The 55,096-nt window shown below is 65.4% G+C and carries 53 protein-coding genes (1 of these 53 cut by a window edge); 18 read left to right on the plus strand and 35 right to left on the minus strand.

The window, feature by feature from the left end:
* Both AC1DJB_RS06720 and AC1DJB_RS06725 read left to right on the plus strand, forming a co-directional pair.
* A partial coding sequence (locus AC1DJB_RS06720) for an integrase core domain-containing protein (protein ID WP_476910066.1) occupies positions 1–445 on the plus strand: 445 nt, incomplete at its 5' end.
* Positions 446–607: 162 nt separating this feature from the next.
* A complete protein-coding gene (locus AC1DJB_RS06725; RefSeq protein WP_306963287.1) occupies positions 608–1,210 on the plus strand; it encodes a YdeI/OmpD-associated family protein in 603 nt (200 codons plus the stop codon).
* A gap of 3 nt (positions 1,211–1,213) precedes the next feature.
* Here the strand turns inward: AC1DJB_RS06725 and AC1DJB_RS06730 are convergent, their stop codons facing one another.
* A complete protein-coding gene (locus AC1DJB_RS06730) occupies positions 1,214–1,723 on the minus strand; it encodes a hypothetical protein (RefSeq protein WP_441437570.1) in 510 nt (169 codons plus the stop codon).
* A 29-nt stretch (positions 1,724–1,752) separates the two neighbouring features.
* Positions 1,753–2,925 carry a glycoside hydrolase family 76 protein gene (locus tag AC1DJB_RS06735; protein WP_441437571.1) on the minus strand — a complete coding sequence of 391 codons (1,173 nt, stop codon included), beginning with the start codon at positions 2,923–2,925 and terminating at the stop codon, positions 1,753–1,755.
* A gap of 110 nt (positions 2,926–3,035) precedes the next feature.
* On the opposite strand from AC1DJB_RS06735, the gene AC1DJB_RS06740 reads away from it, so the two are divergent.
* Positions 3,036–3,827, plus strand: a complete 792-nt coding sequence (locus AC1DJB_RS06740; RefSeq protein WP_441437572.1) for an SDR family NAD(P)-dependent oxidoreductase — start codon at positions 3,036–3,038, stop codon at positions 3,825–3,827.
* Positions 3,824–5,086, plus strand: a complete 1,263-nt coding sequence (locus AC1DJB_RS06745) for an acyl-CoA dehydrogenase family protein (RefSeq protein ID WP_441437573.1) — start codon at positions 3,824–3,826, stop codon at positions 5,084–5,086. The genes AC1DJB_RS06740 and AC1DJB_RS06745 overlap by 4 nt, the downstream gene beginning before the upstream one ends.
* 43 nt (positions 5,087–5,129) lie before the next feature.
* Here the strand turns inward: AC1DJB_RS06745 and AC1DJB_RS06750 are convergent, their stop codons facing one another.
* The 4 genes from AC1DJB_RS06750 to AC1DJB_RS06765 all read right to left on the minus strand — a co-directional run bounded on the left by AC1DJB_RS06750 (position 5,130) and on the right by AC1DJB_RS06765 (position 10,912).
* Entirely contained in the window at positions 5,130–7,472 is a 2,343-nt protein-coding gene (locus AC1DJB_RS06750; RefSeq protein WP_441432905.1) for a hypothetical protein, read from the minus strand.
* A 325-nt stretch (positions 7,473–7,797) separates the two neighbouring features.
* Entirely contained in the window at positions 7,798–8,130 is a 333-nt protein-coding gene (locus AC1DJB_RS06755) for an L-rhamnose mutarotase (RefSeq protein ID WP_059388558.1), read from the minus strand.
* Positions 8,131–8,195: 65 nt separating this feature from the next.
* Complete coding sequence (locus tag AC1DJB_RS06760) at positions 8,196–9,590, minus strand: MFS transporter (RefSeq protein ID WP_441432904.1); 1,395 nt, start codon at positions 9,588–9,590, stop codon at positions 8,196–8,198.
* A 263-nt stretch (positions 9,591–9,853) separates the two neighbouring features.
* Positions 9,854–10,912 carry a LacI family DNA-binding transcriptional regulator gene (locus AC1DJB_RS06765; RefSeq protein ID WP_441432903.1) on the minus strand — a complete coding sequence of 353 codons (1,059 nt, stop codon included), beginning with the start codon at positions 10,910–10,912 and terminating at the stop codon, positions 9,854–9,856.
* A 214-nt stretch (positions 10,913–11,126) separates the two neighbouring features.
* Here AC1DJB_RS06765 and AC1DJB_RS06770 point away from each other — a divergent pair, with 214 nt between their 5' ends.
* The 3 genes from AC1DJB_RS06770 to AC1DJB_RS06780 are packed head-to-tail and all read left to right on the plus strand — an operon-like array spanning position 11,127 to position 14,331.
* Positions 11,127–12,263, plus strand: coding sequence for a Gfo/Idh/MocA family protein (locus tag AC1DJB_RS06770; protein ID WP_284988692.1), 1,137 nt, complete (start codon positions 11,127–11,129; stop codon positions 12,261–12,263).
* Positions 12,263–13,477 (plus strand): dihydrodipicolinate synthase family protein, encoded by a 1,215-nt coding sequence (locus AC1DJB_RS06775; protein WP_441437574.1) that lies wholly within the window; start codon positions 12,263–12,265, stop codon positions 13,475–13,477. Before AC1DJB_RS06770 ends, AC1DJB_RS06775 begins: the two co-directional genes overlap by 1 nt.
* Positions 13,474–14,331, plus strand: coding sequence for a sugar phosphate isomerase/epimerase family protein (locus AC1DJB_RS06780; RefSeq protein WP_307052828.1), 858 nt, complete (start codon positions 13,474–13,476; stop codon positions 14,329–14,331). Before AC1DJB_RS06775 ends, AC1DJB_RS06780 begins: the two co-directional genes overlap by 4 nt.
* 62 nt (positions 14,332–14,393) lie before the next feature.
* On the opposite strand, the gene AC1DJB_RS06785 is transcribed toward AC1DJB_RS06780, so the two are convergent.
* Positions 14,394–16,469 carry a DUF6807 family protein gene (locus tag AC1DJB_RS06785; protein WP_441432901.1) on the minus strand — a complete coding sequence of 692 codons (2,076 nt, stop codon included), beginning with the start codon at positions 16,467–16,469 and terminating at the stop codon, positions 14,394–14,396.
* A 145-nt stretch (positions 16,470–16,614) separates the two neighbouring features.
* Complete coding sequence (locus AC1DJB_RS06790) at positions 16,615–17,451, minus strand: DUF1684 domain-containing protein (protein ID WP_284988696.1); 837 nt, start codon at positions 17,449–17,451, stop codon at positions 16,615–16,617.
* Between the two features lie 300 nt (positions 17,452–17,751).
* On the opposite strand from AC1DJB_RS06790, the gene ppc reads away from it, so the two are divergent.
* Both ppc and AC1DJB_RS06800 read left to right on the plus strand, forming a co-directional pair.
* Entirely contained in the window at positions 17,752–20,550 is a 2,799-nt protein-coding gene (ppc, locus tag AC1DJB_RS06795) for a phosphoenolpyruvate carboxylase (protein ID WP_306963311.1), read from the plus strand.
* Positions 20,551–20,747: 197 nt separating this feature from the next.
* Complete coding sequence (locus AC1DJB_RS06800) at positions 20,748–21,053, plus strand: hypothetical protein (RefSeq protein WP_059388561.1); 306 nt, start codon at positions 20,748–20,750, stop codon at positions 21,051–21,053.
* A 17-nt stretch (positions 21,054–21,070) separates the two neighbouring features.
* Here AC1DJB_RS06800 and AC1DJB_RS06805 read toward each other — a convergent pair whose 3' ends face one another.
* The gene (locus AC1DJB_RS06805) at positions 21,071–21,694 is read right to left on the minus strand and encodes a DedA family protein (RefSeq protein ID WP_059388562.1); all 624 of its coding nucleotides are present in this window, start codon (positions 21,692–21,694) and stop codon (positions 21,071–21,073) included.
* 57 nt (positions 21,695–21,751) lie between these two features.
* On the opposite strand from AC1DJB_RS06805, the gene AC1DJB_RS06810 reads away from it, so the two are divergent.
* Positions 21,752–22,279, plus strand: coding sequence for an O-acetyl-ADP-ribose deacetylase (locus AC1DJB_RS06810; protein ID WP_306963314.1), 528 nt, complete (start codon positions 21,752–21,754; stop codon positions 22,277–22,279).
* Positions 22,280–22,300: 21 nt separating this feature from the next.
* Here AC1DJB_RS06810 and AC1DJB_RS06815 read toward each other — a convergent pair whose 3' ends face one another.
* Both AC1DJB_RS06815 and AC1DJB_RS06820 read right to left on the minus strand, forming a co-directional pair.
* A complete protein-coding gene (locus AC1DJB_RS06815; protein WP_284988699.1) occupies positions 22,301–22,741 on the minus strand; it encodes an SRPBCC family protein in 441 nt (146 codons plus the stop codon).
* A gap of 302 nt (positions 22,742–23,043) precedes the next feature.
* On the minus strand, positions 23,044–23,976 hold the full coding sequence (locus AC1DJB_RS06820; protein ID WP_441437618.1) for an RluA family pseudouridine synthase: 933 nt from the start codon (positions 23,974–23,976) through the stop codon (positions 23,044–23,046).
* A gap of 89 nt (positions 23,977–24,065) precedes the next feature.
* Here AC1DJB_RS06820 and AC1DJB_RS06825 point away from each other — a divergent pair, with 89 nt between their 5' ends.
* Both AC1DJB_RS06825 and AC1DJB_RS06830 read left to right on the plus strand, forming a co-directional pair.
* Complete coding sequence (locus AC1DJB_RS06825; protein ID WP_059388565.1) at positions 24,066–24,704, plus strand: ArsR/SmtB family transcription factor; 639 nt, start codon at positions 24,066–24,068, stop codon at positions 24,702–24,704.
* Positions 24,697–25,389 carry an SRPBCC family protein gene (locus AC1DJB_RS06830; protein ID WP_441437575.1) on the plus strand — a complete coding sequence of 231 codons (693 nt, stop codon included), beginning with the start codon at positions 24,697–24,699 and terminating at the stop codon, positions 25,387–25,389. Before AC1DJB_RS06825 ends, AC1DJB_RS06830 begins: the two co-directional genes overlap by 8 nt.
* A 28-nt stretch (positions 25,390–25,417) precedes the next feature.
* Here AC1DJB_RS06830 and AC1DJB_RS06835 read toward each other — a convergent pair whose 3' ends face one another.
* A complete protein-coding gene (locus tag AC1DJB_RS06835; protein WP_059388567.1) occupies positions 25,418–25,993 on the minus strand; it encodes a TetR-like C-terminal domain-containing protein in 576 nt (191 codons plus the stop codon).
* Positions 25,994–26,085: 92 nt separating this feature from the next.
* Here AC1DJB_RS06835 and AC1DJB_RS06840 point away from each other — a divergent pair, with 92 nt between their 5' ends.
* Positions 26,086–26,574, plus strand: a complete 489-nt coding sequence (locus AC1DJB_RS06840) for a DUF4188 domain-containing protein (protein ID WP_059388568.1) — start codon at positions 26,086–26,088, stop codon at positions 26,572–26,574.
* A gap of 91 nt (positions 26,575–26,665) precedes the next feature.
* Here the strand turns inward: AC1DJB_RS06840 and yczR are convergent, their stop codons facing one another.
* Complete coding sequence (yczR, locus tag AC1DJB_RS06845) at positions 26,666–28,150, minus strand: MocR-like transcription factor YczR (protein WP_441437576.1); 1,485 nt, start codon at positions 28,148–28,150, stop codon at positions 26,666–26,668.
* Positions 28,151–28,209: 59 nt separating this feature from the next.
* Between yczR and yczE the strand changes: the two genes are divergently transcribed.
* Entirely contained in the window at positions 28,210–28,830 is a 621-nt protein-coding gene (yczE, locus tag AC1DJB_RS06850) for a membrane protein YczE (RefSeq protein WP_476910067.1), read from the plus strand.
* 76 nt (positions 28,831–28,906) lie between these two features.
* Here yczE and AC1DJB_RS06855 read toward each other — a convergent pair whose 3' ends face one another.
* From AC1DJB_RS06855 to AC1DJB_RS06895, 9 genes are all read right to left on the minus strand, one after another.
* Positions 28,907–29,797, minus strand: a complete 891-nt coding sequence (locus tag AC1DJB_RS06855) for an Fpg/Nei family DNA glycosylase (protein ID WP_441437577.1) — start codon at positions 29,795–29,797, stop codon at positions 28,907–28,909.
* Positions 29,790–34,796, minus strand: coding sequence for a DNA glycosylase AlkZ-like family protein (locus AC1DJB_RS06860; RefSeq protein WP_441437578.1), 5,007 nt, complete (start codon positions 34,794–34,796; stop codon positions 29,790–29,792). Before AC1DJB_RS06860 ends, AC1DJB_RS06855 begins: the two co-directional genes overlap by 8 nt.
* A 52-nt stretch (positions 34,797–34,848) precedes the next feature.
* Positions 34,849–35,493 (minus strand): DUF4232 domain-containing protein, encoded by a 645-nt coding sequence (locus tag AC1DJB_RS06865; protein ID WP_476910068.1) that lies wholly within the window; start codon positions 35,491–35,493, stop codon positions 34,849–34,851.
* 105 nt (positions 35,494–35,598) lie between these two features.
* Positions 35,599–36,327 carry a YcnI family copper-binding membrane protein gene (locus AC1DJB_RS06870; RefSeq protein WP_284988706.1) on the minus strand — a complete coding sequence of 243 codons (729 nt, stop codon included), beginning with the start codon at positions 36,325–36,327 and terminating at the stop codon, positions 35,599–35,601.
* Between the two features lie 85 nt (positions 36,328–36,412).
* Positions 36,413–37,036, minus strand: a complete 624-nt coding sequence (locus tag AC1DJB_RS06875; RefSeq protein WP_441437580.1) for a hypothetical protein — start codon at positions 37,034–37,036, stop codon at positions 36,413–36,415.
* 139 nt (positions 37,037–37,175) lie between these two features.
* Positions 37,176–38,420, minus strand: coding sequence for a cation:proton antiporter (locus AC1DJB_RS06880; RefSeq protein WP_332602426.1), 1,245 nt, complete (start codon positions 38,418–38,420; stop codon positions 37,176–37,178).
* A 39-nt stretch (positions 38,421–38,459) separates the two neighbouring features.
* A complete protein-coding gene (locus AC1DJB_RS06885; protein ID WP_059388573.1) occupies positions 38,460–38,855 on the minus strand; it encodes a hypothetical protein in 396 nt (131 codons plus the stop codon).
* On the minus strand, positions 38,848–39,420 hold the full coding sequence (locus AC1DJB_RS06890; RefSeq protein WP_059388574.1) for an SRPBCC family protein: 573 nt from the start codon (positions 39,418–39,420) through the stop codon (positions 38,848–38,850). The genes AC1DJB_RS06885 and AC1DJB_RS06890 overlap by 8 nt, the downstream gene beginning before the upstream one ends.
* A gap of 93 nt (positions 39,421–39,513) precedes the next feature.
* Positions 39,514–40,665, minus strand: a complete 1,152-nt coding sequence (locus tag AC1DJB_RS06895) for a sulfite oxidase (protein WP_441437581.1) — start codon at positions 40,663–40,665, stop codon at positions 39,514–39,516.
* A gap of 430 nt (positions 40,666–41,095) precedes the next feature.
* Between AC1DJB_RS06895 and AC1DJB_RS06900 the strand changes: the two genes are divergently transcribed.
* From AC1DJB_RS06900 to AC1DJB_RS06910, 3 genes are read left to right on the plus strand one after another with little or no spacing between them, the layout of a single operon-like run.
* The gene (locus AC1DJB_RS06900; RefSeq protein WP_284988709.1) at positions 41,096–41,698 is read left to right on the plus strand and encodes a DUF1214 domain-containing protein; all 603 of its coding nucleotides are present in this window, start codon (positions 41,096–41,098) and stop codon (positions 41,696–41,698) included.
* Position 41,699: 1 nt separating this feature from the next.
* Positions 41,700–42,359, plus strand: a complete 660-nt coding sequence (locus tag AC1DJB_RS06905) for a DUF1254 domain-containing protein (RefSeq protein WP_332602417.1) — start codon at positions 41,700–41,702, stop codon at positions 42,357–42,359.
* Between the two features lies 1 nt (position 42,360).
* Positions 42,361–42,537: a hypothetical protein gene (locus AC1DJB_RS06910; protein ID WP_441432892.1), complete on the plus strand. Its 177-nt coding sequence runs from the start codon at positions 42,361–42,363 to the stop codon at positions 42,535–42,537.
* Between the two features lie 27 nt (positions 42,538–42,564).
* On the opposite strand, the gene AC1DJB_RS06915 is transcribed toward AC1DJB_RS06910, so the two are convergent.
* The 4 genes from AC1DJB_RS06915 to AC1DJB_RS06930 form a co-directional block, all read right to left on the minus strand.
* Positions 42,565–43,206 carry a dihydrofolate reductase family protein gene (locus AC1DJB_RS06915; RefSeq protein ID WP_284988711.1) on the minus strand — a complete coding sequence of 214 codons (642 nt, stop codon included), beginning with the start codon at positions 43,204–43,206 and terminating at the stop codon, positions 42,565–42,567.
* Positions 43,207–43,433: 227 nt separating this feature from the next.
* Positions 43,434–43,790: a ribbon-helix-helix domain-containing protein gene (locus tag AC1DJB_RS06920; RefSeq protein ID WP_216363181.1), complete on the minus strand. Its 357-nt coding sequence runs from the start codon at positions 43,788–43,790 to the stop codon at positions 43,434–43,436.
* Positions 43,787–43,996: a hypothetical protein gene (locus AC1DJB_RS06925; protein WP_284988712.1), complete on the minus strand. Its 210-nt coding sequence runs from the start codon at positions 43,994–43,996 to the stop codon at positions 43,787–43,789. Before AC1DJB_RS06925 ends, AC1DJB_RS06920 begins: the two co-directional genes overlap by 4 nt.
* 183 nt (positions 43,997–44,179) lie before the next feature.
* Complete coding sequence (locus tag AC1DJB_RS06930) at positions 44,180–45,067, minus strand: methyltransferase family protein (protein WP_307055419.1); 888 nt, start codon at positions 45,065–45,067, stop codon at positions 44,180–44,182.
* A 208-nt stretch (positions 45,068–45,275) separates the two neighbouring features.
* On the opposite strand from AC1DJB_RS06930, the gene AC1DJB_RS06935 reads away from it, so the two are divergent.
* Complete coding sequence (locus AC1DJB_RS06935) at positions 45,276–45,749, plus strand: MarR family winged helix-turn-helix transcriptional regulator (RefSeq protein ID WP_059388590.1); 474 nt, start codon at positions 45,276–45,278, stop codon at positions 45,747–45,749.
* On the opposite strand, the gene AC1DJB_RS06940 is transcribed toward AC1DJB_RS06935, so the two are convergent.
* The 9 genes from AC1DJB_RS06940 to moaA all read right to left on the minus strand — a co-directional run.
* Positions 45,746–46,000 carry a hypothetical protein gene (locus tag AC1DJB_RS06940; protein WP_059388591.1) on the minus strand — a complete coding sequence of 85 codons (255 nt, stop codon included), beginning with the start codon at positions 45,998–46,000 and terminating at the stop codon, positions 45,746–45,748. The genes AC1DJB_RS06935 and AC1DJB_RS06940 overlap by 4 nt on opposite strands.
* A 197-nt stretch (positions 46,001–46,197) precedes the next feature.
* Entirely contained in the window at positions 46,198–46,995 is a 798-nt protein-coding gene (locus tag AC1DJB_RS06945) for an SRPBCC family protein (RefSeq protein ID WP_306963346.1), read from the minus strand.
* A gap of 22 nt (positions 46,996–47,017) precedes the next feature.
* On the minus strand, positions 47,018–47,872 hold the full coding sequence (locus tag AC1DJB_RS06950) for an FAD binding domain-containing protein (protein WP_441432891.1): 855 nt from the start codon (positions 47,870–47,872) through the stop codon (positions 47,018–47,020).
* Positions 47,869–50,238 (minus strand): xanthine dehydrogenase family protein molybdopterin-binding subunit, encoded by a 2,370-nt coding sequence (locus AC1DJB_RS06955; protein ID WP_306963350.1) that lies wholly within the window; start codon positions 50,236–50,238, stop codon positions 47,869–47,871. The genes AC1DJB_RS06950 and AC1DJB_RS06955 overlap by 4 nt, the downstream gene beginning before the upstream one ends.
* Positions 50,235–50,747: a (2Fe-2S)-binding protein gene (locus AC1DJB_RS06960; RefSeq protein ID WP_284988716.1), complete on the minus strand. Its 513-nt coding sequence runs from the start codon at positions 50,745–50,747 to the stop codon at positions 50,235–50,237. Before AC1DJB_RS06960 ends, AC1DJB_RS06955 begins: the two co-directional genes overlap by 4 nt.
* A 91-nt stretch (positions 50,748–50,838) precedes the next feature.
* Entirely contained in the window at positions 50,839–52,005 is a 1,167-nt protein-coding gene (locus AC1DJB_RS06965) for an XdhC family protein (RefSeq protein ID WP_306963352.1), read from the minus strand.
* Entirely contained in the window at positions 51,998–53,113 is a 1,116-nt protein-coding gene (locus tag AC1DJB_RS06970; protein ID WP_332602410.1) for a vWA domain-containing protein, read from the minus strand. Before AC1DJB_RS06970 ends, AC1DJB_RS06965 begins: the two co-directional genes overlap by 8 nt.
* 4 nt (positions 53,114–53,117) lie before the next feature.
* Positions 53,118–54,014 carry an AAA family ATPase gene (locus AC1DJB_RS06975; RefSeq protein WP_441432890.1) on the minus strand — a complete coding sequence of 299 codons (897 nt, stop codon included), beginning with the start codon at positions 54,012–54,014 and terminating at the stop codon, positions 53,118–53,120.
* A gap of 42 nt (positions 54,015–54,056) precedes the next feature.
* Positions 54,057–55,096, minus strand: the 3' portion of a protein-coding gene (moaA, locus tag AC1DJB_RS06980) for a GTP 3',8-cyclase MoaA (protein WP_059388595.1). 1 nt of this gene lie beyond the right edge of the window; 1,040 of the gene's 1,041 nt are visible here — the last part of the coding sequence; only part of the start codon is in view: it crosses the right edge, with 2 bases visible at positions 55,095–55,096; its stop codon occupies positions 54,057–54,059.

Below are 55,096 nucleotides of genomic sequence, written 5' to 3' on the forward strand. Positions count from 1 at the left end.
CCAGAACGCCCGCTCGGTGTCCCGCCGTAATGACGGCTTCCCGGGTGATTTCATCGCAGATCTGCCCGTCAACGCCTTCATCCAGCCTGCTGGCCTGCCCATCGCTACCTCCAGAATCGAGGTGTTGCGACGACCGGTTGAATCCGTCCAGTACACCTCGGAGGAATTCCAACGATGGTGCGCCCAGAACGGGGTCACCCAGTCCATGGGCAAGGTGGGGGTGTGCTGGGACAACGCGGTCGCCGAGAACTTCTTCTCCCACCTCAAGACCGAGTTCTACCACCACCACCGCTTCGGTTCCAGGCTCACCGCACGGACCGCCGTGATGGACTACATCGAGGGCTGGTACAACCGCCGCCGACCCAACCGACGGGCCGGCGGCATCCCGCCAGCCACCGCCCACGCAAACCACCACACCAGCGTCCAGGAACCCCTGGCCGCCTAACCAAAACAAACAACGAAACTGTCTCAAAAACTTGACGACCGCATTCCGGAAACGCCGATATACGTGAGCGAGCGTCGGGGTAAAGGCCGATATAAGTGAGCGAGGGTTGGGCATGAAGTCAGTGGGCTTTCGCCACAGCCTAGCTGGCACCAGAATGGGGCCATGGCTGTTGAACTTGAAGAACTGATCGTCAAAGATGCTGCCGAGTGGCGGTCCTGGCTCGAAAAGAACGGCGCCGATAGCCCGGGCGTGTGGCTCGTGCTGCACAAGAAGGGCGGCAACGTGACGGAACTCGATTACGCCGCGGCCTTGGATGAAGCGCTTTGCTTCGGCTGGATCGACGGCCAAGGCAGAAGGCGCGACGACGAAAGCGTCTACCAGCGCATGACCCGCCGCGGCCCCAAAAGCCCATGGTCCAAGCGGAACGTGGGGCACATTGCCCGTTTGGAAACTGAAGGCAAGATGACTCCGGCCGGATGGGCCGCCGTCGACAGCGCCAAGGCCGACGGTCGTTGGGAAGCTGCCTATGTGGGCCAAGCGGACGCGGAAGTCCCCGAGGACCTCGCCGCCGCCATCGCCGCGGTTCCCGAAGCCCAGGCGATGTTCGATGTGCTGACCGCGGTCAACCGCTATTCCCTGATCTACCGCACCAACTCGGTGAAGAAGGCGGAGACGCGGGCCAGGAAGATCGCTGGCTTTGTCGAGATGTTGGCGCGCCAGGAGACCCCGTATCCGCAGAAGAAAAAGCCCGCGGTGGCAGAGTAGGACCTACTCGGACTTCTCCCGGGATAGGGCGACGATCCAGCCTGGAGTGTCCTCACCGAGCCGCTTATCTAGCAAGACCCTGGCCTTGGCAGCGGCGATCTGCACCTTGCGGTCCTCGGCGCCCACCGAGGCAGGACGCTGTGAGGGGACGACGGCGCGGGGTTCGGACGCCGTGGCGGCTGCCAGGAGCGCGTCCTCAGTGCCGACTTTGAGGAGCGAGAGTTCCTCCCGTGACGCGAGTTCGCTGTGGCCCAGAATTTCGATGGCTTTCTGGCCCATTTCGGCTTCGGAGCGGCTGCGGGACAGGGACGCGTCGAGGGCCCATTGGGCGCGGCGCCACCACTCGGACCTGTCATCCGCGCGCGCCTTCTGCCGCAGGGACAGGAGGCCTACGATCGCGGCGACCATCGCCGCGACAAGGACAGCGAGCGGGCTGAGCGCGCCAACGATCTGCCACCATTCCGGCGGCGCACCGACCACAGTGACGGGTATCGGGCTCGGGATCGGGTTCACAGCTCCAGACTAGGCCCCGGCACTGACAATTATTGGACGCGCGCGGCGGCTTCCAACACCATCCACGCCTGCAGCTGGGTGGAGAGTTCGACGGCGGTGCCCGGCGCGTACGTCTCGGCCGCCGCACGCTGCGGTTCCGTCGAGAAGACGGGCCAACCGCCGTCGTCCTTTCCGGAAGCTTCGTTGGCATCGTCGGTGCGCACCGTCCGTCCCGCCCACAGAGCCTCCGCGGTATCGAGCACGAGCTCCCTGGCGGTGGCCCGGGTGGCCGCGGGCAACCGCAGGTCTCCGGCGGCGAGGGACGAGTATCTGACGAGGATTCCGGTGAAGAGCCCGCCGTCTCCGGTGCCCTCGCCGCGAAGAACGAGCCTCCCCTGAGTGTCAGGCTCACGAACGGTCAGATGCTCAGCCGCCGAGCCCACCAACGCGGCCGCGTGTGCCAGGTTCGCTTCTCCACCCAACTCCAACAAGGCGCCGAGCACCGGGCCCTGGTTGTAGGTGTAGATCTCTTCAGCGAGGACGAGCTTGCCTTCCTTGACCCAGGCGCCGTCGAGGTAAAGACCGAGGGTGGGTTCGAAGAGGGTCACGTCGAGCCAGTCCAGAAGCCCTTGGGCCCGCTCTGGATGACCGGTCCGGGCGAAATGCAAGGCCACCGGCGCCGTGGCCGGGGCGTTCTTGAAATCGCGCTTGGTGCTCCAGAAGGTGCCGCCGCCCATGTGTTGGGTGGAAGCCGATTCGAACTGCGGAGAGAGGCTTTTCTGCAACCGGGCGTTGCGTCGTCGGCCAGGCTTCTGCGCCCGCGCGGCCAAGGAATCCAAGCGCAGCACGGCGAGGGCCAGCCACGCCATGTCGTCGTAGTAGCTGTTGACGTAGCGCAGGAAGTTGCGCAGCCGGATGCTGGCGACCACGCGTGAAGCGAGCTCGCCGGCACTAGGGCGATCACCGCCGTCGAACCTTGATCCCGAGGCCAGTTCGCGCAACCCCGCGTCCACGAGGCAATCGACGTAGTGCGCCTGCCACCAGTAGTTCCACGACTGAAACGGAGAATGGCTGGAGGGCCGGACCGACGCCGCAAGATGGGTTCCTGGAAGGAAGAGGAGGCGCCGTCCGAAATGCCGGGTCACCGAGCGTGCGGCGTGGTCGGCCCGCGCGGCCCAATCCGGTGTTCCGGGGGTGCCTTGCGGGGTGTCGGCGGCGGACATGGTGACAGCCTAACGCCGCGCGCTTGGCCGCAGGCCCCTCACCAGTGCACAATCAAAGTGATTCAGTTAACATTCATTAACGGATTTTGGTTCTGCATCGAGGAGGATGGATGGACATCAAGGGCGCAGTTGCGTTGATAACCGGCGGGGCTTCGGGTTTGGGGGCCGCAACCGCAAGGCGATTGCTCGACGCCGGAGCGTCGGTAGTGCTGCTTGACCTCCACTCATCTCCCGGCGAGTCCCTCGCCGCCGAACTCAATGCCGCGGGAGCCGACGGCAGGGCCGTGTTCGTCCCCGCCGACGTCACGAACGAAGAGCAGGTGCAGGCCGCCGTCGATGCTGCCGTCGCGCTGGGCCCGCTCCGGATCCTGGTCAACTGTGCTGGCGTAGCAACCCCGGGCAAAGTACTGGGCAAAGACGGTGTGCTGCCGCTCGAGAACTTCACCAGGGTCATCCAGATCAACCTCGTGGGGACCTTCAACGTGATCCGCCTCGCTGCCGCCGCGATGGCCCGGAACGAACCTGCGTCCACCGAACTTGGTGGCGAGGAACGCGGAGTCATCATCAACACAGCCTCCGTGGCGGCTTTCGACGGCCAGATCGGACAGCCTGCGTATGCCGCGTCCAAGGGGGCCGTGGCCGCGATGACATTGCCCCTGGCCCGTGAATTTGCGCGCTCGCTGGTGCGCGTCATGGCCATTGCGCCAGGCATCTTCGAAACCCCGATGCTGGCCGGCTTGCCCCAGGACGCACAGCTCTCCCTGGGCCAGCAGGTGCCGCACCCGGCGCGTCTTGGCCGCCCCGCCGAGTACGCCAACCTCGTGGCGCACATCGTGGAGAATGCTATGCTCAACGGCGAAACCATCCGCCTCGACGGCGCAATCCGGATGGCACCGAAGTGAGCCAGACGCACAAGCTGGCGGCCGCCGTCGGACACCCGGCTGGTTCGCTGCCTTCCTTGCCTTCGGCAGACTTTTTCGATTTCGAGTCCCTCCTCAGCGTCCAGGAACAGCGCAAGCTCAACGAGCTCCGGCAATTCCTGGCCACGGAAATCGCGCCGTATGCCAAGGATTGGTGGGACAAAGCTGAGTTCCCGGCGCACATCCTGCCCAAGCTCGCGGCCCTTCGCCTGAGCACCCCCACGCACCGCGGCTACAGCAGCCTGTTCGCAGGGCTCGTGATCGCGGAAATGACCCGCGTGGACACCTCCATTGCCACGTTCTTCATGGTCCACCACGACCTTTTCATCGAGGCGCTGTACGAGTTCGGCTCCAAGGATCAACAGGACCGCTACCTCGACGACGCCTCCAATCTGCGGACCACTGGTGCGTTTGCGCTCACGGAACCGGATCACGGATCCGACGTGGCCGGCGGCCTGCAGACTGTGGCCCGCCGGGTCCCCGGGGGAGCCGACGACGGCGGCGACTACTGGGTGCTGAACGGCGCCAAGCGCTGGATCGGCAACGGGACGTTCTGCGACCACATGCTGGTCTGGGCCCGGGACGAGGCCGACGGAGCTATTCGCGGCTTCATCGTGGACGGCACGCTGCCTGGCGTGACCCGCACCAAGATCGAGAACAAGATCGCCCTGCGTACGGTGCAAAACGCTGACATTGTCCTCAAGGACGTCCGGGTTGCCGAGACGGATCGTTTTTCCGGGATCAACAGTTTCGCGGACACCAACCACCTGCTGCGCGGATCACGGCTCATGGTGGCCTGGCAGGCCGTGGGACAGCAGTTGGCGGCGTTCGACGTCGCCCGCCAGTATGCGCTTGACCGCCAGCAGTTCGGCCGCCCGCTGGCGAAGTTCCAACTCATCCAGCAGCAATTGGTAGACATGCTCGGAAATGCCGTGGCCAGCATGGGGATGATGGTGCGGATCGCCCAGCTGCAGGAGGGTATCTACACGGACAGCAAGGGAGTGCGGCACGGCGGAGCCCAAATGGCCCAGGTGGCGCTGGCCAAGGCGTACTGCAGCGCCCGTATGCGCGAAACCGTGGCGATGGGCCGATCCATCCTGGGCGGGAACGGCATCGTGACGGACTACCGGATGGCAAAGATCTTTGCCGATGCTGAGGCGATCTACACCTATGAAGGATCGTTCGAGATCAACTCGCTCATCGTGGGCCGGGCCGTGACAGGGGTTTCCGCGATCGTTTGAGGGCTTTTGGCGGAGTATCGCGCCGGTTTGCGGAACCGGCTGCCTACATCGCGAGTCGCCTCACGTTGGTGAGCCCTTGGACCTGCACGGGAGTGCTGCTGCTCACCTTGGTGCCATTGGAGAGCTGGCCTTCTCCGTTGTAGCCCCATGCCCGGACGGTCCCGTCGGTGAGAAGGGCGTACGTGCTGAATCCGTTCGACGAGATCGAGGCGACCCTGCTCAGGCCGGTGACTCGGGCGGGGGATGCGGTATGGGTGGTGGTCCCGTTTCCAACCTGCCCGTTCGGGTTGTAGCCCCAGGCGCGGACCGTCCCGTCAGCCAACACTGCATAGCTCGTGCCGTAGCTGACCGAGATCGAAGCGACCGCGGTGAGACCAGGGACCCTAACCGGGATGCTGCTGTTTTGGCCGATCGGGCCGCCGCCCAGTTCTCCGGCGTGAAGTCCCCAAGCGCGAACCGTGCCATCGGTAAGGAGCGCATAGGCATGTCCCCCGTCAACCGCGAGGGAGGCAACGCCGGAAAGGCCGGCGACCTGAACGGGGATGGCGCTTTGCGGTGCCGAACTGCCGGAACCAAGCTCGCTGCTCAGGTTGTTTCCCCAGGCACGGACCGTTCCGTCGGTCAGAAGGGCATATACGTTCCCCCAGCAAGTGGAAAGTGATTCGACGCGCGCGAGGCCGGACACTTTGACCGGAGCGTCCCTGTTGATCGTGGTGCCATCCCCGAGCGCACCGTCACTGTTTTCGCCCCAAGCCCGGACCGTTCCGTCGGTCAACAACGCATAAGTCGCACTAAATGTAGCGCTGAGGGAAGCAACTCCCGTCAGGCCAACAACCTGGACCGGGGTGCTGCTAAAGGACAAGGCGCTGTTGTAGCCCGTGGTGGGACTATACCCGCGGGTGCCGTTTCCCAACTGGCCGTCGTAGTTGTTTCCCCATGCCCGGACCGTCCCATCGGCCAACAATGCATAGGCGTTGTCCGTATTGGCGACGATGGAGGTCACCCCTGTCAGGCCCGCGACTTGAACCGGGGTGTTCCGGTACTCGGTGGTGCCGTCGCCCAGTTGACCCCAGTAGTTGATACCCCAAGCCCAAACCGTGCCGTCAGCGCGCAACGCATACCTATTGGCGCGACCTTGAGCAGTCATGACCACATCGGTCAATCCCGAAACACCGATCGCCGAAAGACTGTCCGTATAGGTGCCATTGCCAAGCTGCCCGTAGCGATTGTCGCCCCAGATGCCCACGGAGCTCGTAGATGCCCCGGGAAGGTAGTAGTAGCCGGAGACGTCCGCAATTAGCTGGGTGGTGCCCCACGCGCGGTTGTAGAGCGTAACCTTGCCGTCGGCCCCGACCGGGACCGTGACGGAATTCGGAACAGTCTGCCCAGGCGAAAAGTTCACGTTCGATGAACCCGGCCGATCCGTCCCTGAGGCGTACGCCGTAATGAACCCGACCGACGTCGGGCCCGTGACAGTGAGGTTGAAAGTAACTGCCGCAACGTTGGCTGGAACTCCGTTCGCCCCACCTGCCTGGAAAGACACCACCCCGTCAGCCCCCACAGGACCCCTGTTGCGGGTATCCAGGAAGCGTGTGGGCGCTACGGGAACAAATGCACCTGCTACAGTCGGCGTCCCGGCAACGTAGTAGCCGGATACGTCGGCGAGCAGTTGGGTGCTGCCGGACGAGCGGTTGAAAAGGGTGACCTTTCCGTCGGAGCCGACGGGGACGGTGACCGAGTTCGGAACTGTCTGGTCTTTTGCGAAGTTGACGTTGGAGGAGTTCGGGCGAGGTGTGCCGGAAGCGTAGGCGGTGATGAACCCGTACGACGTCGGGTTCACAACAGTGAGATTGAACGTGACTGCCGAGACCGTCGCCGGAATCCTACCCAACCCACCGACCTGGAAGGACACTGTTCCGTCCGGACTCGCGGGAGCGCTGGTCCGGGTTTCCAAGAGCCTGACGGGTGCGACAGGCACGAAGGCGCCCGGCACAGTCGGCGCTCCAGGGAGGTAGTAGCCCGAGACATCAGCGATCAATTGGGTGGTTCCCGACGAGCGGTTGAACAGGGTGACCTTTCCGTCGGCCCCTACCGGGACCGTGACGGAGTTCGGAACGGTCTGGCCGCCGGCGAAGTTCACGTTGGATGCGTCAGGTCGGTTGGTCCCGGAAGCATATGCGGTAATAAACCCGAAGGACGTGGGATCGGTAACTGTGAGATTGAAAGTAACAGCCGCCGCATTGGCCGGAATCCCGTTCACCCCGCCAACTTGGAAGGACACCGTTCCATCAGGGCCCACGGGAGCACTGTTTCGGGTATCCAGGAACCGCGCCGGAGCCAACGGGATAAATGCGCCCTCGGCGGTGGGTTTCGAGGTGGTACCCATGAGCGCTAAGGGTGTCGGTGCCGGAGCCGAGGCTGTATCCGCCTCTGCTGCGGGCGCCGCCAAGCCAGACCAAAGCAGTAGGATCCCCACGGTCGCTGCCACACTGGCAGTTCCACGCTTTATCCGTGCACTCAAAGAAACCACAACGCCCCCAATAAACATGCCCGGAAGTCTTAGGCAAGCCCCAATTCGTTCTTGCGGAAAGTACCACACTGGGCCGCTGTCCGGAATTCCAAGGGGCAGAGCACTTCCGGGGCTTGTTTCCCAGGCCGGAGCTTGAAGCGCGGCGATGGGAAACAAGCCCCGGTTTTCGGAACCCAAGGCCTCAACCCCGGAACAGCTGGTCCTCGAGATTGAAGATTTCCGTGAGCTGGACGAATCCTTGGTCGGGTGCCTGTGCGTCGTTTTCGAACAGGAGCGCCATTTCCGCCTGCCAGCGGGCATTCACGTCAGTCAGGGCCATGCGGGTCCGGGCCGCATCGAAATCGTCGCATTCCACGTACCCCACCAGCAGCCCGTCGTCAGCCAGGAACAGCGAATAGTTGTTCCATCCGGCTGCCTTGAGTTCACGCAGCATCTCCGGCCAGACGGCCGCGTGGCGGCGCCGGTACTCCGGAATATGGCTGGGTTTGACCGAGGAGCGGAAGCAGACGCGCATCGAGGTTCCTACCTTCTGTGAATCGTTTCATTCATGGGCGGCGAAGAGCCGCAAAATCGCGCAGCTTACCGGGTGCCGGCCCGGAACTGGCGGTATTCCTCGCGCGGAACCGGCGTCGCGTCCGGGGTGCCCAGCTGATTGAGGGGGATGCGGTATGTTTCCCGGGCCGACCAGGCGGCCACGGCTCCGATGATGCAGATTCCGAAGCAGATGGACCCGATGATGAGCGGTACGTTCGCGGACCCTGGCGGGGCGATTGCCGCGAAGATACTCGGAAGGAACGCGGTGATGACAAGGCCGATGTTCTGCGAGATGGCGAATCCCGTGACTCGGGTGCGCGCGGGGAAGAGTTCCTGGAAGTAGCTGGCGAACGTTGCATTCCAGACTTGGTAGAGCGTGCCCCACATGAGGATCGAGAGGATGATCGTGAGCAGTACGTTGTTCTGGCTGACCGCGTACAGATAGGCGTAGGCCAGCACGCCGGAGCTCAATGAGCCGAAGATCATCAACGGCCTGCGGCCGAACCGGTCCGACAGATCTCCGAACAAGGGGATGAGGGCCAGGGCGACGACGTTGGCCAGGACCGGGATCCAGAGGTAGACGGTGGTGCTCATACCGACGCCGTAGCCCGGCTGGGTGGCGTACGCGGCACCGAAGACTGCCACGGTGACGCCGACGACGTTGACCAGGGTCATGCAGATTGCGCGAACCACGTCGAGACCGCTTTCGCGCAGCACGCGGACGATCGGCATCTTCGGGATCTCTTGATGCGCCTTTTCTTCGGTGAAGATGGGGGTTTCTTCGACCCGGCGGCGGATCATGTACCCGGCGAACACCACAAGGGCGCTGAGGAGGAACGGAATGCGCCAACCCCAGGATTTGAACGATTCACTGGAGAGCATGGCAGAGAGCGGGAGGAAGACCGCGGCCGCGATAATCTGACCGGCCTGGGTACCCTGGAGCGCGAAGCTTGCGTAGAAGCCCCGGCGGCCGAAGGGTGCGTGCTCCACGATCATGGCGCTGGCACCGCTCAGTTCGCCTGCAACTGCAAAGCCCTGGATGAGCCGAACGGCAACCAGCAGGACGGGTGCCAGGACGCCGACCTGGCCGTAGGTGGGCAATAATGCGACGGCGAAGGTCGAAGCGCCCATCATGAGCATCGCCAGGACCAGGACATTCTTACGGCCATGCTTGTCGCCCCACTGTCCCAGGACGAATGCGCCGATGGGGCGGGCCACGTAGCCCACGGCGTATGTGCCAAGGGAAGCGATCAGCGCCACGGTCGGGTTTCCGGCAGGAAAGAAGACGCCGGGAAACACCAGAGCGGCGGCCTGTGCATAGATGAACCAGTCGTAGTACTCAAGGGCGCTGCCGATCCAGCCGCTGGCTGCCGCTTTCCTCGTGGTGCTGGACTGTCGCGGTTCGATTGAACTTCGCTGCCTGCTCGCGTCGATCTTCATATTGTCCTCCTTTGGACAAGTCGTTGGGGCCACTGGAAGGGCCTTCCCGTCTTTGGGTGTGGTTTCCAGCAGGAGTGCGGCGCCATTGCAAGAATCGGACTGAACTTCCGCTTGGTATGCGCTTTCCCATCTGGTAAGCGCTTTCCATGAGACACCCGCGCGGCCGTGCTGTCAAGGTTAAGGTGTTGCGTCGGTCACACTGGCGAGAGACGCTCGGCCCGGCGCGATCGCGTCATCGATGGAGCGGCCGCGAGCCAGGGGAACTACGGCGAACCCGTGCTCTTGCGGAGGGTGACGCTGCCCGCGACGGCGGCTGGACCGCCGCCGTCGTCGTCGGAAAGGGCCGCAATGGTTGCAAGCCGTCCGATTTCTTCGAGTGGCAGGCTTACGGTGGAGAGCGCCGGCCGGAAGTCCCGGAGCCATTGGATGTCGTCGAATCCTGCGAGGCTGGCGTCGTGGGGGATCCTGAGCCCCTGGTCCCTCAACGCGGCAGCCACGCCGATGGCCATGACATCGTTGCTCGCGAAAATGCACAAACGCTGCTCCGGCGCCGACTGGCCGGAGGTCTTGATCCGCCAGGCAAGCTCAATGCCGGCGTCGAAACCGCCGTTCCGGTTGAACGCGACGTGCACAACATCCGCGGCGGGTTGGCCGGCGTCGGACAAGCCGCGTTGGAATCCCATAACGCGCTCATCCGAAGTTGTTAGCCCTTCTGGACCTGCCACGATGACGAACGGCCCTTTGTGGGTGCGCGCCAACTCCCGCGCCAGATCCTGCGCAAGTTGTTCGTTCGGGACGGCGATGGTGCGGTAGTTGTCCGTTTCGGCGACGCCCAGGATCGCTTGCCCGACGACGCCCACTCGCCCGCCGTTGCGGCAGTAGCGGTCCAGTTCGGCGGCTAGCTCGGTGTTCGCGCGGGCGTCTTCGGAACGTGTTGAACGCGATCCTGCGATGACGATCGACTCGGCCCGCCGTGCAGCGAAGGCGGCGACGGCTTCCTTCTCCTCAGCGGGGGTGCCATTGGTGGTGGCGAGCAGCACCATGCGGCGCTCTTGCCGTGCCGCGGCCTGTACGCCTTGCGCTATGGCGGAAAAATAGGGGTCCGCGATATCGTGCACGATCAGGCCGATGAGGCCTGTGCTGGATTTCGCCAGGGCCTGGGCCTGGGCGTTCGCGATGTAGCCGAGGGTGTCGGCCGCCTGGCGGACGCGCTCGGCGATGTCCGGCGCGGGCGTCCTGGCGGACCCATTGAGTACCCGGGAGGCTGTGGCGGGGGAGACGCCGGCCAGTTTGGCCACTTCGGACAGCGTGCTTGCAGTCACGGACAACTCCTCTTCAAAGCCTCAGTCTCGGGCACTTTCAGCAACATCCGATTATTGCAGGCCCAACTAGCAGTGGGAAAGCGGTTGCCAGACCCGGGGCGGCGTGTCATCATGAATGCATTGGGAATGCGCTTTCCCACCTCATTACTTTCCATCTGAAGAAGGACTCATGGGCACCAATTCTGTTACAGCAACAAAGTCCATAAGGATCGCCATGAACGGCATCACTGGCCGGATGGGCTACCGCCAGCACCTGCTGCGTTCCATCCTTCCCATCCGCGACGCCGGGGGCTTCACCTTGGCAGACGGCACCCGCGTCCAGGTCGAACCGATCCTGGTTGGCCGCAACGAAGCGAAGATCCGCGAACTCGCCGAACTCCACAAGGTGTCCGAGTGGTCCACCGACCTCGACGCAGTTATCAACGACCCCACGGTCGACGTCGTTTTCGATGCGTCGATGACGAGCCTCCGCGCGGCGACGCTGAAGAAGGCCATGCGCGCCGGAAAGCACATTTTCACCGAGAAGCCGACGGCGGAGACGCTGGAGGAGGCCATCGAGCTGGCCCGCATCGGCAAGGAATCCGGGGTCACGGCCGGCGTGGTGCACGACAAGCTGTACCTGCCGGGGCTGGTCAAGCTGCGCCGCCTGGTGGACGAAGGCTTCTTCGGCCGGATCCTCTCGATCCGCGGCGAATTCGGCTACTGGGTCTTCGAAGGCGACGTCCAGGCGGCGCAGCGCCCTTCCTGGAACTACCGCAAGGAAGACGGCGGCGGAATGACAACGGACATGTTCTGCCACTGGAACTACGTCCTTGAAGGCATCATCGGCAAGGTCAAGAGCGTCAACGCCAAGACCGCCACCCACATCCCGACCCGATGGGACGAATCCGGCAAGGAATACAAGGCCACGGCCGACGACGCCTCCTACGGCATCTTTGAGCTCGAGACCCCGGGCGGGGACGACGTCGTCGGACAGATCAACTCCTCCTGGGCGGTCCGCGTCTACCGCGACGAACTCGTGGAGTTCCAGATCGACGGCACGCACGGGTCCGCCGTCGCGGGCTTGAACAAGTGCGTCGCGCAGCAGCGCGCCCACACCCCCAAGCCCGTCTGGAACCCGGACCTGCCCGTTACGGAGTCCTTCCGCAGCCAGTGGCAGGAAGTTCCCGCGAACGCCGATCTGGACAACGGCTTCAAGCTGCAATGGGAAGAATTCCTGCGCGACGTCGTCGCCGGCCGGGAGCACCGCTTCGGCCTGCTTTCCGCCGCCCGCGGCGTGCAGCTCGCAGAACTCGGCCTGCAGTCCTCGGCCGAGCGCCGCACCATCGACATCCCGGAGATCGTGCTCTGATGACTTCCCTCCTTCTTCCAAACCACGACGGCGGGACCCGCCTCTACAAGGTGCGGCCGGCAACGTCGTGGGCCAGGCCGACGTCGCCCTTGACCTCACGGCGTGCCTACGCCGCGGCGCACGTGATCCCCGAAGCAACGGCCGACAACACCCCGGGTGCCCCCGCGCGCTTGGACTGGGACGCCACCATGGCGTACCGGCACGAGCTGTGGTCCTACGGCCTGGGTGTTGCCGACGCCATGGACACCGCCCAGCGAGGCATGGGCCTGGACTGGGCCGCCACGCAGCAGCTCATCAAGCGAACCGGGGTCGAAGCGACATCCGTGGTGGCATCCGGCAACACCGCTACCGCCGGGAAGACCGTCAGGGACCTCGTCTCTTGCGGTGCCGGAACTGACCAGCTGGACCTGGACTCTGTCCCCGAGGGGCCCGCCGGAATCAAGACCGTGCTGGACGCCTACCGCGAGCAGATCGCCGTCGTGAGCGAAGCGGGACCGAAGGTCATCATCATGGCGTCGCGGGCGCTGGCCAAGGTGGCAGCAAGCCCTGAGGACTATCTGCAGGTCTACTCCACGCTCCTCAGTGAGGTGGACCAGCCCGTCATCCTGCACTGGCTCGGGACCATGTTCGACCCCGCACTGGCCGGCTACTGGGGATCGGACGACGTCGCCGAATCAACGGAAACCTTCCTTGGCCTGATCCGGGACCACGCGGACAAGGTGGACGGAGTGAAGGTCTCGCTGCTCGACGCTTCGCATGAAGTTGCCCTGCGTGCAGCCCTTCCGGAGGGCGTCCGCCTCTACACCGGCGACGATTTCAACTACCCGGAACTGATCGACGGCGACGGCGCCCACCACTCGGACGCGCTGTTGGGCATCTTCGCCGCGATCTACCCTGCCGCCTCGGTCGCCTTGCAGAAGTACGACGCCGGCGACGCCGCGGACGCGCGCGCCATCCTGGACTCCACCCGCGAACTGGGCAAGCACATCTTCAGCGCCCCCACGTTCTACTACAAGACCGGGATCGCCTTCATGTCCTGGCTCAACGGCAAACAGCCCGGATTCCAAATGGTCGGCGGGCTGCATTCCGGGCGCTCCGTGGTCCACCTGGCACGCACCTTCGAACTCGCCGACCAGGCCGGGCTCCTGAGCGATCCCGCGTTGGCCGCCTTCCGCATGTCCGATTACCTCCGCATCAACGGGGTGAGCGCATGAACGACTTTTCGCGGCCGTCCGACTTTTCCAGATTGTCACTCAACAGCGCCACCACCAAGAAATGGACCCTCGCCGAGGCGGTGGACGGTTGCGTCCGTGCCGGGATCCCGGCGATCGGCCCGTGGCGGGACATCGTCGCCGACACCGGCCTGGACAAAGCGGCCAAGCTGATCAAGGACGCCGGACTTCGCGTTTCCTCCCTCTGCCGGGGAGGCTTCCTCACAGCCGCCGACGCCGAAGGGCAGGCCGCCGCTGTGGCGGACAACCGGGCAGCCATCCTCGAAGCCGTGGCCCTGGATACGCAGGAGCTGTTCCTGGTGGTCGGCGGACTCGCCCCGGGAGAGAAGGACGTCGTCGCGGCCCGCCAGCGCGTGGCCGACCGCCTCGAGGACCTGGTGCCCTTCGCCGTCGAACACGGGGTCCGGCTGGTGCTCGAACCCCTGCACCCGATGTACGCAGCGGACCGGGCCCTCATCTCGACGCTGGGCCAAGCGCTCGACCTCGCCTCGCCTTACGACGCGAAGGCGGTGGGCGTCGCCGTCGACACCTTCCACGTGTGGTGGGACCCGGAACTGAAGCAGCAGATCCAGCGGGCCGGCCGGGAAAACCGGATCGCCTCCTACCAGGTGTGCGATTTCAACCTCCCCATCGCCGCCGACGCCCTGCTGTCCCGCGGCATGATGGGCGACGGCGTGATCGACTTCGCGACGATCGGCAGCTGGGTGCGCGACGCCGGATACACGGGCGACATCGAGGTCGAAATCTTCAACCAAGACATCTGGGACGCAGACGGCGATTCAGTCCTGGAAACCATGAAGCAGCGCTACGCGGAACTCGTGCTTCCGTACGCCTAACGGCGCGGCGCGGGCGGGTCTGAAAGGGCGGGGCACGTTGCGTGCCCCGCCCTTCTGCGTGCCTAGCCTCCGGCGGAGACCCTGTTGGCCATCAGCTCGGCAACCTCGGCCGGAGACAGCTTGGCGTCGACGATCCACACCGTGAACGTGCGGACCAAGGAGTCGCCTGCGGCAAGCACCACTGGCCGGTCCCACGCGAGGGCCGAACCCACTGCGGGGTAATCCGCCATCCGGACGAACCAAGGATCCGGCGCCTCAGCCGGGGCAGCGAACACCAGGGTGGCGGGGCCTCCAGGGAAGTCGGCTGCCCAAGCCAGCCACGGTGACGCCGAGCCGTGGACTTCGGGTTCGCCGCGACCTTCGGCAGTGAAGACCTCAGCTTCGGCGCACGCAGGCAAGCGCCAGAAAAAGCCGCCGTAGCCGCTTCCGGGGGCGCCGTTTGAGCCGGGGCTGCCCAGCGAGGAGTCGACGACGGCGGTCAGTTCTGTTCTTAGCTCCAGTTGCCAGGTGCGGCGGTCGAGCTGCCGGGAGCCGGTGGTGCGGCGTTCGCGGAGAAGTTCGGCGCCGTCCGATGCCTGCCAACTCAATTCCTGCTCCAGCAAGCCGGGCCCGGACACTGTGGAGCGCTCGATGATGCGCCCATGGTCTTGCCGTTCTTCGTAAGGGCCCGACGCGCGGATGTACGTTTTGCCGCCCCAGAAATTGGTCCCGTTCACATCCTGCAAGGTGAATCCCGCGCCAAGGTGCCAGGGGTGGTCTGCCGGCAGGTGATCGGTTACGGGGACTCCGGCCAGTGTACGGACCGGGTGCAGATAGGGCCGCGGGGAGAGCCGCGTGGCAAGGCCTGTACCGCTCTGCACGGTCGCCAACAGGGCAGCGCCGCCAAGCTCGCCGCCGTCGGGCAGGCTCAAAACCGGCCTTCCGGCGTCGACGGCTGGCCGCGCCCAAGGCAAGCCGAGTTCGCTGAAGGTGGCGTGCGCCGCCGTCGCGCGTTCCAGGGCGTCTTCGATTCCGTCGACCACGGGACGGGCGGCGTCGCCCTCGCCCTCCCAGGTGACGTACTGCTCCGGTATCAGCGCCGGAGATTCCGCGGTGCGGATGGCTTCGAGGACCTGCATGAAGGCGCCGCTGTCCGCGAGCGGACTGATCAGCGGCGCCGCGGTTGCGGGCCCCGGCGTCGAGCGACGATGCTCCAGCAGGTCTTCGGTGAGGTCCACCCGGCCGTATACGGTTTCGCGCTTCCCGGCGGCAGAGCTGACAGTGAGGCGGTCTTCGGTGTAATGGAACACTGCAGTGCCTTCGCTGCCCTGCAGGGTGATGTACGGTTCCACGGACTCGGCGGCGCAGAGGGTGAGCGCGCACGTGATGGGCACGCCCGCTGCGGTGCGGATCCGGATGACGGAGGTGTCGTCGGCTTCGATGTCGTTGGCGCGGTACAGGTCCGTATCCACGGACGCAAGATCGTCCACGGTTTTCGCCCCGGCGATCCTCAGCGCTGTGGCGATGGCGTGGGCCAGGGGGTTGGTCGCCACCCCATCGACGACGTCGACGCCGTCAAGGCTGCGCTTACCCGCCCATCGTGAGCGTTTGTAATAGGCGCGGTCACGCACCCAACGCCCGGTGGCCGAGATGCCCAGGAGCGTGCCGATCTCTCCCGCCGCAAGGAGTTCATCAATGGCCTGGAGGGCCCGGGATCCGAGGCTTTGGAAGCCGACCTGGACGATTCTGCCAGCTGCGGTGGCGGCTTCCTGCAGGCGATTGAAGTCGGCGAGGGAAGCGACTGGAGGCTTCTCAAGGTACAGATCGGCGTGGGGGAGCGTCGTGAGGGCGAGTTGCGCGTGCGTCTGGATGGGGGTGGCCACAATGACGAGGTCCAACGCGGGGGTTCCCGCCAAGAGCTCGTCCAAGTTGCTGAATACCGCGGTTCCGGGCGGGAGGGCGCCGGGGGCGGGCGGATTCGGATCCGCCACGGCAACAAGTCGCACCACGCCGTTTGCCTGGAGCCTTTCGAGGTTCTGCAGGTGGTGCGCGCCGAAGCCGTGGACCCCAATAAGGGCCACCCTGCTGGGCTCATGGCCGGACTGTTTGTGTTCTGCCGGTTTGCGTTCTGCCGGGACGGGCGTGGACAGGGTGCCCATGGCTCTCCTCATCTGTCCCCGGGAGGCGGGGCTGCTGACGTCGGTGTCGTTTCAGGACCGCTTGGTAAGCGCTTTCCAAGAAGAGTGTACCTTGAGTCCAGGGGAGATGTAACGGCTTTGGTTTGCTGCGTTTAGGCGGTTGCGTTTAGACGATCCGGCCGGCCGGCAGTTTCTCCCCGGCCTCGACCGCCACGTCGATCGAATTTCCCGCTACAGGCATGGGGCATGTGCCATATGGGGTGAAGGCGCTCGGGTAGTTGATGGCGCGGTTGAAGTCGAGGACCACGGAACCGTCGGGCCGGGGGCGCGAGACGGCCAGCTTGCGCCATTCGTCCGTGGTGTTGCCGTTCGTCTCGTCGTGGAAGGTCACCGTGAGGGCTCCGAGCTTCTCGGCCTCGGCGTGCAGGCGGATCTCGTGGGGAAGTCCAGGCGCCCGGAAAACCACCTCGCCTACCGATCGGTGCACCCCATCCACCAAAGGATTGGCTGTCCCGATCGGCACATCCACGGGCTCGGGGTACGCCTCGAAGCGGCCTTCAAGCACCCAGTCCGGGTTGTATTCAAAGGTGGGAACGGCGTCGAACTCCGTCAACACCGGCGAGGAGTTGTCCCTCGTGCGGATGGCGTACTTGTCCGCGCGCATGGCCAGTTCCACCACCACTTCCGTGCCATCCGAGCCGCCGAACTGCACCCACATGAGCGATTCCTCGTCCTGGAGGGTGGCTGAAATCGTGCCGTCCACGGGAGCTCCCGTCTCCACGAGCGTGAGTCCGTCGGTCGCGCTCGCGGTGAGTGTCGCCGTCGTGCCGTCCGTCGACCAAAGCCCCGGGACGAGCTCGACGGCGGCGGGTGCGGATTCGAGCCACTGGAAAGAGGTGAGGGTCAGCCAGCCGTGGTCCGCAGCGAGGGCGGCGTTGCGGCCGGTGCGGAAACGTTGCCAGCGTTCCAGCTGGGCGTTGCTTGCGGGGGCTGTTGCGCTCATGGTTCCTCCAGCGGCTTGGGGCGGTGTTCGTTGGCTTAACCATGCACCCGTCGCCACCATTCCCGGAACCCAACTGACTAGCAGTTGTTGTCGTTTTGACGGCTCATAACGACAACAACTGCTAGTCAGTTGGGCCGGAGCGGGCGGGCGGAGCGCGCAGGCGGAGCCCGCGACAACATTTGAGACGGATTGCCACCGGCCTCAGGGCTGCGGGTAGGATTCCTTTGGAAATATTAGTAATCCGGCTCACAGTATCCAGCGCAGTGTACGGGCCACACCCAACGCCAGAAGGTATTTTTCATGGTTGACACTGCACATCTCAGCACCGACCTTGCCGCGGAACTGCGGGCCGATGTCCGCCGCGTCTCCACGCTTCTCGGAGAGTCATTGGTCCGCCAGCATGGCCCCGAGCTGCTCCAGCTCGTCGAGCAGGTGCGCCTGCTCACCAAGGAATCCAAGGAAGCCGCCCGCGGCGGCGCCGATGCCACAGGCCCGTGGAGCGCGCACGACGTCGTCGCCCAGGTCCGTGAGTTGCTCGCCTCATTGCCGCTTGAGGAAGCCACCGAGCTGGTCCGCGCCTTCGCCTTCTATTTCCACCTCGCCAACGCCGCCGAACAAGTGCACCGCGTCCGTGGACTGCGCACCCGTCAGGAAAAGGACGGCTGGTTGGCCAAAGCCGTGGCCGAGATCGCCGACGAGGCCGGAACCAAAGCCCTGCAGGACGTCGTCAATGAGCTGGACGTTCGTCCTATTTTCACCGCGCACCCCACCGAAGCCTCGCGGCGTTCGGTGCTGGACAAGATCCGTAAACTCTCGGACGTCCTGGCCGAATCCACCGTTGAGGGCACGGCCGCCCGCCGTCGGCAGGACCGCCAGCTCGCCGAGATCATCGACCAGATGTGGCAGACCGATGAACTGCGCCAGGTCCGCCCCACTCCCGTGGACGAGGCCCGCAACGCCATCTACTACCTGAGCAGCATCCTGACCGATGCCATGCCGGAAATGCTCACGGACCTTTCAGAGCTGCTGGGGGAGCACGGCGTCGTGCTGCCAGCGCACAACGCCCCCATCCGTTTCGGTTCCTGGATCGGCGGAGACCGCGACGGCAACCCGAACGTCACCGCTTCGGTCACGCGAGAGATCCTGCAGCTGCAGAACCAGCACGCCGTGCGGATCAGCATCTCGATGATCGACGAACTGATCTCCATCCTCTCCAACTCCACAGCCTTGGTGGACGCGGAAAAGGATCTCCTGGACTCGATCGCCGTCGACCTCAAGAACCTGCCCGGCCTGGACAAGCGCATCCTGGAGCTGAACGCGCAGGAGCCCTACCGCCTCAAGCTGACCTGCATCAAGGCCAAGCTCATCAACACGGGCCGCCGCGTGTCCGCATCCAGCCACCACGAACCCGGCCGCGACTACGCTTCCACCTCGGAACTCCTGGCAGAGCTCGAGCTGTTGGAAGCCTCGCTGCGTAAGCACTCGGCTGTGCTCGTGGCCGACGGCGCCCTGGCCCGGGTCCGCCGGGCGATCGCTTCCTTCGGGCTGCACTTGGCGACCCTCGACATCCGTGAGCATGCCGACTACCACCACGACGCCGTCGGGCAGTTGGTGGACCGGATCGGCGTCGGAACTCCCTACGGCGAGTTGAGCCGCGCCGAACGCTTCGAGCGGCTGAGCGCGGAGCTGGCTTCGCGCCGCCCGCTGTCCGGCCACCCCATCAAGCTCGACGGCGACGGCGACCGCACCTACGACGTCTTCCGCAGCATCCGCCACGCCCTCCAGACGTACGGGCCCGATGTCGTCGAAACCTACATCATCTCCATGACGCGCGGCGCGGACGATGTCCTGGCTGCCGCTGTGCTGGCCCGCGAAGCCGGACTGATTGACCTGTTCGGCGCGGCTCCGTATGCCAAGATCGGCTTCGCCCCGCTCCTGGAGACCGTGGAAGAGCTGCGTGCTTCGGCCGAAATCGTTGACTTGCTGCTCTCTGACCCGTCGTATCGTGAGCTGGTACGGCTGCGTGGCGATGTCCAGGAGATCATGCTCGGCTACTCGGACTCCAACAAGGAATCCGGTGTCATGACCAGCCAGTGGGAGATCCACAAGACCCAACGCAAGCTACGCGACGTCGCCGCCAAGCATGGCGTCAACGTCCGTTTGTTCCATGGCCGCGGCGGTTCCGTAGGCCGTGGTGGCGGACCGACCTACGACGCCATCATGGCCCAGCCCAACGGAGTGCTTGAAGGCGCCATCAAGTTCACCGAGCAGGGCGAAGTCATCTCGGACAAGTACTCCTTGCCGGAGCTCGCCCGCGAAAACCTTGAGCTCTCCCTGGCGGCCGTGATGCAGGGTTCCGCGCTGCACCGCACCCCGCGCACCTCCGACGACGAGCGCGAGCGCTACGGACACGTCATGGAGATTATTTCCGACGCCGCGTTTGCCCAGTACCGTTCCCTGATCGACGATCCGGACCTGCCGGCGTACTTCCTTGCCTCGACGCCGGTGGAGCAACTCGGATCCCTGAACATCGGCTCGCGGCCCTCCAAGCGGCCGGATTCCGGTGCGGGACTGGGCGGGTTGCGGGCCATTCCGTGGGTCTTCGGTTGGACGCAGTCCCGGCAGATCGTTCCGGGTTGGTTCGGCGTTGGCTCAGGCCTGAAGGCAGCCCGCGAGGCAGGCAACACCGCTGAGCTTGCCGAAATGATGAAGCGCTGGCACTTCTTCCAGTCCGTGATTTCCAACGTGGAGATGACCCTGGCCAAGACCGACATGGACATCGCCGGGCACTACGTGTCTTCGCTGGTTCCGGAAGAGCTGCACCATTTGTTCAAGGCGATCCGCACTGAATACGATCTCACGGTTGCCGAAGTGGAACTCCTGAGCGGCGAAACCGAGCTCTTGGAAGCCCAGCCGACGCTCAAGCGTTCCCTCGAAATCCGCGACCAATACCTCGACCCCATCAGTTACCTGCAGGTGGAGTTGTTGCGCCGCGTCCGTGAAGCTTCCATTTCCGGTGCCGAGATCGACGAACGCCTCCAGCGGGCCATGCTCATCACCGTCAACGGCGTGGCCGCCGGCCTCCGGAACACGGGATAGCGGCTCCTTCCGTTCCTTCCCTTCCGACGCTCGCTCACTTATGTGGGTCTTTTGCCGCACGCTCGCTCACATCATGTGAGCGAGCGTGCGGCATGGAGGGCTTGTTTGTGAGCGAGGGTTGCGTCCGTCCTACCCTCGCTCACATATATGCGTCCTTCTGGAAACCCTCGCTCACATCGAGCGTTTAGGGTTGAGGGATGCCGTCGTTCCAGACCAAGTTGAAGATCACCGGGCTCAAACCAGGAAACCCGCCGGAGTCGGTAATGGCCGCTGCGCTTGAGGCCCTGGAAACGCGTCATCATGTCGAATCCAATCAGCTCGACATTGTTGGTGGCGTCGCCCAAATCAGCCTCCGCTTCCTCGTGGAGCCGCGCGACTATCCGGGCGAGAACAGCGAGGCCCGCGCGTCGGCAGCCATGATGCGCGACGCCGTCGAACGCGTAGCGCTCACAGGGAACCTTTATGTGCTGCGTCGCAAACGGGGGAAATGGTCGCCGGTTTGAGTCCGACGCCGGGACGCCTAAAGGTGCGGCGGCTCGCCCGGCTCGTCCACCGGCGAGCGGTCACCCCGGCGATGCGTGACGATCACGCCCACCACGACGCCAATCAGCAGACCCACGCCGACGCCGATCAGTGAGCTCGCCCAGAACGGAAGCTTCGTCGTCGAGCCCGTAAAGTAACCCAGCCCGGTCTGCCATGTGGCCCACAGCAGCCCGCCCAAGCCGGCGCAGAGACTGAAGCCGCGGGAGGAAACCTCTGCGATCCCGGAAGCAGCCGACGCAGCCAGCCGCCCGCCGGGGATGAACCGGGCTCCGATGATCGCGCCGTAAGTGGAGGATCGCCCGGCCCTGGCGATCGCCCGGTGGATGCCCTGATGGACTTTGCGGCCCCACGCCCAACGGTCCAGGATGTGTCCCAAGCGACGCTTGAAGAGTTGGAAAACAATCATGTCGCCCAGCCAGGAGGCGACGGCGGCCATCAAACCCACCAACCACAGGTTGACCCGGCCCTCCGCTGCCAGCGCGCCACCGGTGATCACCAACATTTCGGACGGGATGGGCGGGAAGATCGCGTCGCCCACCACCATGGGGATGATCCAGGCATAGATCGCGGCTCCCCAGCCATCGGCGGTGGTGATGTCCATGGGCACAAATTACCGCACTTTGGTGCATCCACCGGAGTGTCGTGCAAGACTGGCGCCATGCGGCTCGAAATCCTGCAAGGTGACATCACCACGCGCGACGTCGACGCGATCGTCAACGCCGCCAACTCGTCATTGATGGGTGGCGGGGGAGTGGACGGCGCGATCCATCGCGCCGCGGGCAGGGAGCTCCTGGCCGCGTGCATGGAGGTGCGCGAACGGTACCCGGACGGGCTGCCCGTGGGCCAAGCCGTGGCTACCCCCGGGTTCAAATTGCCTGCCCGATGGGTGATCCACACAGTTGGCCCCAACCGCCACGCGGGCCAGAACGATCCGGAACTGCTGTCGTCGTGTTTCCGCGAGAGCCTGAAAGTGGCAGCGTCCCTCGGAGCGAGTTCCGTTGCGTTCCCCGCAATCAGCGCGGGGGTCTACGGCTGGGACGCGCGCGAGGTCGCCGCGGTAGCGCTCGACGCCGTCAGCCGGCTCGACGTCGAAAGCTCCAGCGGGCTGGAACTCGTCGAATTTGTGCTGTTCAGTGCGGAGACGACCGACGTGTTCCGGAGCGTGTTCGGGGCTTCGGACGGGTGAGGGCACGCTTTCGCAGCGGCGTCAGACGGACTGCGCCTCAAGCACGGACTTCAACTGCCCTAGCTGTCCGACTTCCGACTCCATGGTCTTGGTGATCATCGAGCCCATGAGCTTCATGAAGCCCTTGGGCTGGAGATCCAAGGCAAACCGAACGGTGGTGCCGCCGTCGGCCTCGTTCAGGGTGAAGGATCCTGTTGGGCGGGCGGGGCCCGCGATGACCTGGAAATCGAGCCGCTTGCCTGGCTCGGCTGCGGTGATCTCGTAATCGCCGGCGATCGTGCGGCCCCCGGGGCCTGCCATCGTTTGCGAGTACACGGCACCCTTGTTGCCTGCTTCTCCGCTTGCGAGGGCGACACTCTTCACGCCCGGACGCCACAGCTTATTGTTCAGCCCGTCAGCCAGGAAGGCGTAGACGTCGTTTGCGGGGCGGTTGATCGAGACTTCGTTTTCAGCGTGGGCCATGCGGTTCCTTTTCGCGAGACCGAACACCGCCCGCGGTTGTCGGGCCGGCAAAACCGAGCATATACGCCCGGTCCGCTTGGCAACTCGGGAACGCGCCATTTTTCGCCGTCCCCGGATCCTGAACACCCGTCCCCGACGCTCGCTCGGGTACGTGGGTGTTTGGCGGGACGCTCGCTCGGGTATGTGGGTGTTTGGCCCGACGCTCGCGCGGGTACGACCCCAAGCTGAACATGTTCCTCATTTTGGGTGAGCGAGCGTCCCGGGAAAGGGCGCCATATGTGAGCGATGGTTAGGGGGGAGGGTTAGGCGGGGTGGGCTTCGCCTAGCTCGAGACGGCTCCGGTATTCCACGGGTTGCTTGCTGATGGGGTCAACGAAGCGGATGCCGCGAGCGAGCAATTGCAGCGGCTTGGAGTAGTCGTCCGGGGCCTTGTCCAGGAGTTGGGGATAGAACGCGTCGTTCACGATTCCCAGCCCGAGCGAAGCCATGTGCACGCGAAGCTGGTGGGTCTTGCCGGTGTGGGGCTCAAGCCGGTAGAGCGCCCGGCGGGCGGCGCCGCCGTCGAACGTTCTCAGCAGCTCAATGCGGGTTTCCGCGTTGGGTTCGCCGTCGATCACCTCGGCGAGAAGGTAGCTGCGGGATTTTGTCATGCGATTGCGCACGACGGCGGGGAATTCGACGGCGGGAAAGCCCGCGGCGGGTGCCGCGGCGGAGATGCACTCGTACTCCTTTTGCACCTGCCGTTTTTCGAAGAGCACTTGGTACTTGCCGCGGGTCTCCGGATTGGTGGAGAGCAGCAACACCCCGGCAGTCATGCGGTCGAGCCGGTGCATCGGGATGAGGTCCGGCAGGTCCAGATGGTTCCGGAGACGGACGAGTGCGGATTCCTGGATGTAGGTCCCGCCCGGAGTGGTGGGCAGGAAGTGGGGCTTGTCGACGACCAGAAGGTGCTCGTCCTGGTGCAGGATGTTGATCTCCACCGGCATACGAGTCTCCGGCGGGAGCGTGCGGTAGTACCAAATGAAGGTGTGTTCTTCGAGCGGGGTGCGGCGATCAAGGGGCGCGCCGCCCTCGCCGACGATTTCGCCGGCGTCGAACCTGTCCTCGATGCCCTGGGGGTCGATATGACCCCAGCGGTGCATCATGTAGTCCATCGCGGTGTCCCAGGGCCCCTCGTCCGGGAGGCGCAGGCGGGTGGCGTTGACGCCGTCGCGCACTGGAAGGGGGGATTGCATCACCGGTCCATTCTACCGGGGTTATGGCCAGGTCTCCGACGAGAAAAAAGTTCTTGACAATAAAAGTTGTCGGTAGGCAGAATGGAAGCATGTTGGACATCGAAGTGATCGAGGATCCCGCCGCGGCGGAAGCGTCGCTGGACCCGATCCGCACCCGCATTCTGCAGGAACTGGTCGAGCCGGGTTCCGCCACGCAGCTGGCGGTCAAGGTGGGCCTGCCCCGGCAGAAAGTCAACTACCATCTCAAGGCCCTCGAGCGGCATGGACTCGTCGAACTCGTGGAGGAACGGAAGAAGGGCAACGTCACCGAACGCGTTTTGCGCGCGACGGCGGCGTCGTACCTGATCTCGCCGGTGGCACTTGCATCCGTGGCGCCGGATCCCCGGCGCTTCTCGGACCGCTTTTCCGCCTTCTGGCTCCTGGCCCTCGCGGCCCGGACGGTCCAGGAGATGGGCAAGCTGATAGCCGGCGCGGCCGCGGCCAAGAAGAAGCTTGCGAGCTTCGCGATCGACGGCGAAATCACCTTCCAGTCGGCGTCGGACCGTGCCGCTTTTGCCGAGGAGCTCGCTGTCGCGGTGACCCGGCTCGTGGACAAGTACCACGACGGCGGTACCGGCGCTTCGACCGAAACCGTGAGCGGCGCACGCAAGCACCGGCTCGTCGTCGTACTTCATCCCGCACTCAAGACAACGCAGCACTCTCCAGAAAAGGAACAGGACAATGACTGACAACCGTGAATTCGAAATCGTAGCCGACACCGAACTGCCCGGCACTCCTGAACGGGTCTGGCAGGCTGTCACCCAGGACACCTCGGCCTGGATGTTTCCCACCGATCAGTGGCCGGCCGTGAAAACCGTGGACGAGTATCCCAGTCACCTTGTGACCCGGATGGACGGGCCGGACGGCTGGTTCAACCAGTTGGAGCACGTGCTCGAACCGCTCGACGGCGGCCGGGCCAAGCTGCACTACGTCCACAGCGGCATCTTCGCGGACAACTGGGAGGGACAGTACGACGGCGCCAGCAAGCACACCGAGTTCTACCTGCACACCCTGGGCCAGTACCTTCAGTACTTCGACGGCAAGCCTGTGGTCTTCACGGACATCCAGGGCCCGGCGGCCTCGCAAGCGCCCGACGGTTTCGTGCAACTGAAGAAGGCCCTCGGCGTGGACGGTGTTGCAGAGGGTTCCGCGGTTGAGGTGGACGTCGACGGCGTGGGGCGGCTGAGCGGGGAGCTCGACTTCTCCAACCAGCACTTCCTGGGCCTACGGACGGCGGACACGCTCTACCGGTTCTTTGGCCGGAACTCCTTCGGAGCACCCGTGGGCATGACGGTGCACGATTTCAGCGGCAGCGGCGATTCTGAACTGACCGCGAAGGCCTGGGGCGACTTCCTGGAGAAGGTGTACGCCTAACCCGCCCGCCAAGGGAAGCGAAGCTGGCTCAGGCTGCCCAGCCGCGTCCCACGGCATCCAACGCGGCGGCGTAGATCCCTTCCCAATCGGTTCCGGGCTCGTCCATGTTCGCAAGTTCCAGGCTCACCAGTCCGTGGACCTGTCCCCAGATGGACATGGCGATCGTCGCGGTTTCGGCATCACGAACGGTCCCCGCTTGCTGCGCGGCGGTCACCGCTTCCATCAGGGGAAGCATCGCTTCCGAGGCGACTGCCGGCGTCGGGCTGCAGTCCACATAGCTGGCAAGTGCGCCGCCAAACATGAGCCGGTACAAGGCTGGATGTTCAAGTGCCCAGGAACGGTAGGCGAGGCCCAAGCCTCGGAGCCCTCCGTTTTCGGCGAGCCGTTGCGAGTCGCCGAACGAGCGGAATCCGTCGTCGACGGCGGCCGTCAGCAACTGCGCCTTGCCGCCGAAGAGTGAGTAGACCGCCGTGGTTGAGGTCTGGGCGGCTGCGGCAACGTCGCGGAGCGTGACTCGCGCAGGGCCGTGCCGGTCAACGAGTTCGGCCGTTACCTGAAGAAGCCGCTGCCGGACGAGCTGGTCATGAACGATGGGTCTTGCCATGCCTCCAAGTGTTTCATAACATTGTTTCGTAACGACGTTATGAAACTCGACGAGCGGAACTTGAGCTACCGTTCCCAGACCGAAGGATTCGCATGGCACAGGAAATCTTCCCGGGGCGCTTCACGGCCGACACCGGGCGCGAATCGGTGACCGTATTCCTTATCGGAATGCGGGCCAACCGTTGGTGGAAGATCGGCAAAGTGGCGCGAGTGGCATCGTCAATGCCCACCATGCTCCGCCATCTCGCAACGCATCCCGAGTCCGGACTGCTCGGGTGCGAACAGTGGTTCGGGCGCACCACCATGCTGCTCAGCTATTGGGAGAGCCCCGAGCATCTCAGGCGCTTCGCGGCGGACAGGGACTCGCCGCACTTGGCGCCCTGGCGACGCTTCATGAAGGAAGTCGCGGGAAGCGGCGACATCGGCGTGTGGCACGAAACCTACCAGGTGCCGGCGTCGGGAATCGAGGTGGTCTACAACGGCATGCCGCAGTTTGGCCTGGCCAAAGCCACCTCCCATGTCCCTGTCGGTCCGGGCACCAACACCGCCAGGCAGCGCATGGGTGCCGGGCAACCCAACTGACTCGCAGTTAATGTCGTTCTGAGGGCTCAAAACGACAACAAATGCGAGCCAGTTGGGCGGCGGGGGAGCGGGCGGGCTGCGGAACGGCGGGCTACGCGACGGCGGCGGGTTCCTTGGGCGCTTTCAAGGTCCTCCGGAGTTGCGGCGACGCATCGATCCGGGCTTGGGCATCGCGCAGTGCCAGCACCGCCGTCTCAAGCTGGGCCGGCGCGAGCGTGTACGGAACGCGCATGAAGTGCTCGAAAGCCCCGCCGACGCCGAAGCGCGGGCCGGCCGCGAGCCGCACGCCGAAGTCCGGGGCGACGACGGTGAGCGCGGTACTCGACGGCGTGGGCAACCTGCACCATGCCGTCAGCCCGCCGCGCGGACGTTCCACGTGCCACCCGGGAAGGTGCTCGGCCAGTAATCCGAGGAGCGCTTCCCGGTTCCGCCGCAGCTCCGCAAGCCTCGCGTCCAGCGGTTCGGCGAAAGCCCGGAGCAGCCGAGCCGCAGCCAGCTGCTCGACGACGGGCCCGCCCAGATCCATCGTTGTCCGGGTCTGCACGAAGCGGTTGATCAGGTCCTCTTCGGCGCGGATCCACCCGGTCCGGAGCCCGGCCCAATGCGATTTGCTGAGCGATCCGATGGTCACCACCGCCGGACTGAACGCCGCGAGCGGCGAGGTGCTGACGCCGTCGAGGTTTAGCTCCCGCAGCGTTTCGTCTACCACCAGGACAGTGCCCGTCCCTGCCGCCTCGCGGACCAGGCGGCGCCGCTGAAGGTTGGACATGATCCGCCCGGTGGGGTTGTGGAAGTCCGGGACGAGGTAGGCCATGGCCGGGCGTTGGTGGCGCATTGCGGCCACCATGCCGTCGATATCCCAACCGCCCGACGTCGGCTCGGCGGCAGCGCCCGACGTCGGCTCGGCGGCAGGCGGCATCGGCACCGGAACCGTGCGTGAGCCCGAAGCGCGGATTGCATCGAGAGCGTTGGGGTAGCTGGGATGCTCCACGAGGACCTTGTGCTGCCGCCCGGCGAGGGTCTTCAGGATAATGTTCAGCGCGTGCTGGGCCCCCGAAGTCACCAGTATCTGTGCGGCCGTCGTGGGGATCCCGGCTGCCGTGTAGCGGTCCGCGATGGCTTCCCGGAGGGGTGGGAGGCCGACCGCGTCGTAGCCAAAACCGGGCAACAGCGCAGGGAGATCGATCAACGCATCCGCGAATGCCCGGTGCACCACCTCGCCCGTCGCTGGCAGTGAAGCATAGGCGAGGTCGAGTATCCCCTCCGGAATGGCCAGTCCAGGTCCGCTGACAGGGACCGTCCGGTGTGGAATGCCCGTCCGGCCCCTGCTGCCCTGGCCGCCGCTCAGGAATCCTTGCTCGCGCAGGCTGGCATAGGCGGCAGTGACGGTGGTCCGGCTGACGCCCAGGGTGACGGCGAGCGCGCGCTCACTGGGCAGTGCCACGTCGAGCGGGATCCGCCCGTCCATCACCAAAAGGCGTACGACGTCGGCAAGCTCGCGATAGGCGGGAGCGGCGCCAGTGTTCCACGGACCGAGGAGACGCACCATGGCTGTGGGGTTGAGGGATCCGGGCATAAGACCAGTATTGCAAACTGGCTATGGAAAGCAATGCCAGTTTTCGGGAGCATGGTTTCATGATGACCCGCAGAATCACCCAGCTCCTGATTGGCCTCGCAATGTACGGGATCTCCCTGGCCATGTTCATCCGGGCCGGCCTTGGCCTGGACCCCTGGGATGTCTTCCACCAAGGCGTCGCGGGGAAGATCGGGTGGAGCATCGGCACCGTCGTCGTAGTGGTCAGCTTCCTGGTTCTTCTCCTCTGGATACCGCTGAGGCAGATGCCCGGTTTCGGAACCCTCGCCAACGCCGTTCTGGTGGGAGTCTTCGCGGACGTCGGCCTGGCCCTGATCCCGGCGTTCTCGCACCTGGGTGGCCAGATCGCCATGCTCGCCGGCGCCGTGGTCCTGAACGGAATCGCCTCCGCTTGCTACATCGGCGCGCGCCTTGGCCCGGGTGCCCGCGACGGACTCATGACGGGACTTGCCCGCCGCACCGGATGGTCGGTGCGTTTGTCCCGGACCCTGATCGAGGTTGTCGTGCTCGGTGTGGGCTGGCTGTTGGGTGGGTCCGTCGGCGTTGGAACCGTTGTCTACGCCTTGGCCATTGGCCCGGTGGTTCAGCTATTGCTGCCGCTGTTTACGGTTCCGGTGAAGGCTCCCGTGGCTGCCCCGGAAGCGGTGCCGGCCACTTCGTGACGCGGAATCTTCCTGGCGACTCGCAGATTTCCTGACGCCCCCGGAATTCCGGGGGCGTCAGGGAATTTCCGCAGCGTCAGCCGGACGAGCCGGGCTGGCACTCCGGGCAGAAGTAGATGGTGCGGTCTTCCATCCCGGACGCTGGCCCCAGCACTCCGCGGCGAATCGGCGTCCGGCAACGAAGGCACGGCTGGTGCTCGCGGCCGTACACCCAGTAGCCGGAGCGGGGAATTCCCCGGACTCCAGGGAACGCTGTGCCGCGCGTGATCCTTGGCCCGGGTCCGAGGTTGGCTTCGAGCATAACCTTGGCTTCGGCGAGCATCGCCGGCAGATCCTTCACAGCCGATACCGGCGCGGCCGGATGCACCCCGGCCAGGAAACACGCCTCGCAACGATAGATATTGCCGAGGCCGGCGAGGTTCCGCTGGTCCAACAGTGCGACGCCGATCGGTGCGTCCGGCGCAGCCCGGAGCCGACGAACGGCCTCTTCCGCGTCCCAGTCGGGCCCGAGCAGGTCCGGGCCGAGGTGCCCTACTACGCGGGACTCGTCCGTCGTCGGGATCACCTCCAGGATTCCCAAGGAGAAGCCGACGACGTCGGCCGTCGCTGTGCGGAGGACGCACCTGGCCGTGTGGCCGGGTTTCCTCCACCGGCCGCCGGGGGAATAGACCTGCCAGCTTCCCTCCATTTTCAAATGCGAATGGATGGTCAGGGCGCGGCGGGATGGTCCGGTAGCCGCCGAACCGGCGTCGTCCGCCGGCGCAGTCGCGACCGACCCAATCGCCGCCGGCTCCAGCAAGCGCATGAGCAGGTGCTTTCCCCGTGGCACTACCTCGGACACGGTCCATCCGGCCAGGTTCAGTGTGGCAAACCTGGGTACCCGGAAGTCCGAGGTGACAAGGGCCTGCCCAGCGAGGGCCTTGTGCAACTCCGCGGCGGTCCGCCAGACCGAGTCACCCTCAGGCACGGATCCTCAAACCCTTCGGCGTGGAGTACGCCCCGGCAGCCGCAAGGGCGGAAGCCACGGGGGTGTCCAAGAGGTCATGGCCGTTGACCTTTTCCATAATCAATTTGTCCACGGCTCCCCGCCGCACCACTCCGACGAGCGCGGCAGCGGCAGCGGCCAGGACGGCGTCGTCTTGGCTGAAAGTGAGCAGGGTCTTCCCTCCCCGTTCGACATACAAAACCAAGGCGCCGTCGACTATCACCACCAGGGCACCTGCTTTCCGTCCCGGACGGTGGCCCGATCCAGCGTCGACGGCCAACGCGGGCCACGGGAGGGCCGCGCCATACGGGTTTGCGGGGTCCGTTGCGGCGAGGGCCAAAGCGACCGGCTCCGTTTTGGCGAGTTGGGCGTCCTCCGTGAAGGAGCGTAATCGGTCCACTGTCGCCGGCACGGCAAACTGGGCGGCGCCGAGGTGCTCGATGAAGTAGCCGCGGCGGCACCGCCCGGCTTCTTCGAGGCGCGCGAGGACCTTGTACATCAGCCCGAATCCGCCCACGATGTTCTCCACCATGACGGAGCCCCGAGTCACGACGCCGTACCTGTCGAGGAGGAGTTCGGCGGTGCCGCGCGCATGGATGGTGGGGTCGAGCTCAGGAGCAGGCAACGCGGACCAGCGGCCAACGGCGAGCGGGGGAGTCGGAGCCGCTCCGGTGACCGAGCCGTAGCGGCCGCCCGTGAGTCCTGGCGATCCCATCAAGCCCGTGCCGTGCGATCGGCCGAGCCTGCTCATGCGCAGGGACTTGGCACGCGGCGGCCGCGCGGGCTGTTTGTGCGCCGTGCGTCCGCCGGCAATCATCGCGCGGACGGGGGCGAAGGTGTCGCCCGTGATGCGGCCGGCCCACACGAGGTCCCACAGGGCAGCCACCACGGCATCGTCGCTAAGGACCGCGTCCATGCCGCCGGCAACATCGGTGAGTTGCCGGAAGAAATAGGCGCCCCCGCCGGTCTGCAGGTATTCCAGAAGGCGGAGTTGGGCGTCGCCGGGCTCGAATTCAGGGTCCGGGTTGAGGGTGAGCTCCGCGGCTTCGGCCACATGGAGACTGATCCACCCGTCGTTCCCGGGCAACGAGCCAGCCCCTGACCACAAGACTTCGCCCGCGGCCATGAGCTCGTCCAACATGGCCGGTTGGTAATCGGAAATGCGGCTGGCCAGCACCAAAGGCTCCCACGCCGACGCCGGAACAGGCACGCCGGAGAGCTGGTCGATGGCGGTCATGATGCCGTCGAGCCCGCGCAGCGCCGGGGCACCCCTGCCTCCAGAAGAACCAGGACGGCCGGCCGAGGGCACGGGTACGTTTTGCCAGGCGGGGAGGAACCGGCCGTACGCGGCAGCGTCCACCGGCTCCACTTCGGCGCGCAGTGCAGCAAGCGAACGACGCCGGAGCTTGCGCAGCACTTCGGAATCGCACCACTCGCTGCTCAATGGGACTCCGCGGAGCGGAACAGCCGGGAGTTCCGGTGCCTCCAACAACTCCGAACCCTCATCGGGAACCGTGGCCGGCGCACTCGGGTGCGGGCGGAACTCGCCCTCCACTACGCGGCCGTCCGCCGCCAGGCGTTTGAGCGCAGTGCTTACGACGGCGACACCCAGTCCCAGCCTCGAGGCGGCTTCCTCGGCCGTGAAGGGTCCGTGGGTTCGTGCGTATCGGGAGACCAGGTCCCCGAGCGGATCGTGGACGGGTTCGATGAAGGCGAGCGGCACTCCCATGGGCAGCGGAACCCCGATGGCATCGCGGAGCCGGGCCGCGTCCTCGATAGCGGCGAATCGTTCAACGCCGCTGAGCGTCACGGTGAGGGCGCGGTTGGCCTTGCGCAGCGCCGCCAGATGCGATGCGGCCAGATGCGATCCCGCCGCCAGTTGCGACGCGGCCGGATCCGCGGAAGCTTCCACTCCTTCGGGCTGCAAACGGGCCGCCACTTCGTCGACGCTCAAGGGGCCGAGCAGGCGCAGCAAGTCCGCGACGCCTTCCATCCCACGGACCAGCCGGTCCGGTGCCAGCCGCTGGAGCTCGAGCTCGGTGGCCTCAATGACCTTCGCGTCGAGGAGCTCGCGTAGTTCCACCCTGCCCAGGAGCTCGTTGAGGAGCGTGGAGTCGAGGGCCAAGGCAGCGGCCCTGCGTTCGGCGAGCGGTGAATCGCCCTCGTACAAATACTGGGCCACATACCCAAAGAGCAGCGATTTGGCGAAGGGCGACGGCTGCTGCGTGGTGGTCTGAACCAAGCGCAGTTCCCTGCGTTCGATCGAAGCTGCTATGTCTTTCAACGCGGGGAGGTCGTAGACGTCCTGCAAACACTCGCGCACGGTTTCGAGCACGATGGGGAAAGACGGGTACTTCTTCGCGACATCCAGCAATTGGGCGGAGCGTTGCCGTTGCTGCCACAGCGGCTGCCTTTTCGCAGGGTTCTGGCGCGGCAACAACAGGGCGCGCGCGGCACACTCGCGGAAGCGGGAGGCGAACAAGGCACTCCCGCCAACCTCCGCCGTCACGATCTGCTCAAGCTCCTCCGGGTCGAACAGGAACAGCTCGGCCCCCGGAGGCTCGTCCTCCATCATCGGGACCCGCAGCACGATCCCGTCGTCGGCGGCCATCGCGGAACCGTCCAGCCCGTAGCGCTGCTGGAGCCGCTGCCCGACGGCGAGTGCCCACGGTGCGTGGACCGGCATGCCGAAGGGGCTGTGCAGCACCACGCGCCAATCGCCGAGTTCGTCATGGAACCGTTCGACCACGAGCGTCCGGTCATTGGGGACCACTTCCGTGGCCTGCTTCTGTTCGCCCAGATACTGGATCAGGTTGCCGGCGGCGAAGTCGTCCAGTCCGCTGGCCTTGCAGCGTTCCAGTGCTGGCTCTTGGTCCGAGGCGGAAAGCTCACGCACGAATGCTCCGAGGGCGCGGCCGAGATCCACCGGCCGGCCCAAGGAATCGCCCTTCCAGAAGGGGAGTTTTCCGGGCTGGCCGAAGGCGGGCGAGACAAGGACACGGTCGTGCGTGATGTCCTCGATTTTCCAGCTGGTGGCACCCAGGGCAAAGATGTCCCCGACGCGTGATTCGTAGACCATTTCCTCGTCGAGCTCGCCGACGCGTCGGCCGCCTTTGGCAGCGCGCGACGCCGGACTGGGCTCCTGTGCGGACCCTGGACCCGCCTGGCTGGAACCGGAGCCGGACCCAGAACCGGTGCCTTCGCTCTCGGTGCCGATGATGTACACGCCGAAGAGCCCGCGGTCCGGGATGGTTCCGCCCGAGGTGACGGCAAGTCGCTGTGCTCCGGGGCGGCCCTCGATGGTGCCGGCATTCCGGTCCCAGATGATGCGCGGCCGGAGTTCGGCGAATTCGTCCGAAGGATACCGGCCAGCCAGGAGATCCAGGGTGGCTTCGAAAGCTGAGCGGGGCAGGGTGGCGAAAGGAGCGGAGCGCCGCACGGTGGCGAACCATTCCTCGACATCGATGCTTCCCAGCGCGGTGGCGGCGACCGTTTGTTGGGCGAGGATGTCCAAGGGGTTGGCTGGAACGTGGAGGCGTTCGATCTTCCCGCTCAGCATGCGTTCCACAGTGATGGCGGTGTGGACGAGGTCCGCACGATGCTTGGGGAAGAGTACGCCTTCTGAAATCTCGCCTACTTGGTGCCCGGCGCGCCCAACCCTTTGCAGTCCGCTGGCCACCGACGGCGGCGACTCAACCTGGACTACAAGGTCCACGGCACCCATGTCGATGCCGAGTTCCAGGGACGACGTGGCCACAACGCACCGCAGCCGGCCGGACTTGAGGTCATCCTCGATGAGTGCCCGCTGGTCCTTGGACACGGAACCGTGGTGCGCGCGGGCCAGGACCGGATCGGCGCCGCTCGTGCTGCCGGCCTGGGCCATCATGTGCGCCGGAGTCGCCGTCGAGGACGGCAGCCCCGAGTCCAGCGCCGAATCCGCCGCGGCGGAAAACACATCCACCGCCATGAGTTGGCGCTCCGCGTAGATCTCGTTCAATCGGGCTGTGAGTCGCTCCGCGAGACGCCGGGAGTTGGCAAACACAATGGTGGACTGCTTCGACAGCACAAGGTCGACGATCTTCTCCTCGACATGCGGCCAAATGGACGCTTGCGGTTGCAGTCCGGAGGCCGGCCCGGAGTCGAAGGCGCCCGCGGCTCCCGCCAGGTCGGACATGTCCTCCACAGGAACGCTGACGCTGAGGTTCCAGTTTTTGTGCGACGGTGGTGCGACGATTTCCACGGGTGCCGAACCGGCGAGGAACTGTGCGACGAGCTCGCGCGGCTCCACGGTAGCCGATAGGCCGATCCGTTGGGCGGGTTTCGGCAGCAGCGCATCGAGCCGTTCCAATGACACCGCGAGGTGTGCGCCACGCTTGGTGCCTGCAACGGCGTGGACCTCGTCGACGATCACGGTGTCCACCTCGCTGAGCGTCTCCCGGGCTTTGGACGTCAGCATGAGGAACAAGGACTCGGGCGTGGTGATGAGGATGTCCGGCGGGTGGCTGAGCAGCGCGCGGCGGTCCGCCGTCGTCGTATCTCCTGAACGGACTCCGACGCTGACCAGCGGGGCCGGCAACCCGAGCCGTTTGGCGGTTTGCGTGATGCCGATCAGCGGCGAGCGGAGGTTCCGTTCGACGTCCACGCCGAGGGCCTTGAGGGGTGAGATGTACAGGACTCGGGTCTTGCGCTTGGGAGCTTTGGCACGGGCGGTTGTGCCCTCAAGTTCCGGAAGGGCGCCCGCCGAAGCAAGCGGGGACACGGACAAGAGCCGGTCCAACGCCCACAGGAATGCTGCGAGCGTCTTGCCGGAACCCGTGGGTGCAACTACAAGGGCGTGCGATCCCGAAGAAATGGCCTTCCATGCACCGTCCTGGGCAGGGGTGGGCGCGGAGAAAGCACCGAGGAACCACTCGCGCGTGGCACGGCTGAAGCGGTCCATGGCTGAATTGCCAGGACCGCCCGGTAGCTTCTGCTCCTGCATTCCTCCATCATGCCTCACGGCACCGACACAATAAGGAACAGCGCTGGACCGCCTACCCCGCCTGGAACGCCTGGACGGTCAGGAGATTGATATTGGTGTTGCTGCAGGCCGTGTATTGCTGCGGGATGAACAGCGAAGCGGTGTCCTCGGGTGGGTAGACCCGGAAGCCGGCGGCTGGGGCCTGGGTGCACTCGGGGTAGTTCCCGGCCTGGGTGTAGCGGAGTTGGGCGAAACCGGCCTTCCCCGGAGCGAGGAGCACTTGCGTCACAGGCTGGGAGTCGTCGCGCGCGGCAGCCGCGCCGATCGGATCGCCCGCGGGTCCCGACGTGAGTGAGACGCCCGGGAAGCCATTGAGGACACAGGGTTGCGTGCCGGAGTTGGTCAGGATGAGTTTCATGTAGACGCTCCCTGCCGCTCCGCCCCCTGTGGAGTCGACAGATGCCTTCAGCGAGCCCGCTTTGCAGAGAGCGACGCCTGATGGCGTCGTCCCGGTGCTCGATGGCGTGGCGCTGCCGCCTGAAGTAGGAGTACTTGAGGCCGAGGCCGAGGCCGACGGTGACGACGAGGCCGACGCCGTGTCGCTGGGTACGGCTGATCCCGAGGGCTGGGCCTGGGTTTGGAAACAGCCGGAGAGCAGGAATACCGAGGCTGCTGCCATCGTGAGCAGGAGACCGTTCTTGACTCGCATATTCGTCATGCGCACAGCTTTTCGTCGTCATTTGCCAGAGTCAACTGCGGCGCGGCAGCGGCGCCGGATTGGCGTCCGGATCGTAATGTTCCGGACGCCGACCCAACGGAGCCGTTACTTGGAAACTGATGCCTTGGCGGAACGGCTGCGGAAGAAGGCCGCGCCACCCAGACCCAGCCCTGCCACGCCGGCGATCAGGCCGGCCCAGCTGCGCGCCTGTGAGCCGTCGTCGGTCACGGAAGCTGCCTGCTCGGTGGAGATGGACGCAGCCATGTGACTGTCACCCGCGGCCGAATCTGCGGCTGTGACGGCCACCGAAGGAGCCGGAGCCTTCAGCGAGTGCGCGTCCTGGCCGTCCTTCGGGATTTCAGCCCAGTTCGTCTGCCCTTGCTCGCAGTTCTGGAGCGTGGGGAAGTAGAGGGTCTTGCCAGCGGTGTCGGGCAGCTTCACGGACAGGACCAGCGCGTCGCGCAAGTGCGGGTCCAGCGGAGCCTTGGCCGTGTAGACGATCTGGCTGGTGCGTTTGGTGATCGATGTGCCGTCGGCCAGCTTCTTGGGTTCCGGCAGCGTCTGCGTCACCTTTTCGACTGTCCAGTTGGGGTTCACCGTGGGCGTGGCGTCGGTCAGTTCCTCGGGCAGGTTGATGGTCAACTTGGTGGTGCCTGAGGTGTCGCAGCCGTGCGGGACGCCGAACGTCAGCAGGGCATACGAGTTGGCCGTGGTCTTGTCCGGGTTGATGGAGACGTGGGCAGATGCGCCTGCGAGGCCGGCCATCATCAGTGCGGCGGTGCCGCCCGCGATTGCGGTAGCGGAGAGGGCGCGGCGGAGTGAGGACTTGTTCATGGTTGTTGCCTTTCAACGGGCGCGCGAAGGCGCGCCAAAGTGAGGGGATGTGCCCGTCACCAGTTGAAGGCGGCGCCGGGCGGAGTCAGGAGGGTACGACGACGGCGGGCGGGCCGCGTCTGCTGTCTTGCCTGAGGTTCCGCCACGGGCGGGGGATGAATACGGCAGGTGCGCTGAACGCAACAGCTGCGTTGCCGGCGTCGGGCCTGAAGATCAGTCGGATGAGCTGCAGGAGGGGACGAAGCCAGGCCTCGAGCTGCCACAGTGCCTGCTCGCCCTTGGCCAGGAGTAATGCCGAAGCGGCAGTGGCGAGGGCGTGCCCCGTCAGCATCAACCAGCTGAGGGGAGTGTCGACCTCGTGAAAATGGACTGTTTCAGTGCCCAGCGGCGGGGAGAGGTGTTCAGCCGCCAAGTGGTGTGCTGGTGAGCCCGGAGCCGGAACAGTGAGCGGACCGAATGCCGTGAAGGCCTCGTGCAGGAGAAGCTGGCCGGATCCCAGAAGCGCGGCAATGACCGGGAATCCGAGCTTGAACCGGGTGGCAAGAGTGGTGACGAGCCCGGTCAATGCGAGGACGGCCAACAGGACCGGAGCGACGGGAAGCGCGCCGCCGGAGAGGACGTGGGCCCCTGCCGCGAGGGCAACAATGGCGACCGCCAGGGCCACCGAACGCATGGCATGGAAGGGCGTCCGGGCATGCGATGCGCGCACGGGTTCCTCCCTCGGTAGCGTTCAAGCGGGTGGTCGACCGTCCGGTTCGGGCTGGCCAACCCCGCAATTCTACCGGTGGTTCGTGGCCGTGCCGCTGTCGGATGGGTCGTGTGACGGGGTCATGCTGCGGGTTTGGGAATCAGGCAGTTATTGCCGGACCACCTTCGGAGGGCTTGCCTGCCGGGCCTTTGCCGGATTGTCCTTTGCCGGCCGGCCCACCGCTCTTCGGCCCCTCGCCCGCCGGTTCCGGCGCGGCTTCCGAGAAGCTGCGTGCCGCCCGCGAACCCGCGATGGTGCTGGCTCCGATGCTGATGAGGGCACCGAGGATCATGGCGGCGGCTTCTCCCGGTTCCAGCAAGTGCAATTGGGAGCCGATGGTGGCGGCTGCAACCGGCACTCCCAATTGGGACGAGGCCAGTACTGCGAGCGGCAGGGGCTGGCCGAGGGCCCGGATGCTTCCGTGCACCAGCAGTGTTCCAAAGCCAAGGCAGATCCCGAGGAGGATCATGCTTGGGCTGCCCGCGAGGGTCCTTAGGTCGAGCGATGCACCCAGCCAGACGAAGAAGACCGGCCCCAGGAAACCGTCGCTCACGGCGAAGAGCTGGTGCGCCAGGCGACGGGGTTCGCCCACCGCGGAGACCACCAGGCCGAAGGAGAACCCGGCCAGCATGATGGAGACGTGGCCGAGGACCGCGAGCCCTGAAAGCGCGAACAGCAAGGCCAGCTGGATCCGCAGTTCCAAGGCGAACTTCCGGTCTTCGGATATGTCGTGTAACCGTCCGCGGTTGCCGCTGTTCTCCAGCCAACGAAGCACGAAGAACAAGACCAACGCGCAAGCCGCGACGACGGCTGCCCCGACCGCTGCCCGGCCGGCGTTCGGGGGGTCAACGGCTAACGGAAGCGCCACAATGCAAGCGATATCAGCGATCGCCACTTGCGCCGTCGTCGTCAGGACCTTCGGCCCTGTCAGCCGAAGCGAGTCGACGATCGGCAAGACCAACGCTGCTGAGGAGGATGCGAGCAGGACGATGTAGAGGGGAGCATGTCCGGTGCCGAAGGCTAAAGCGATGACGACTCCGACGACGGCGGCCAGCACCGCGGCGACGCCGGCGCGCAAGGCGCCGCTACCCAGGGCGGGACGGATGGCCTTGTCCCGCACGGGGACGTGCGTCCCGGCGACGAACATGATGAGGGCGAACCCGACGTCGGCCACGAACGTGAAGGTGGGATCCGAGGAGTCCACCAGTCCCAGTCCCGTGCGTCCGATGACGATGCCTGCCAGCAACTGCCCCAAAACAACGGGAAGGTGCCATTTCCGGGGTAGCGCCAAGAGCGGACCGAGGAGCGCGACTGCGGCGATCAGCGAAAGCTGAAAGAACGACACCTTCCTCCTTCTCCGGGCCTGGCGGTTGGTCTGCGGTGTTTACCGGGGCGCATCAGCCAGTTTCAGGGGAATGTCCGTGTTCTCGTCGGTGTAGTAGCTCGCGCACACCCGGTGATAGCCATCGGCCACCTGAGCGGGCATGCCCGTGGCCAGGTCTCCCCGGACCATCAGGATGGGCGAGAGCTTCTTGCCCTCCTTGATCTTCTTCAGGTCCGAGGCCACGTGGGCGTTCTCTTCCGGGAGCAACGCCAAGCGGGCGGCCCGGAGGATGTCCTTGGCTTTGCGGTGCTGGATGGGCGCGTCCTTGAGGGCGGCGACAACCGATGCCACCACGTGGTCGGATTCCAGCAGGGAAAGGTAGTCTGCGGCGCTTGGGTAGTCCTGGTCCTCGGGCTCCGGCAACCAGCGGACTTCGCCTTTGTTATCGTCAGGCATGCGTCGTACTCCTTGGCCAGCGGTATCGGCTTGCAAATGTGGGTGGCGCGGGACGGGGGACCTTGGAGAGGTCCGTGCCGGGACGCCGTCGTCGTAATTCAAGGGCGAGGCTTTCTTGGCCGCGTGCCATCGCCCAGTGGTGATTCGCGGCAAAAGCGGGTTTGAGCAGCCAGCTTAGCCGCCGGAGCAGGGGTTTCGATGTGCTGACCCGCCAGTCATAGGTGATAACGGTTTCCGGGCCGTCCTGTTCGAAAGTCCAGCGCCCGGTACCGCGCAGGTCGCCGCTCGCCGCGATCGCGAAACCTTGCTCTGTGATGGGTTCGGTGACCGTGAACCTCCAGCGCAGCGTGTACGGCAGCCAACCTTTGGAGTGCAGCGAGAAGGCCTTTCCCGTACCGTCGGCGTTTCCCGGGTCCAGCGGAACAACCCTCAAGTACACCGAAGGCCACCAGCGGGGCAGTGTCCCCGCGTCGCCTAAAATATCCATGACCTCACGCGGGGTCCCCGCGACGCGCCAGACAGTGAGGAACTCGTAGTCGGCGTTGCTCTTGGAAGTGCCGCCCATTGCTGCCTCCAGGGCGCGGATGGATAGTGGACTCACAGTACTCATGCCGTTGCACACGGTCAACGGCCCGGCTTCGGCGTGCCTGCGGGCGAGTTACTCCCGGACGGTCACAGCCAGCCGCTGGATGTCGTTGTTTCCCATGCCTTGATAGTTCCACTCCGGCGTTTCCGGCTGGGTCTGCCCTGTGGAATCCGTCGCACGGCATGCCAAATCGTGGGAACCGGGCGTTGCGATCCACGTGAATGTCCATCCGCGCCACGCATGCCGGCCGGTGGGAGCTTGAAGTTGGGCCTGCTCCCAGACCCCGTCCACGCAGACTTCCACGCTCTCCACGGTTCCTTGCCCGGACCAGGCCCGGCCGCTCAGCTGAACCGGTCCCGCGTTCACCGCGCGTTGCCGTGTGAAGAAATCTGGAACGCCGGGGGGAGCCAGGAGGGAACGGACTTTGATCCGTTGGACGGGCTCGCCGGGATCGCCTGCGTCTTGGGTGTAACGGTAGGAGTCGAGCTGTTGGTAACCGTCGAAGCTGTGGTCAATTGCCTCGATGGATTGCAGCCATTTGACGCTCGTCATTCCGTACCAGCCCGGGACGAGGAGCCGGACGGGGTAGCCATGTTGAGGTGGCAGGGCTTGGCCGTTGACCTCATAGGCGAGCAGGACGTCGTCGGACATTGCTTCCGCGAGCGTCAGGCTGCGCGCGTACTGGTGCTCCACGCCGCCCTGGATCCCACGGTCCGCGCCCGTGAAGACGAGTTCGACGGCGTCGGGTGACACGCCGGCGTCGAGCAGCAACGGAGCAAGCGGGGTGCCGGTCCACTCGGCGGTGCCCACCCCACCCTGGTCCCAGGGCTGGCTCACAGGCCGCGGTTCCAGCCGCGAGCGGCCGTTGCCGGCGCACTCCATCGTGACGGCTTGGGTGCGGCGCTCGCGGTGCTGGAGGTCAGGCAGGGTGTACTCGTGCGGATGGTCCACGAGCCCGCCGATATTCAGCCGCCACGAGACGGGATCGATCTGGGGAACGTCGAAATGGACCAGGAGATAATGCATGCCCAGCGGTGTGACGGGCCATCGGAGCATTTCCAGCGGCATGGCGTGGTTGCGCGAAGCGAGTTGCAGTTCCTCGCGGGTGATGGGACCGGTTGTCGGAGCGGCCGGTGCGGTTGGTTCTGTCGGAACAGCGGGGGCGGTAGGGGCCGGGGTGGCAACAGCGGCGCCTTCCGCTGTGCGGCGGGTGTTGACGCTCATGCTCCCAGTATGGTCGCCCGTGGCGGTGGTGTCACTGGGATTTGCGCGGGGAAGCGAGGCGCTTGTCCCGCGGCGTTCGGCGACGGGGCGGGGGGTCCGCGTCCGACGTCGGGCTGTTGGGAAAGTATTCTTGGTCTTTGGCGCTTGCGCTCCTGGACAGAGACAGATGGAAGAAGGAGAGCCTCCGTGAAAATCCGAGCCCCACGACTCGACGTGAGTGGCGTTCTCCTTGTTTGGGCCCTGATATTCGGGCTTTGGCAACCTTTTATTTGGTGGCGGGGGATTGTCGCTGCCGTATGTTTGATCATCGCGCTGTGGGGCTTTGTTGCTTGGTACCGGCGTCGTCCTGCGCGGGGGCGTTCGCGCAACTAGTTCCAGGCCGGATCGGTGCGACCCCCCCAACCACATAGCCCAGTGGTAGTTTGCGGTTATGGCAAATGCCCTCGCGTGGTTCTCCCAGTCCGGTGTGGTGCAAGGATTGATTCTCGGTGCCGTGCTTGCGTTCTTGACGGCGATCCTCGTCATGAACGCCGTGGGCAGGGCGCTCACAACGACCGTCAACGGTTGGAGTGCCATCCGCAAATGCGGCCAGCCCGGCAACGGAGTCCTCGTCCGGGCCGCCTGCGCCAAGGCCCTGCCTGTCGTGAATGTGTTTGAAGAGGCTGCGTACTGGACCGCCACTGTGGATGGCTCAGGGCAAACGCTGAGCGGCGGGAATGGATACGTCCTGCATTTTCCTCCCGGGAACCTCCCGCCGCATGACGCCTTCTGGTCGCTCACCCCGACCGATACCGTCGGGTACATGGTGGAAAATCCCACCAATCGCTACAGCGTTGGTGACCGTTCCGCTCTGGCACAGAATGCCGACGGTTCGGTCGACATCTATCTGCAGCATCAGGCTCCGAGCGGGCACGAGCAGAACTGGCTGCCCATTCCGTCCGGAAAGTTCAAGCTGATGTTCCGCGTGTATCTGCCCGGCGCGGCGATTCTCGACGACACGTACCAATTGCCGCCGGTTGTCAGGGCGCAGTGAAATGAACCGCCTCATCTTGAAATACGGACGTCCCCTCACCGCCGTCATACTGGCCGTCTTCGCCTGGGTCATTTACCGGCGCATCGCCAACGGGGACGGAATCGTTCCTCTGGTCATAGCGGCGGTCATCGTATGGGGGCTCGGCGCGCCCGCTTTCATCTACCTCTGGCCGCGACTCACAGTCAACGGGTACAAGAGGGCGATACTCAAGCACGGATTCGGTGAGGGCCCCATCCCCGTCAACACGCTGTACGCCGTGCCCGGCACATCGTCCCCGTCGACGGCGACTTCGCGCGGGAGCCTTATGGCAACCGGGGCCGACGACTTGCTCTACATCGGCGGTTGGCTCGACTTGAGCAAAGGGCCGCAAATCCTGCACGTACCGGACATGGCCGGGCGCTATTTCAGCGTGCAGTTCACCGACCCGTCAAAAAGCACAAACTTTGCCTACGTCGGCAAACGCACCACGGGAACCGAAGCCGGCGACTATGTCCTCAGCGGACCCGGCTGGAAGGGAACGGTACCCAACGGAATGACGCAGATTTCTTCGCCAACTGATTCCGCGCTCGTCATTGGCCGAGTTTTCGTCGAAAGCGACAGCGATCTTCCAACCGCTTACGCGCTCGCGAAGCAAATCCAGCTCGCGCCGCTAAAGCAATAACGTGATCAGCACAGAAGTACGACGGCGGACGGCTCGCCGCCGCTGGCTGGCCGACCGGCCCTTCGACGTCGCCGAGGACGAAATCGCCAGATTCCGGTGTAGCGGGAAGAGCCCCCTGCCGATCTTTCTCTTGTCCTTCGCGGTTCCCAGCCTGGCGCTCACGCTCAAACGCGAGTAGCCGCACTCAGACGATCCTGTGTGATGGTTATCGGCGGAAGGTGACGTGGATGATGCCGCTTTCGGCGGTCTCTGACGTGACGGTGTAGTCGCTTTCTAGCCCCCGGAGATCGTCCCAGAGCCGTATTCCGCTACCGAGCAGGATTGGTGTGATCGCGACGTGCAGCCGATCGACAAGTCCGGCACTGAGGTAATCGCGCACAACGGTGGGGCCACCTCCGATACGCACATCCTCTTCACCCGCCGCACTGAGCGCTCGTTCAAGCACTTCTTCGGGGCTGGTGCTGACGAAGTGGAAGGTCGTACCGCCGGCCATCGTGATGTCAGGGCGGGGGGTGTGAGTGAGGACGAACACCGGGACGCGGAAGGGCGGCTCGTCACCCCACCAGCCCTTCCACTCGGGGTCGTCGGGAAAGTTATGGAACCCGAACATGCCGGCACCCATAATCTCAGCTCCGACCCCCTCGAAGTAGGCCGCGGCGTATTTGTCGTCGACACCGGACGTTCCTTCTCCACTGGTGTCATGCAGAACCCGCTCACGGAAAGTGCGGGTGGACGTATATGCGTCAACGAGTCGGCCCCAGTCCGAACCGAACGGATTCTCCGGAGTTGCGTCCGTCGTCGTGGCGAAACCATCCAGCGAGATATTCAGGTCAACTCGAACAGCCATGGTGAAGGTCCCCTCAGATCAGTGGTTGCGTTATGCACCCACCATACTGGTGGTGAGATCTCCTCCACGGAAGAATTCCTGGACGAATTCGTCATCCCTGGGAGCACATGAAAAGTGACCAAGGAGACCAACAGTATGAAATAGGCGGCCAAGAGTGGGCAAACATACCCCCAATCGGCAGCGTTGTCATCTACGACTACCGGGCCCGTCAATCAGCTGTCTGCCTGTCAGGAGGCTTTGGCAAGGTATTGGGCCAGTGCTTCCCTGAGGATTTCGCTCGGCTTGCGGTGCTCGATTTCGGACCGGGCAACCAGTTGTGCGTCCATGTCCTTCGGGAGGCGGATGGTCCGGGACGGGGATGTTCCGCTGCTGCTCAGGGAGGGTTTGCCGACGGCTCTTTTTACTGCCTCGGGCGAGCCCAGGGCTGCTTCCAGCAGGGCGCGTCCGGCACCTTGCCCGGACGCCTTGGTGATGCGGGCGTCAGGGCCTATGTCGGCGGTCTCCGCCCATTCGCCCAGGGCACGGAAGTGGGCCTGTTCCTCCGGGCTCAGGTCCTGACCGCCCTTGGCCTTCTTCTCATTCATTCCGTTGTTCCTCTCTCGGCAATGTCGAGTATCTTCCGCCTTGCCTCCATCACGTGGAAGACCAGGATGTCGTTAGGCGGTGTAATGACTGCCATGACTTCGAGAATCGTCCGGCGGTCCCGAGAAGGGCCGATAAACAGATCCGGACGTGCGCCTGATTCCACACGCGGCTCATCGAACTCTTCAACGTGGTAGATCTGGTTCAAGATTGCATGCAACGCATCCCCGCGGGCAATTCCATGTTTGTTTGCGCTGTCCGCCCACCTGATCCCCATTTTAATATTGTCTCACAATAAAAGGGTTATTGCGAGACAATATTGGGCTGTAGCTCTCGGTCCGAGCGAGCGAGACTGAGGAACGACAACCTTCGAAGGGACATGGGTGTGCACTCATCGTTCCTGAGTGCGCGAAGCCCTCGACACCCCCGGTACCCAGCAGCGCACGGCATCGCGGTATTGACGGAATTCTTCGCCGAACCGTTCTTCCAGGTCAGATTCCTCAAGCGGCCTGACAACGTAATTCCACACCAGCGAGCCCACGACGGCGTAGGCCACTACCAGCCATGACTGCAGGATGACGCCAACTGCCGCGCCCTGGAGAATGCCTGCGGCCGCCATTGGATTCCGGATCCAGCGATACGGACCCGCGATGACCAGATGATTGGGCATTGCCGACGGCAGCGGGGTGCCATTGCCCAACGTCGACATCGCCACGGCCGCCGAGATACCAAGGGCGCTGGCTAGTACCAGAACGGCGACACCCACAGGAGCGGCAAACGACGGAAACGGGAGAACCACCGCCCAGCGCTGTTCGAGAAAGGCAACTGCGAACGGAATCACCGCCAGGAAGAACCCCCAGAACAGGACAATTTGCCCAAATGTTGAGGCCACGTGGGCGGCGGCGGTCGCGCGGGGGATTGCGGGACGGAATGCGAACGGACCGCGGATGATCCACGCGGTCGGCACGTGTCCCAGCAAGACTAGGCAGAGCGAGATCAGCGAGCCCGCGCTCGCAGCGCCCATGCCGAGTACGCCCCAGCCCGCTTCGGTTGTGACAGTGGCGTAAACCGCCAGTGCGACGGCGACGGCGCCCGTCCAGCCGGCACTCACCAGCGCGGCAGCCTTTACGCCAAAAGACGCCACGGCCGACGCCACGACGAATAAAGGAATGTCGAAGACAGCAACCGCAACCGGGTCGAGGTTACCGAGGGTCGCCTCGCGCACCACCGGCGACAGGAAAACCGCGGCCCACCACAAGAAACCGGCAATCGCCTGCATGGCGAAATATGCCCTGCCCCACCAAATAGCTCCGCCCCGCCGAATCAAGGGCGACACCCGCGCAGCCCAAACATGCGTAGCCCCAATCCCAGACAATTTTGGCTCAGCCTACCGAATTCGAACGCTGCGTCCGTCTTCACACGAGTCCCTCGCAGGACTAGTTAACCCCTCACCCCCCCAAAATCCCCTCACCGCTACAATGGGACATATGCCGGACATCGAGCGTTGGCCCACCGGAAGGTTGCTGTCTACAGCGGCCCGGTTGGTGGAACACGCTTGGGACGAGAATCTCAGGGCGATCGGCCTCACCCACGCCGGCGTCATCGCGCTGGAGGTTCTTGCAGCCACTGGCCCCATCACCCAGACCACGCTCGCCCAGATCGTGCGTGTGCAGGCCCAAACCATGGGGCAGACCCTCAGCAGGCTGGAGTCACACGGGCACGTTAGCCGCCGTCGAAGTTCCGAGGACCGCCGGGTACACGTCGTTTCGCTGACCGATGCCGGCAGGGACGCACTTGAGCGGGCAGCGGAATCGGAACGGCAGGTTCTTGCCCAGGTATCGATCGATACGTCGATGTTCCGGCAGGAACTGAAAACAGTCGTGCGCGAACTGGCAGGCCGGCAAGCACCAGAAGGAGACAGCGCTAGCGCCCCTCTTGCCTCCGCGGCATTGGAAGACTAGTCCGAGGAAACATCGACGGCGGCCTGCTCACCGGGCGCAGGAACCTCGCCGCGCGTGGAACGCTCACCGCGGGCAGCCAACTCATCCAGGACCGCGTCGTACCAGGACTTGACCCCGAACTCGGGCTTCCCGACGTCGAGCAGCCTGAAAAGGGCGTCGGCCAAAAAGTTGAGCTCCGCAACGGACAGCTTCGCAAGCCCCTGGACCGGGTCCAGTTCGCCTTCCAGGCATGAGGTGAGTAATGCGTTCACAGCGCAGCTCCAAGCATGGGAGCAGCTACGTAAAGAGTCTTGGAAGAGAGGGGAGTCGGGCGGGTCATGAGGTCGCTCCATGGAAAGAGTTCCTAGGGCCGCTGCATAACCCACCCTGATGATATCGACACGTGGAGCCGCGCGGCAAGCGCGCCGCGCGGCCGGAAACCACCAGCAACAATGCCTAAGTGGGGCGTTCAGTTCCTTCCCCGTCGCCGGACAAGCCAAGCCACCAGAACCACGACGGCGGCGGCGCAAAGCACGGGCCCGAAACGACGCACTAGCACCGGCCACACGGCCGAGCCCAGATCCAATTCCGACGACGACGCGAGCGGCGCGGACCGAGGTGCGGGTGCAGCCGCGGCCGCAGGCACAGGCGCCGCCGGCGGCTCAACCACCTGCGCTGCAGAACCCGCAGCGGGCCCGACGGCGGCGGGCCCGGCGGCTGCTCCAGCCGCGGGCTCCCCGGGCTGCGCTACCTCGCCGGTAGCCGTCCCGGACCCTGCCGACGCAGCCGAGGCTCCGGCGTCGGGCTCGATTTCGCTCGGAGCCCCGCCGCCCGCCTTCCCGATCACGCACTGGACAAACTGCTCCAGCAACTTGTCCGAGATGTCCTGGATGACTCCGCGGCCGAATTGGGCCGGTTTGCCGGTGACGTTCATGTCGGTGGTCACGTCCACGGCGGTGCCGTCGCCGTCGGGCGTCAGCACTGCCGTGACCGTGGCACCCGCTGTGCCGTTGCCGCGTTTGTCCTTGCCCGTCGCCGAAATGACCACCGTGTGGGTCTCCTGGTTGCGTTCGAGGAATTCACCCGTACCGGTATAGATCATGGCGATCGGCCCGAGCTTGACCTTGACCGTTCCGGTGAACTGCTCGCCGCTCACGGACGTGAGGGTCGCCCCAGGGAAACAGGGCGCGATGTCTTCCAGTTGGTTGAAGGAATGCCAGGTGTCCTCCAGCGAACTGGGAACCACGAAGTGATGTTTGAGTTCCACGTCTCCCTCCGCCCGCCTTCCGCTAGAGCCCGGCGGCCGCGATAACGGCCCGCTTGGTCAGGACCTCGGCCAAGCGGCGGCGGTAGGCCGCGTCACCGTTGAGGTCGCTCGCGGGATCGGTCCCCTCGGCAGCGTGTGCGCTCGCCGAGGCGATCGCTTCCCGGGTCAGCGCGGCGCCCACGAGTGCCTGCTCGACGGCGGTCGCCCGCAACGGCGTGCTGGCCATGTTGGTCAAGCCGATCCTGGCCTCGGCGATCGTGCCGCCTTCCACCCGGACCATCACGGCAACCGCCACGATGGACCATTGTTGGGCCACCCTGGTGAATTTCTCGTAGTGCGCACCCCAGCCGGTGTACTTCGGCACCCGAATATGGGTGAGGATCTCGCCGTCGTCGACGGCGGTAGTGAAGTACCCCTGGAAGAAGTCCGCCGCTGCCACCCGGCGCTCCCCCTCCGGACCTGCCAGGATGAACGCGGCGTCCGCGGCCAGCACCGGTGCGGGCATGTCGCCCGCCGGGTCGGCGTGAACCAGGGCGCCGCCGAACGTGCCGCGGTGGCGGACCTGGGGATCCGCGACCGTCGCAGCTGCCTTGGCCAGCAACGGCACGTGCTCGGCAATAAGCGGGTCCGTGGCGATCTGGTGGTGCGTTGTCATGGCTCCGATCAGCAGGGCGTCGCCGTCGTCGCGGACCCCGGACAACTCGCCGATCCGGCCCAAATCGACCACCATCGCCGGGTCGGCCAAGCGCAGCTTCATCACGGGGATGAGGCTTTGACCCCCGGCCAACAGCTTTACGTCGTCGCCGGCGTCGGCCAACACGCTCAACGCCTCCGCCACCGTGGCCGGAGCGGCGTAATCGAATGCGCTCGGAATCATTGCACATCTCCCGTGGTCTTGGCTTCTTCAAGGGCGGCCCACACACGCGCCGGCGTGCATGGCATCTTGATGTCCTTCACGCCAAGGTGCCGAATCGCGTCCAGCACGCCGTTGACAATGGCGGGCGTCGAGGCGATGGTTCCTGCCTCGCCGACTCCCTTGGCCCCCAACTGGTTGGTGGTGGACGGCGTCTCCGTGCGCGCCGTTGTGAAGTGCGGCAGGTCGGGCGCGCCGGGCACGAGGTAGTCCACGAACGAGCCCGTGACCAGGGTCCCGGCGTCGTCGTGCACGGCCTCCTCATAAAGGGCCTGAGCGATTCCCTGCGCCAGGCCGCCGTGGACCTGGCCCTCCACAATCAGCGGATTGACCACCACCCCGACGTCGTCCACGCAAACGTACTTGCGGATGCTGACCTGCCCGGTCTCGGTGTCCACTTCCATGGCGGCCAGATGGGTGCCGTGCGGGAAGGAGAAGCTCTGCGGGTCGAAGGTGGCATCCGAATCCAGATTGGGCTCAAACCCTTCCGGCAGGTTGTGCGCCGAGAAGGCGGCGAAGGCGACTTCACCGAAGGCAGTGGACTGATCAGTGCCCTTGACGCTGAACTTGCCGTCCGTGAACTCGATGTCCTCCTCGCTGGCCTCCATCATGTGCGCTGCCAGGACCTTAGCCTTCTCGATCACCTTGTCCGCAGCGGCCAGCACCGCCATACCACCGACGGTCAGCGAGCGGGAGCCGTAGGTGTCCAGGCCCCGCTGGGAGACCTGTGTATCACCATGCAGCACTTCGACATTTTCGAACGGCACGCCGAGCCTGTCCGCCACGAGCTGGCTCCACGCGGTTTCGTGACCCTGGCCGTGGGGGGAAGTGCCCGTGACTACCTCGACGTTGCCGGTGGGCAGCACCCGCACCTGGGCGTGCTCCCAGCCGCCGGCCGCGTAACTGAGCGCGCCAAGCACCCGGGATGGAGCCAGGCCGCACATTTCGGTGAACGTGGAGATGCCGATGCCGAGTTGGACGGGATCGTTGGCTTCGCGGCGCCTGGCCTGCTCTGCCCGGAGTTCGTCGTAGCCAAAGAGTTCCAGGGCCTTCGCCGTGGCCGCCTCGTAGTTGCCGCTGTCGTATTCGAGTCCGGTGACAGTGGTGAAGGGGAATTCCTCGTGGGTGATCCAGTTCTTCTTCCGCAGTTCGAGGGGATCCATGCCCAGTTCGACGGCGAGCTCATCCATCAAGCGCTCGATCGCAAAAGTGGCTTCCGGCCGGCCTGCGCCCCGGTAAGCGCCCGTCCACGCCTTGTTGGTGAAGAGGTTGTTGCATTCCAGTCGGTACGCCGGGAATTTGTAGATGGCGTTGTACATGAACGCGCCCAGGATCGGGATGCCCGAGCCGATAATGCCGAGGTAGGCGCCCATGTCCGCCAGCAGCTGGATGTCCAGCCCGGTGACAATCCCGTCCTTCGTCGCCGCGAGCTTCACCTTCTGCACTTGGGCCCGGCCGTGATGCCCGGACTGAAGCGACTCGCTGCGGGTTTCGGTGTATTTGCACGGCTTGCCGACCCGCCGGGCTGCCATGAGGGTGATGAATTCTTCCGGGATCACCGTCAGTTTTCCGCCAAAACCGCCGCCCACGTCGGGGGCGATCACACGCAGCTTGCTTTCCGGGAGGCCGAGCGTCAATGCCAGGATCAGCCGCAGGATATGGGGTATCTGCGTGGACGACCACATGGTGATCTGCTCACTCGTCGGATCCACCACGATCGAGCGCGGTTCCATGAAGGCCGGGATGAGGCGTTGCTGGTAAAAGGTGCGTTCGATGAGGACTTCGGCGTTCTCCAACGCCTCGGCGATCGGCTTGCCTGTGCCTGCTTCGCCCGAGTCAAACACCCACGTCGCCGAGAGATTGGAATCCAAGCTGGAGTGGGCCAGCACCTTGTCGGTGAATGCTTCCTCCAGATCCAGGACCACCGGAAGTTGGTCGTAGCTGACGTCCACGAGTTCGACGGCGTCCCGCGCCGCTGCGGCGCTGCGGGCAACGATGCAGGCAACTACCTCGCCGGCAAAGGCCACCTCGTCGACGGCGATCGACGGGAACGCGGGCGCCTTCTGCTCGGCGGTGACGGGCCAGACGTTGGGCAGGCTGCCCTGTTCCGCGGCCAGATCGGCTCCGGTGAACACGGCGACGACGCCGGGTGAGGACTTCGCGGCTGAGGTGTCGATCGAGGTGATCCTGGCGTGGGCGAACGGACTGCGGACCATGGCCAAATGGAGCATGCCGGGCAACGTCATGTTGTCCGTGTACCTGGAGCGCCCCGTGATGAGGTGCGCGTCTTCTTTGCGGAGGCGGGGCCTGCCGATTTCGGCGATGGTCATGCCACACCTGCCGTTTCTGATTCGTCGCTGTCCGCGGAAACCGTACCGTCAGCGGCTGCCTGTACCGCGGCAACTATGTTCTGGTACCCGGTGCACCGGCAAAGGTTTCCTTCGAGGCCGTCCCGGATTTCCTGTTCGGTGGGGTGCGGATTTTCGGTGAGGAGGGATGCCGATTGCATGATCATGCCGGGCGTGCAGAAGCCGCATTGCAGCGCGTGGCATTGGTGGAAGGCTTGCTGCAGCGGGGCGAGCTTGCCGTCCCGGGCCAGGCCTTCGATGGTGGTGACGCTGTGGCCGTCTGCCTGAACCGCGAACATGGTGCAGGATTTGACGCTGACTCCGTTCAGATGGACGGTGCAGGCGCCGCAGTTGGTAGTGTCGCAGCCGATCAATGTGCCGGTCTTGCCAAGCCGTTCGCGCAGGTACTGGACCAGCAGCAATCGTGGCTCGACATCGTCTGTGTAGCTCACATCATCGACTTCGACGGTGATCGTCTTGGAACTCGCCATTGGGATCTCCTGTCGCGTTGGACGACGGGCACGACTGCCCGGCATCCAGTCCTGATGTGACACAGGTTACTCCTCGGAAGGGGCGAGCGCCCTAGCCCGGCTTGAGTTCGTACCCCGCATCCTCGTGGTCCGCTTCAACCGTGGGTTCGTGGTGGATCCGAGCCTCCATGGTGCTCAATCTTCCGCCGCCGCCACCCCAGTGCAAGGCAATGATTTCGGCGGCGATGGAGACGGCCGTTTCCTCCGGGGTGCGGGATCCCAGGTCCAGGCCGATCGGGCTGGAGAGCCTGGCCAATTCGGCCTCGCTCAGGCCGGCTTCGCGCAGCCGTTCCAATCGGTCGTGGTGCGTGCGCCGGGATCCCATCGCGCCCACGTAGGCCACGTTGTGGCGCAGTGCCAACTCAAGGAGCGGCACGTCGAATTTCGGATCATGTGTGAGCACACAGATCACGGTGCGCTCGTCCACTTGGCCGGCAGCGATCTGCGCCTGCAGGTAGCGGTGCGGCCATTCCACCACCACCTCGTCCGCCTGCGGGAACCGGGCAGCCGTCGCGAAAACCGCGCGTGCGTCGCAGACCGTGACCCGGTAGCCCAGGAAGGTGCCTTGCTTGGCGACGGCGGCGGCGAAGTCGATCGCGCCGAACACCAGCATCCGCGGCTGCGGGGCGAAACTGAGGGCGAACACGCGCATGCCCTCGCCGCGCCGCTGCCCGTCCGGTCCGTACATGAGCGTGGCGTTGCGGCCCGCGGCCAGCAGGCCCTGGACGTCATCGGATACCGCATGGTCGGCACGCTCGCTGCCGAGGGAACCCACGAACCCCTCCGGGCGGACCACCAGGTGGCGGCCCAGCCACGCCGGATCGGGGTGTTCGATCACGGTGACGATGGCAACCGGCCGGCCCGCACCGACGTCGTCCGCTACCTGGGCCAGTTCCGGGAAGTTCTCAGTGGAGACCGGCTCCACAAAAATGTCCAGGATCCCGCCGCAGGTGAGGCCGACCTCGAACGCGGCGTCGTCACTGATGCCGTAGCGCTGCAGCACCGGCTTGCCGGACTCGACCACCTTGGTGGCCAGTTCGTAAAGCGCTCCTTCGACGCACCCGCCGGACACCGAGCCCACCGCACTGCCGTCGGCGTCGACCATCATGGCGGCACCGGCCGGCCGCGGTGCGGAGCGGAAGGTGCGCACCACCGTTCCGAGTCCTACTGTGTGGCCGGCCGCCATGGCGGCGACCAGATCGTCCAAGACCTCACGCATTGGCAACCACGTCCAACAACTCCTCGAAACTCTGCATTGAGTGCCCCCCTATAAAGAAGTCAACGTGCGGCAGCACCGCCCTGATTCCCCGTTGCAGCGGCTCGTACCCCGCCTTGCCGCGGTGCGGATTGGACCAAATGATCCGCCTCGCCAGGTGGTGCAGCCGCTCGGCTTGGCGTCCCAGCAGTGCGGGGTCGCCGCGCTCCCAGCCGTCGCTGGCAATCACGACGACGGCGCCGCGCACCATCACGCGCTGCCCCCACCGGTCGTTGAACGCCCGCAGCACTTCTCCGAGCCGGGTACCGCCGGACCAGTCGGGGACTGTGCGGCCGGCGAGAGCCAAGGCATTGTCCGGGTCTGGCACCCTCAGTGCGGCAGTCACGCGGGTCAGGCGGGTGCCCAGCGTGAACACCTCCACTTGGCGCGGGGCGGCTTCCACTACCCGGTGGGCCAAGCGAAGCAGGCTGTCCGCGTACGGTGCCATGGAGCCCGAAACGTCGATCAGCCAGACCACCCGGCGGTTTTTGCGGGGAGCCCGGGCGCGGCGCAGCGGCCCCGGTTCCCCGCCGCGGCGCAGTTGGTCGCGCAGGGTCCGCACCCGGTCCACGTCGCCGTGCCGGTCGAGGTGCTTGCGCCGGGTCTGCCGGGTGGGCAGGCGCACCGGCAGCTCCTCGAACATCCGGTGCAGCAAGGCCCGTTCCTCGTCGTCCAATACGGCCACGTCGCGGTGCCGAAGCAACTCCCGGCGGCTGGCGAGTGCCCGCAACTGTTCCCTCCTACCTTCCGGGCCGCCGTCGTCGTCATCCAAAGTGGCAGCGCTCACGGACGTCGCGGAGTTTTCCAGGCGTTGGGCGGCGGAGTGTTCCACGGCAAACCAGGCCTCAAACGTCCGCTGGTAGGCGGGCAAGTCCTCCGGCGAGGCGCATAGCGTCGCGCGGCCGGCCCAGAACACGTCCGAACGGCGGTCCAACTTGAGCCTGCCGACGGCGTCGACGAAGCTGAGCGAGCGGTCCGCGGTCACTTTCACGCCGGCCGCACGCACGGCTGCAGCGAAGGCAAGGAGGATCTCTTCGGCGCTGTGTTCGGGGCTTTGTCCTGCCGTTGGCATGGGCTCAGCCGAGCATCCGGGCCAGGGCAGCCGAGACGCGCTCGGTGTCCTCGCGGTACTTGCACAGCGCGCCGATGCTGGCCGCGGCCGAAGCCAGGTCAAGCTCGGCCCGGCCGAGCTGGTGCAGCGCGCGGGCCCAGTCCAGGGTCTCGGCGACGCCGGGAGGCTTCAGTACGTCGTCGGTGACCCGGATCTGCTGGACCGCGCGCACCACCTGCTCGGCCAGGAGCGCGGGTACCTGGGGGAGCCGGGTCCGCACAATCTCCACTTCTCGGGCCAGCCCGGGGTGGTCGATCCAGTGGTAGAGGCAGCGGCGTTTGAGCGCATCGTGCAGGTCGCGGGTCCGGTTGGAGGTGAGCACCACGATCGGCGGGGTTTCAGCTTTGACCGTGCCGAACTCGGGGATGGAGACCTGATAAGTGGAGAGCACCTCCAGCAGGAACGCCTCGAACTCGTCGTCGGCCCGGTCGATTTCGTCGATCAGCAGCACCGCCGGGCTTTGCTGCAGCGCTTTGAGGATGGGACGCGCCAGCAGGAACCGTTTGTCGTAAAGCGAACTTTCCAGTTCGGCCACGCTCAGCCGCGCGTCCATTCCCGCTCCGCCGCTGGCCTCCACACTGCGCAGATGCAGGATCTGGGCGGTGAAGTCCCAGTCATACAACGCCTGCGAGGCATCGATTCCCTCATAGCACTGCAATCGGATCAGCGGCAGCCCGAACCCTTCCGCCAGGGCCTCCGCGAGGGAGGTCTTGCCCGTGCCCGGTTCGCCCTCCAGAAGCAGCGGCCGTTCCATGCTCAGGGCGAGGTAGCCAATGGTGGCCAGGCCCTCGTCGGCGAGGTAGCCGGTGGCGGCCAGCATTTCGGCCAGCGCTGTGGCGGAGCTGATCGACGTCTGCGTCATGGCACCAGCATAGGGTCACCGGCAGGGCTCCGGTCTGGTGGGCTACCCGCCGATGTACGACATCTCGATCTTGTGTGTCGCTGCGGGGTCTTGAGGCGTGTGCGAACTGCGCAGTTCCGAGTAGCGGTCCGCGCGGCCGCCCCACAAGGCGGACAACGCCGTCGAAAGCTCGACGTCGGACGCCCCGCCTCTCAGGAGTGCCCTCAAGTCCGTGCCCGCCGTGGCGAAGAGGCACGTGAACAGCTTCCCGTCGGCGGAGAGCCGGGCCCGCGTGCAGCCGCGGCAGAAGGCTTGGGTCACGCTGGAAATGACCCCGATTTCGCCGCTGCCGTCCGCGTAGCGCCAGCGATCCGAGGTCTCGCCGGGGTAGTTCGGCGCCACGCGCTCCAGCGGAAGCACCGCGCCGATGCGGGCCAGGATCTCGGCTGAGGGCACCACCTCATCCATTTTCCAGCCGTTGGACGCACCCACGTCCATGTACTCGATGAACCGCAGAATGAACCCGGACCCTTTGAAGTGGCGAGCCATGGGAAGAATGTCCTGATCGTTCGTCCCCCGCTTGACCACCATGTTGATCTTCACGGGCCCGAGACCCGCGGCCTGGGCAACGTCTGCGGCATGCAGGACCTTCGCCACGGGATAGCCGACGTCGTTCATGGCCTGGAAGGTCTCCTCCCGGAGGGAGTCCAGCGAGACCGTCACCCGGTTGAGCCCCGCATCCTTGAGGGCTTGCGCCTTCTGCGCCAGGACCGAGCCGTTCGTGGTCATCGCCAGGTCCGGTGCCAGCCCGTCGGGAGTGCGCAAGCGGGCCAGCATCCGGACCAGTTCCTCGATGTCCTTCCGCAACAGGGGTTCACCGCCGGTCAGCCGGATCTTCCGCACACCGTGTCCCACCGCGATCGAGGCCAGCCTGGTGATTTCCTCAAACGTCAGCAGCTGGTCCCGGGGCATGAAAACGAAATCCCGCCCGAAGATTTCCTTGGGCATGCAGTAGACGCACCGGAAATTGCACCGGTCCGTGACGGAAATCCGCAGGTCCCGCAGGGGCCGGTGGAAGGTGTCGGTGATGGAATTGGCGTCCA

Source organism: Arthrobacter sp. 01T428, assembly GCF_056398685.1.

What these genes read in the sequence shown, in the direction of transcription:
- AC1DJB_RS06890 (WP_059388574.1), bottom strand. Translation starts at nt 39,420, where the DNA reads ATGGGCGGCACTTCCAAGAGCAACGCCGACTACGAGTTCCTCACTGTC.
- AC1DJB_RS06950 (WP_441432891.1), bottom strand. Translation starts at nt 47,872, where the DNA reads ATGATTCCGAGCGCATTCGATTACGCCGCTCCGGCCACGGTGGCGGAG.
- AC1DJB_RS06840 (WP_059388568.1), top strand. Translation starts at nt 26,086, where the DNA reads ATGGCACAGGAAATCTTCCCGGGGCGCTTCACGGCCGACACCGGGCGC.
- AC1DJB_RS06960 (WP_284988716.1), bottom strand. Translation starts at nt 50,747, where the DNA reads ATGGCGAGTTCCAAGACGATCACCGTCGAAGTCGATGATGTGAGCTAC.
- AC1DJB_RS06955 (WP_306963350.1), bottom strand. Translation starts at nt 50,238, where the DNA reads ATGACCATCGCCGAAATCGGCAGGCCCCGCCTCCGCAAAGAAGACGCG.
- ppc (WP_306963311.1), top strand. Translation starts at nt 17,752, where the DNA reads ATGGTTGACACTGCACATCTCAGCACCGACCTTGCCGCGGAACTGCGG.
- AC1DJB_RS06975 (WP_441432890.1), bottom strand. Translation starts at nt 54,014, where the DNA reads ATGACGCAGACGTCGATCAGCTCCGCCACAGCGCTGGCCGAAATGCTG.
- AC1DJB_RS06785 (WP_441432901.1), bottom strand. Translation starts at nt 16,469, where the DNA reads ATGGGCACCCTGTCCACGCCCGTCCCGGCAGAACGCAAACCGGCAGAA.
- AC1DJB_RS06825 (WP_059388565.1), top strand. Translation starts at nt 24,066, where the DNA reads ATGTTGGACATCGAAGTGATCGAGGATCCCGCCGCGGCGGAAGCGTCG.
- yczE (WP_476910067.1), top strand. Translation starts at nt 28,210, where the DNA reads ATGATGACCCGCAGAATCACCCAGCTCCTGATTGGCCTCGCAATGTAC.
- AC1DJB_RS06895 (WP_441437581.1), bottom strand. Translation starts at nt 40,665, where the DNA reads ATGAGCGTCAACACCCGCCGCACAGCGGAAGGCGCCGCTGTTGCCACC.
- AC1DJB_RS06865 (WP_476910068.1), bottom strand. Translation starts at nt 35,493, where the DNA reads ATGACGAATATGCGAGTCAAGAACGGTCTCCTGCTCACGATGGCAGCA.
- AC1DJB_RS06780 (WP_307052828.1), top strand. Translation starts at nt 13,474, where the DNA reads ATGAACGACTTTTCGCGGCCGTCCGACTTTTCCAGATTGTCACTCAAC.
- AC1DJB_RS06770 (WP_284988692.1), top strand. Translation starts at nt 11,127, where the DNA reads ATGAACGGCATCACTGGCCGGATGGGCTACCGCCAGCACCTGCTGCGT.
- AC1DJB_RS06970 (WP_332602410.1), bottom strand. Translation starts at nt 53,113, where the DNA reads ATGCCAACGGCAGGACAAAGCCCCGAACACAGCGCCGAAGAGATCCTC.
- AC1DJB_RS06820 (WP_441437618.1), bottom strand. Translation starts at nt 23,976, where the DNA reads ATGCAATCCCCCCTTCCAGTGCGCGACGGCGTCAACGCCACCCGCCTG.
- AC1DJB_RS06860 (WP_441437578.1), bottom strand. Translation starts at nt 34,796, where the DNA reads ATGCAGGAGCAGAAGCTACCGGGCGGTCCTGGCAATTCAGCCATGGAC.
- AC1DJB_RS06815 (WP_284988699.1), bottom strand. Translation starts at nt 22,741, where the DNA reads ATGGCCCACGCTGAAAACGAAGTCTCGATCAACCGCCCCGCAAACGAC.
- AC1DJB_RS06760 (WP_441432904.1), bottom strand. Translation starts at nt 9,590, where the DNA reads ATGAAGATCGACGCGAGCAGGCAGCGAAGTTCAATCGAACCGCGACAG.
- AC1DJB_RS06935 (WP_059388590.1), top strand. Translation starts at nt 45,276, where the DNA reads ATGCCGGACATCGAGCGTTGGCCCACCGGAAGGTTGCTGTCTACAGCG.
- AC1DJB_RS06800 (WP_059388561.1), top strand. Translation starts at nt 20,748, where the DNA reads ATGCCGTCGTTCCAGACCAAGTTGAAGATCACCGGGCTCAAACCAGGA.
- AC1DJB_RS06805 (WP_059388562.1), bottom strand. Translation starts at nt 21,694, where the DNA reads ATGGACATCACCACCGCCGATGGCTGGGGAGCCGCGATCTATGCCTGG.
- AC1DJB_RS06885 (WP_059388573.1), bottom strand. Translation starts at nt 38,855, where the DNA reads ATGCCTGACGATAACAAAGGCGAAGTCCGCTGGTTGCCGGAGCCCGAG.
- AC1DJB_RS06965 (WP_306963352.1), bottom strand. Translation starts at nt 52,005, where the DNA reads ATGCGTGAGGTCTTGGACGATCTGGTCGCCGCCATGGCGGCCGGCCAC.
- AC1DJB_RS06830 (WP_441437575.1), top strand. Translation starts at nt 24,697, where the DNA reads ATGACTGACAACCGTGAATTCGAAATCGTAGCCGACACCGAACTGCCC.
- AC1DJB_RS06725 (WP_306963287.1), top strand. Translation starts at nt 608, where the DNA reads ATGGCTGTTGAACTTGAAGAACTGATCGTCAAAGATGCTGCCGAGTGG.
- AC1DJB_RS06810 (WP_306963314.1), top strand. Translation starts at nt 21,752, where the DNA reads ATGCGGCTCGAAATCCTGCAAGGTGACATCACCACGCGCGACGTCGAC.
- AC1DJB_RS06790 (WP_284988696.1), bottom strand. Translation starts at nt 17,451, where the DNA reads ATGAGCGCAACAGCCCCCGCAAGCAACGCCCAGCTGGAACGCTGGCAA.
- AC1DJB_RS06775 (WP_441437574.1), top strand. Translation starts at nt 12,263, where the DNA reads ATGACTTCCCTCCTTCTTCCAAACCACGACGGCGGGACCCGCCTCTAC.
- yczR (WP_441437576.1), bottom strand. Translation starts at nt 28,150, where the DNA reads ATGCCCGGATCCCTCAACCCCACAGCCATGGTGCGTCTCCTCGGTCCG.
- AC1DJB_RS06835 (WP_059388567.1), bottom strand. Translation starts at nt 25,993, where the DNA reads ATGGCAAGACCCATCGTTCATGACCAGCTCGTCCGGCAGCGGCTTCTT.
- AC1DJB_RS06870 (WP_284988706.1), bottom strand. Translation starts at nt 36,327, where the DNA reads ATGAACAAGTCCTCACTCCGCCGCGCCCTCTCCGCTACCGCAATCGCG.
- AC1DJB_RS06740 (WP_441437572.1), top strand. Translation starts at nt 3,036, where the DNA reads ATGGACATCAAGGGCGCAGTTGCGTTGATAACCGGCGGGGCTTCGGGT.
- AC1DJB_RS06900 (WP_284988709.1), top strand. Translation starts at nt 41,096, where the DNA reads ATGGCAAATGCCCTCGCGTGGTTCTCCCAGTCCGGTGTGGTGCAAGGA.
- AC1DJB_RS06930 (WP_307055419.1), bottom strand. Translation starts at nt 45,067, where the DNA reads ATGCAGGCGATTGCCGGTTTCTTGTGGTGGGCCGCGGTTTTCCTGTCG.
- AC1DJB_RS06920 (WP_216363181.1), bottom strand. Translation starts at nt 43,790, where the DNA reads ATGAATGAGAAGAAGGCCAAGGGCGGTCAGGACCTGAGCCCGGAGGAA.
- AC1DJB_RS06915 (WP_284988711.1), bottom strand. Translation starts at nt 43,206, where the DNA reads ATGGCTGTTCGAGTTGACCTGAATATCTCGCTGGATGGTTTCGCCACG.
- AC1DJB_RS06735 (WP_441437571.1), bottom strand. Translation starts at nt 2,925, where the DNA reads ATGTCCGCCGCCGACACCCCGCAAGGCACCCCCGGAACACCGGATTGG.
- AC1DJB_RS06750 (WP_441432905.1), bottom strand. Translation starts at nt 7,472, where the DNA reads ATGGGTACCACCTCGAAACCCACCGCCGAGGGCGCATTTATCCCGTTG.
- AC1DJB_RS06755 (WP_059388558.1), bottom strand. Translation starts at nt 8,130, where the DNA reads ATGCGCGTCTGCTTCCGCTCCTCGGTCAAACCCAGCCATATTCCGGAG.
- AC1DJB_RS06905 (WP_332602417.1), top strand. Translation starts at nt 41,700, where the DNA reads ATGAACCGCCTCATCTTGAAATACGGACGTCCCCTCACCGCCGTCATA.